The following is a 54,949-nucleotide window of genomic DNA, read 5'->3' as shown; positions in this document are numbered from 1 at the left end:
ACGAAGGGGCCTAAGGGGCAAACGCCTGTCGGGGCGGGGATCGAAACGGTGGGCTTTTGCCCGCACCGTACGCGCTCTCGGCCATGAGCGAAGACGAAAACGACGAGGAGGGGCTGACCTACTCGGGGGCGGGCGTCGACATCGCCGACAGCGAGGCCGCGACGGCGGCGCTGGTCTCGGCGGTCGGACAGTCCGATGGCGATTACGCGGGCCTGCTCGACATCGGCGAGCGCTATCTGGCGCTCGCGACCGACGGCGTCGGCACCAAACTGTTGGTCGCCGAAGCCCTCGGGGACTACTCGACCGTCGGGATCGACTGCATCGCGATGAACGCAAACGACCTGATCGCGGCGGGCGTCGAACCGGTCGCGTTCGTCGACTACCTCGCGGTCGACGAACCCGACGAGGCGACCGCCGAGCAGGTCGGCGAGGGGCTTTCAGCGGGGGCCGAGACGGCGGGGATCGCGCTGGTCGGCGGCGAGACGGCCGTGATGCCCGAGGTCGTCCGGGGGCTCGATCTCGCGGGGACCTGTGCGGGGCTGGCTCCCAAGGAGGCGATCTTCGAGGGGGAGGCAAAGCCGGGCGACACGCTGGTCGGGTGGCCCTCGTCGGGGATCCACTCGAACGGATTGACGCTGGCCCGCGAGGCCGCGACCCGTGAGGGGGGCTACGACGAGGAGTTCCCGTACGGGGGCTACGAGACGGTCGGCGAGGCGCTTTTAGAACCTACCCGGATCTATACCGATCTCTTGGTGCCGATGCGTGCCCACGGCGTTCGTGGTGCAGCCCACGTCACCGGCGGCGGGTGGACGAACCTCGACCGTCTCGGCGATTTTACCTACGTCATCGACGATCCCTGTCCGGCCCAGCCGGTCTTCGAGTTCGTCCAGTCGGCGGGCGTCTCCGACGAGGAGATGCACCGCACCTTCAACATGGGGACGGGCTTCGTCGCGGCGGTTCCCGACGACGGGACGGCCAAGGCGCTGGCTAGTGACACTGACGGTCGGGTGATCGGCCGCGTCGAGGAGGGCGATGAAATCGCTATTCGCGGCCTGACGCTCTAGAAAACCGAGCGGTCCTCGGTCGACTCGATCTCCTCGTTGAGGATCGCGACGAGGTTCGCGTAGGGGACGAACGCGATCAGCTCCTCGTCCTCGGTGTAGAGCTCGACGCCCTGGTCGGTCTGCTCGTAGCTCGCACAGTCGAACTCGCCTTCGGGGAGGATGGCTCGGAACACGGGTCCCGATACGCGCGACATTTACTTCAACGTATCACCGGATGCGAGAGCAGTGGTCAAGCTGCTACTGGATGCGCGGTGGCGGGCCGGCGCGGCGGAGCCGTGCCGGCTTTTTTAGTGGAGGTTTTTGCGGCGAGCGGTGTGGTCCGAGAGACGCTTTGCGTCTCTCGTCATTGCCGGACTACGTCCGGCAGGCAGCCGGAAAGTTCCGCTTTCCGGCCACATCACGAAAGAGCGCAAAGCGCTCTTTCGAACGACGCGAAGCGCACCCGAGCCGTAAAAAAGTCCGTTAGCAGCGTTCCTCGCAGACCCGGTCGATGATCCGGCCCGTCGAGAGGAGTTCCTCGTCGTAGGCCGGTTCGCGCGGCGAGGCCCGGCGCACCGAACAGTCGACGCCGCGCTCGTCGAGCGCCCGTTCGATCGCCCGATCGTCGTGGTGCTGGTCGTGACCGAGCACGATCACGTCGGGGTCGATCTCCTCGATGGGGACGAAGATGTCCGACTCGTGGCCCAACAGCGCCCGGTCGACGACGTCGAGAGCCCCCACCAAATCCCGGCGTTGGCGGCCGTCGAGGATCGGGGGATCCTTGTGGGTGACGTTCGAGCTGCGGGCGATGATGACGTACAGCTCCTCGCCCATCCGGGCGGCCTCCTCGAGGTAGTGGACGTGGCCCGGGTGTAGCAGGTCGAACGTACCCTGTGCGAGCGCCCTCACCATCGCGGGCGGTCCTCCGCTTTGAGTTCACGGTCGATGTCCTGCTGGTCGAAGTCGAAAAACCGCTCCTCGGGCAGCGAGACGTCGACCACCTCCAGCTCGCGGGACTCTCCCGAAGAGTCGAACGCCTTCCAGCAGTTCCGGCGGTAGGGTGCGCCGATGATGACGTGGACCGTTCCACGGCCGAATGTCGCCAGATCGGCGTCGCTGGGTTCGAGCACACCGTTCGGGTGGGAGTGTATCGAGCCCACGGCACTGCGGTCGTTGGGAATCATGTTCGTTCGCACGGTGGCGCTCGTCGGCCCGGATTCGGTCCCGGGAATCACGAGCACGTCGGTGATGACCGTCCCGTCCCGGTCCAGCCCGAGCGAGCGGGCGTCCTCACCCCGGAGGAACCCCATGTACTCGTCGGGATGGGTCTCCTCGGAGGCCGAAAGGGCGAACTCGAGGGTGTCGGCCGCGATGCCGATGATCTCGCTGGGGCGAAACAGCGACCGGAACAGTCCCATATCCCATCTGGCCGCCGGCACGTACTAATGGTTGCGAAACCCCGAGCGCGCTTGATAACGGTTAAACCGGGCGCCCACAAAAGGGGGTCAATGACAGCGAACTCCGGGCTCGCAAGCGACGATCCGGTCGTCCACGAGCTACGTGTAGCGTGTACGGTCGAGGACCTCGACCCCGATACCCGCTATCTCGCAACGATCAACGGCGTCGTCGAATACGGCGTCTTCGTCGATCTCTCCGATGAGGTCTCCGGCCTCGTTCACGAATCGGCACTCGACTCCGAGGCCGACTACGAGGTCGGCGATCGGTTGGTCGTGACGCTCGATCAGGTCCGGGAGAACGGCGACGTCGCCTTCTCTCCGACCGGAATCGACCCCGAATCGGCGACGGTCGAGGAGGTAGAGCACAGCTACGAGACGACCCAGACGAGCGACCTCGCGACCGGCGAGTCGACCCACATCGAGGGCGAGGTCGTCCAGATCAAACAGACCGGCGGCCCGACGATCTTCCAGGTGCGCGACGAAAGCGGGATCGTGCCCTGTACCGCCTTCGAGTCCGCGGGCGTGCGTGCCCATCCCGACGTGGAAGTCGGCGACATCGTCCACGTCTCCGGGGACGTCGAGGAGCGCGAAGGTGCCCGGCAGGTCGAGGTCGAGACCCTCTCGACGCTCGAGGGCGAGACGAGGACGGCCGCCGAGGAGCGCCTCGGCGAAGCCCTCGCCGAGCGTGCCGAGCCCCACGAGATCGAGCCCCTCATCGAGTGGCCCGCCCTCGACCCGATGCTCTCGGGGCTGGAAGAGGTCGCCCGGCTGATCCGGCGAACGGTCCTCGAAGGCCGCCCGATCCGGATGCGCCACCACGCCGACGGCGACGGGATGTGCGCCGCGGTGCCCGTCGCGCTCGCCATCGAGCGCTTCATCGCGGAGGTCCACGAGGACGACGACGCCGCCCAGCACCTCCTGAAGCGCCTCCCGAGCAAGGCGCCCTTCTACGAGATGGAGGACGCCACGCGCGATCTGAACTACTCGCTCGGCGACCGCGCGCGCCACGGCCAGAAGCTCCCCCTCCTGTTGATGCTCGACAACGGAAGTACGGAGGAGGACGTACCCGCCTACGAGACGCTCGCCCACTACGACATCCCGATCGCCGCCGTCGATCACCACCACCCCGACCCCGAGGCCGTCGAGGACCTGCTTGCGGCCCACGTCAACCCGTATCTCCACGGCGAGGACTACCGCATCACCACGGGAATGCTCTGTGTCGAACTCGCGCGGATGATCGACCCGACGATCACCGACGAGCTCCGGCACGTCCCCGCGGTCGCGGGCATCGCGGACCGCTCGAAGGCCGACGCGATGGAGCAGTACCTCGACCTCGCCCGCGAGGAGGGCTACGACGAGGCCGACCTGGAGGACGTCAGCGAGGCGCTCGATTACGCCGCCCACTGGCTGCGCTACAGCGCCGGCCGGTCGCTCATCGCGGACGTCCTCGACGTCGGCAGTGACACTGACCGCCACGCCGAGCTCGTCGACTTCCTCGCCGAGCGCGCCCGGCGCGACATCGACGACCAGCTCGAGGCTGCCATGCCGCATCTCGAGCGCGATCGGCTGGACAACGGCGCACACCTCTGTCGGATCGACGTCGAGAACCACGCCCACCGCTTTACGTTCCCCGCACCCGGTACAACGACCGGCGAGATCCACGACCGGGTCGTCGAGGAGACGGGCGACCCCGTCATCACGATCGGCTACGGCCCCGACTTCGCCGTCCTCCGTTCCGATGGAGTTCGCCTCGACATCCCCCAGATGGTGAGCGAACTGGTCGAGGAGATCGACGGCGGTGGCGTCTCCGGCGGCGGTCACCTCGTCGTGGGATCGATCAAGTTCGTCGCGGGAATGCGCGAGCAAGTGCTCGACGCGCTCGTCGAGAAGATGGGTGAGGCCGAGATCGACGAGGCACTCTCGAGCGCCGAGACGGCCACGGACGGCTAACCCTCGAACCGGAGCACGCGCGAGCCGACTACCACCGCGACGCCGACCGCGGCGGCGACCCCGAGGCCGATCCCGACGGGGATCGATCCCTCGCTCTCGCCACCCCAGTCGGCATCGAAAACCGCCGCGAAGTGGCTCGCTACCCCCTCGCTATCGACGATCACGGCCACTTCGCGGTTGTTCTCGACCGAGTTCGCGTTCCAGTTGATGCTCCCGACCATCGTCCGGCGGTCGTCGACCACGACGCCCCAACCGCGACTCGATCCCCCGCCCGTTCCGGTCGGCTTCCAGTTCTCCGTGAGGACGAGCGCCCGGTCGTCCACGACGGCGTATTTGGGGTGATGGAACCGATAGCGGGTCGCGGGGCCGTCGAAGACCCTGACGTCGATCCCCGCCTCAACGAGCTGATCGAGGGCATCGGCCTCCGCCTCGGTCTGGCCGCCGACGGGCGTCCCGTCGACGAGCACGCGTACCTCGACGCCCCGGTCGTGGGCCGCGATGAGCGCCTCGCTCGCGGGTTCGGAGTGAAACGAGTAGCCCGCCAGATAGAGGCGCTCGTCGGCGCTCGCGAGAGTCTCGATCGGGACCTCGGGCGAGTCGGGCAGGGCAAAGGCCGTCGCCCGCTCCGCAGAGTGATCGCGCGCCTCGAACGCGGTCGCACCGCGCGCCCGCCACTCCCAGCCGGCGTCCGTGAGCACCCACCGCTCGCTCGGGGACGCGCGCTCGTAGGTCGTCTCGTCGACGAGTTCGGAGCCACGATGGAGACGGATCGTCTCGCCCGACTGGGCCATCGCGAAGTGTTCGGGGAGTTCGAAGACCGGGACGTCGACCTTCTCGCGGGTGATCTCCGGGGAGCGCGAGAACGCGACGGGCCCGGAGACGGTTCCGTTGCCGAGCGGCGTGGTCGTCTCCCCGTCGGTCAGCGAGAACGCCGAGGGATCGCTTCCGTCGGGAAAGTCGATGACGACGTACTCGCCGGCGTTGCCGTCGTGGTTGGTGTTGGGGTAGACTTCGACGAGAGTCGGCTCGGCCGGCGCGGCGGCGACGCTCGCGACACCGAGACAGGCGATGACGAGCAGACAGACGAGGAGGGGACGTGCCCGTGACACGCGCCGTCTGGTTCCCTCTCTGTATAAAAACGTTTCTCGGTCTTAGGCGACTTTCTCGGCTTCAGCCTGCACGAGGAAGGCGCGATCGTCGGCGTACGGCTCGACCGCATCGAGGGCGTCCTGCGTTCCGATCTGGTTGAGTGCCCATGCGGCGCTGGCGCGCACCGTATCGGATTCGTCGTTTTCGAGCACGTCCGACAGCGGCGAGATCGCACGGGTGTCGCCGATCAGCCCGAGCGAGCGGGCGGCGGCACTCCGGACCTCGGGGTTCTCGGAGGTGAGCCGGTCGGCGACGGCCTGGGTGGCCTCCTCGCTCCCGACCTCCCCGAGCGCCTTCAGCGTGACGAGCTGGAGTTTGGGGTCGCCGTCGGAGCCCGCGTATTCCGTGAGCATCTCGATGGGTTCGTCGCTCCCGATCTTGCCGAGCGCCTTGATCGCGGGTTTATTGCGCTTCTGGGCGCGCTGGGTCATGACGTCGAGGGCTTCGACCGATCCCATCCGGGTGAGCGACTCGACGCAGTGGCGCTCCATGAACTCCGAGTTGAGCTGGTCGAGCGCGAGCAGGATCGGCTCGGGCTCGCCGCGCTTCTCGTAGACCTTGATCGCGTGCCACTCGGGGGGGTAGTCCTTGCGGTGGTCGAGCACGTCGTAAAAGCCGTGGGCCGTGAGCTTCTCACGCGTACTCAGGTCGTCCCACCCCTCGGCGGCGTCGAGTCCCGACTGCAGTTCCTCGACCGCCTCGACGAGTTGGGCGATCTCCTCTTCGTCCTCGTCGGGATCGAGCGAGGCGTCGCCGACGGCCGCCGCGGCGGTCTCGAGGGTCGAAACGAGGCTCGCGGGCTCCTCCCCGTCGAGGCCGAGGTCGGTTCCGAGGATCTCGTTTTCGCGCTCGACGAACTCCCGGACGGGCGCGACGAGTTCGTCCTCGCCCGCCTCGGTCCAGCGGGTCTCCTCGATGGTCGTTCCGGCCTCCTCGATCCCCTCGATGACGTCCTCGCTGTAGGGTCCGCGCTGGGATTCGAGTTCGTCCTGCAGGTTCGAGAGGCGCGATTCGAGCGCCTCCTGGGGGTCGTCTGCGTCCTCGTCGTCTCCGTCGCCCTCGTCGGGTTCGGGCAGGTCGGCCTCCTCGATGTCGTTGCCGATCGAGACGAGCGTCGCCGAAACGTCGTCGAGGTCCGATTCGGTTTCGGCCTCCTCCAGGGCGGCCTCCGCGCCGTCGAGGCGCTCGGAAAGCGTCTCCTCGGTGAGGGGCTCGATCAGCTCGGTCGACTCCTCCCCTTCCGTGTCGTCCTCGGCCGCATCGGAGTCGCCGTCCTCCGCATCCGCCTCGTCGTCCTCGGTGTCGTCGTCCTCCTCCTGTTCGTCCGTGGCGCTCTCGTCGATCGCCTCGGTTTCCTCGGCCGCATCGCTCTCCTCACCGTCGGTGCCACCGGTCTCCTCGGCGTCGTCGGCCTCGGCTGGCTCGTCGTCGGGCTGTTCTTCGGGTTCCTCGCCCGACGCCGCCTCCTCGGCCTCGTCGGAGGGAACCTCCTCGCTTTCGTCGGGGGCGTCCTCGCTCATACCGTGAGGTGCGGCCGAACGGCCTATGAGCGTTTCCCTTCCCCATCGCGTTCCGCCTCGCCCCAGTAGAGCCACGGCCCCAACAGGAGGTACGCGAGCGACAACGTCAACAGCGCAACGGGGAACATCCCGCCCTGAAACCCGGGAATCACGACGGCGAGCACGTGAACGACGCCCATCAACAGCGCGTCCCGGGCGAGCAGGTCGGGATACTCGATGGGCGAGACCATCAGATAACAGAACGCGGCGGTGATCGCGAGCACCGCTGCCGGGGTCTCGACCCCCGCGAGTACCGCCGCTCCGAGCGTGGTCGCCGCGAGGGTGCTCGGCACGCCGCCGGTCGTCGTGCGGGTCGCGTCGTAGGCCGTATACAGCCCCAGTCGGACGACCGCCATCGCGACGAACAGCGCGGGAATCCCGAAGGCAACGGCCCGTTCGATCGCGGAGCCGAGGTCGTCGCCGACGATCGCGACCACGAGCATGGCGGGGGCAACGCCGAAGGAAGCGACGTCCGCGAGCGAATCGAGGTATGGCCCGACCCGCGTGCCACCGTAGCGCCGGGCGAGTACGCCATCGACACCGTCGAGAACCGCCGCGAGCAGAACGAACTGCGCCGCGAGCGCCACGTCGACCGTCGCGACCGCGGCCGACAGAAAGCCGAGCGCGGCGTTGCCCGTCGTGACCGCGTCGGCAACCCCCAACCGGCCGACGAAACGGGGCGCGAAGTCCATACCACCCGCTCGCACACCGCACTTTTATCCGTTGTGAATCGGGCGCATGCAGGGTCGCCGCGTCCCGACACCGGCGACCGACAGCCTATAGGCTCGCCGGATCCGAGTCGATCGTATGCAACGGCGCGCGTTCCTCGCTGCCGTCGGCGGCGGCTCGCTTGTCGCTTTAGGGGGCTGTACCGCCATCGCAAGTCTGACCGAGAGCCACGACATCGGGATGAGCGCCCACGAGTTCCTGCCCGACGCCTACACCGTCGAAGTCGGCGACACCGTGACCTGGGAGAACACCGGTTCGCGGGCCCACACCGTCACCGCCTACGACGGCGGTCAGCCCGAGGGGGCGGTCTTCTTTTCGACCGGCGAATTCGAGGGCGAAAACGCGGCTCGAAAGGCGTGGTACGACGACCGCGAGGGATCGATCTACACCGGCGATCGGTTCGAACACACCTTCGAGACGCCGGGCGAGCACGAGTACTACTGCATCCCCCACGAACGCGGCGGGATGATCGGTCGGATCGTCGTCGAAAAGTAGCGAACGCGACCGAGTTACGCCTCGACGTCCGTTTCGTCGACGTCGACGGCCGTTTCCTCCTCTTCTGCGACCTCTTCGGGTCGGGCTTCGAGGGTGAGCTTCTGAACCTCCACCCGGCGAAGCGGGTAGATCGTCTTGGCCTCCCCGTAGATCGCACTCGAGAGGCGTCCCTCGATGATGCTGTCAACGAGCCCTTCGAAGGTGCGCTCCTCGCCGGCCTCCTCGACCATCTCGATCATCCGCTTGCGGATGGCGTGTTCCTGGCTGTGGTCGGCCTTCTTGGTCGTGAAGGCGACGGGCTGGACCTGAACGCGGTAGTCGTCGGTCGTCAGCACCGTGACGTAGGCGTCGATCTTCGAGGCGCCCCGTCGCACGAGGCTGCGCAGGTAGTCGCGCGTGAGTTCGTGTTTGATGAACTCGGTGTACGCGGCGTCGCTGCCCACGTCGTTGATCTTGAACGTGAGCTTGATGTTGTTCTCGCTTGCGTTGTTCGTCAGCTCGCCGAGCGTCGTCTCGAGGTTACGCTCGAGGAGCTGGTTCGGTTCGTTTGCAGGTGATTGGCCGAGCTCCGCCCGGTCGAACTGCTCGGGGGCGTGCACGGTGTACCACCGCTTCTGTTGCTGCTGTCGGGAAACTGATCGTTCACTCATGATTGGGTGTCGTCTGTCGGTCTGAGAGCTGTGCCACCTCGTCGGCGACCGCGAGGTTTACGACGTAGTCGTCGGCCGTCGTCCGCAGGCCGCCCGTCGAATCGCGCGTGATCGTCGTTACCACCCGCTCGTCGACCGTTCGCGTCTCCATCTCCGGTGTGTTGTCCGGCGCGATCGAGCGCGCGACGAGCGCGGGATCGTCGTGTGTCGTTCGGATCTCGATTCGTCTCATGTCATTGCCTCCCTGAACGCTTCGAGGAACGCCTCGGGCGGGCAGTCGAACTGGGCAACACCCCGCGAAAGGGTGCCCCCGCCGGTTCCGTCGATCGACGCCGCGGCCCCGGCCATCGCCTCGCCGATCCCTTCGTCGCCCGCCGCCCCCGCCTCCGTCTCGGAGACGACGAGGGTAACGGGCTCGGGCGAGCGAAAGTTCCGAACGAGCCGGGCGACCGTCTCGACCGGCCCCTCGGCGATACGGGCGACGAACAGGCCGTCATACCGGCCCGTGTCGGCCTCGCGGATCGCACTGTGGGCCGCTTTCGAGTGGGCGCGCCAGGCGTCGAGCGCGCTCGTCCGCACGTCGTGACCCATTGCGAGCGCGAGGGCGATCCCCGGCGCGTCGCGAGCGAGACAGTCGAGTACGTCCGCGAGCCCCTCCGCGGTTTCGAAGGGACCCTCGGGGGTGGCGTGCGGGCGAAGCGCCCGCTCGATCGCCGTCGCGGCGCGCTCGCTCGCCGATTCCGAACCGACGGCGTCGAGCGCGGCCAATGAGGCTACCATCCGGTCGTCGTCGGCGAGTTCCGCGAGTTCCGCGCCGGCCGCGGTCTCCTCGCCCGAGAAACTCGCGTGAAACAGCGTCGAGTGGGCAAGTCCATCGGCCAGATCCGCCGTGGGAATCCCCACGCCGGTCCGTCGTTCGAGATCGGTCTCGGGGTCGTCGCCCCCGAGCAACCGACTCGCGAGCGCGAGACCGGGCTCCGGGTCGTGGTCGAGTTCACGTGCGAGGTCGGCCGCGACCGCGCCGGCCGGGCGATCCGCCGCGAACCCGTCGGCAAAGCCGATCGGAACGGTCGCTTCTTCGGGCAGGTCCTCGGTAAGCGGGACGACGCGGGCCTGAAACGGGATCGATCGGGCCGCGAGCGCTCCTAAGAGCACTCCGGCAGCCGCGATCGACTCGCCCTCTGCACGCGGAGCTACCCGGACGAACTCCGAGTCCGCGAGGCGGGCGGCGAGATCGCGTTCCGATCGACCCGTGACGGCCATTATTCGAGGATTTCCTGGGCGTTCTGGTAGGTGTAGCGGAAGTCCGCGGGCAACTCGTCGCCGCGGTAGTAGTTGACGAGCCGTCGGACTTTTGCCTCCGTGTTCTGGAGTGCGCGCTTGTTCTGGGCGTCCTGTTGGTTGTCCTGCATGTGTTCGCGCAGGCGGATCGCCCGCTCCATCAGGTTCCGGAGGTCCTCCGGAACGTCGGGCGAGGCGTCGTTCTCTTCGAGGATCTCGCCGAGCTTCTTGTCCGTGGCGAGCTTGACGTTCGGGATCGGGGTTCCCTTGACGCCCTCGTCGCGCAGCTTCATACCGATCTGGCTGGGGTCGTGTCCCTGTTCTGCGAGTTCGACGACGCGCGATTCGATCTCGCTTTCGTCGACGTCGCTCCACTCCGGTGGTTCGTCTGCCGCCGGCCTGTCCGAACCGGACGAGCCGCGACGGCGTGTATGCATTCGTGCCATAGTCGAGGATAGGAACCGCACAGACCGCAGACGGCACGTTACGTGCACTACCGCAATCCCAAGCCACGAGATGAGAACCCGTGGCGAGTCGGATTTGCGGCCGTGCTGTTCCCATCGTAGATCGTCCACCCGGCGGCTAAAGGGTTGCGACTCCCGCCGGATGAAGGGATGCGAACGGGGTTCGAAGCGTTTATGATTCTACCCCGGATAGCGGGGAGTGCGAGGGCTCGTAGATCAGTGGTAGATCACTCCCTTGGCATGGGAGAGGCCCCGGGTTCAAATCCCGGCGAGTCCACTCCGATCCGACTCGATTTGCGCCTGCTCGGGTCGGTTTTTACTCTTCCATTCGTATAACTCGAAGTTCAGCGGACGTGTCGAAAGACAGTCATAAGGACCAAACAAAGAGAAGAATCTGGTGACGATTCGTTACTTACTCTCTATTCGTCCGGACAATCGTCCTCAGGTTCCGGCTCCGGCTTTTCCTCAGGACAGTCGTCCTCCGGTTCTGGTTCTTCTTCCGGGCAGTCCTCATTTGAGGACGCATCCGAATCACCTGTCCCGTCATCTCCGTCGTTGTCCTGGTCTTCATCCTCGATCTCCGAGTCCGACTCACCCTCTAAATCATCGGATTCCGACTCGTTCTCGTCCCCATTCTCTTCCGTCGGACCTTCATCATCCCCTGAGCTGTCCTCTTCGTCACCCGACTCATCCGGGCTTCCGGTCTCATCCGTGGAAGCAACTACATTGCCTTCCGGTGACAACAACGCAACCACATCCGGATTCTCATTGTTCAGGACCTCGCCCTCATACGGGTCTTCAAGCGACACATCACCCTCGTCGCCCGCACCCGTCGCAACTGTCACGGAGTCACCAGCCTCGATGATGACCTCGCCCGCGAGCGTACGGGTTTGGTCGACTTCGCTATCCCCGCCCGCCTCGAAGTTCATCTGATAGCCCGTGAGGTCAACCGCCGAATCACCGTTATTGACGATGGTAACTGTCTCCGCCTCTGCATCCACGTCAAGCGATAAGCTCAGTTCCGACTGCGCTATTCCCGGACTCGTCGCGGAAATACCCATAACTGCCGCTGATACGGCGATTCCGGTTTTGAGTACCGTCCGCCGACCGATCCCACTCTCGTCCGCTGTATTCGTTTTCTGTTGTGGCATCAAAGACACCACATCGATCAACAGATCATCCCGGATTAAATATAATGCAACAATTCACAATTCAACCAGTAGTAGTTAGTATACGAATCGAGGGTGGATGCCACGGTAGAGAAAGACGGAGATCCGACGGGAGAGGACGGGACGGTTTCCAACGGATCTATTAAACCCTGACGGGATTCGAAGGGGATCCTACTCGCGGATCGTCCCTGTGTTCGGCTTGAATCGGATGGCCGAATCAGACGTGGGTGTCGATCGTGGCTGTGACTCGCTCTTCGTACTCGGCCGACGAGATCTCCCCGTCGTTGTACTGCTCTGCCCACTCGGATTCGATGTGGTAGTCGGCGATACGTTCGCCGGTGGTCGCATGATATATGGTCGCCTCCAGTCGCTCACTCCCGTAGCCCTCGCCCGTGAGATCGGCATACGATCCCGCGACTATGGCACCCTCCGCTTCCACTACCTCCTCGTCGGTACGACTCGTCTCATAACCGAGAGAGAGGGTGTCTCCCTCCTGCTCGACACTGGAGACGTCGATCCCCTCGTCCCGGAGCGACTCCTCGAAAGCAGTCACGTCGGCGGTCTGTGCCGTCTCGTCGGAGGTTTCCTGGTCATCCGGTTCGTTCATCGTCTCCCCTTCAGCAGCGTCGTCCTCGTCCACTCCGTCATCATCCTGGCCGTTCGTTTCCCCTTCGCCTTCGCTGGACACCGCAGTGTCCTCACTTTCGTTCGTAGCCTCGTCCTTCTCTTCGGCAGCCTCCTCCTCGTTCAACTCATCACTATCGACCGTCCCTTCATCGCCCGTTTCGTTGGACTCGGTAGATCCCTCTGTGGTGGATGACGATTCGTCAGAACCACTGCCACCGTCATCAGCGGGATCGACCCCGTCTTGGGCCGCACCGTTCCCGTCCGACTCCGGTCCACTCTCGGTCTCGTCGCCGTCGTCCCCCAATCCGGTACATCCCCCACTCATCACGAGGACGACTGCGAAAACGATCGCAGCGACCGTTCCGCGTGAAACCATCACCGCCATCCCTCTGCTAGCCGACGTATCGTGTCCGGTTCGACCATGTCACGAAATATATTGCTAACTGACAATAACCTTTCGGATAACTATACTATCAAATATATAATTGAGAAGTTGTATCTATTTTTTTAAAGGTATTTACAATTGAAACGGAGTTTTGTAGCGAACGGAACCGGGCCAGAAACGCTCCACGGAGGGGACGCTGTCGGAACGAGATATCTAAACCCCTCCCGTCCCACGCACCGTTATGAGCGATCGCCACCGGCTGACGAGCGTCGAGACGGTCGAAGCGGAGGGTACATGGCTCTTTACAGTGCGGGACAACTACGATGAGGACACCGAAGTGCTGCTCGTTCCCTGCGGCGATCCCGATCGAGAGGCCGTCGAGGCCTGGGTCAACCGCTGTACTCACGAGGCTCAGAAACTCTACCGTGAGGGCGTCGGCGCGGTCCTCCGAGGAGGCGAGGTGATCTGTCCGAAACACGGGTCGAGCTTCGACACCTGTTCGGGCTACTGCGACAACGGCGAAGCCGCCGAAACCACGCTCGTCTCCGTCGAGACGGAGGTCGAGGACGGACAGGTCTACCTCACCGACGAGGACGCACGCTTTCTCTACGAGGGACCGAGCCTGAGCGACGACGACGGCGACGGCGGCCCGAGTTCGACCTCGCATATCTCGCTGTAGTCGACGACGGTCCTGCCGCCGACCGCAGGCTTTTGGTCGCGAGTCACCGCAGTACTCCCGATGGAAGTCGCCATTCTCACCGTCGGAGACGAGGTGCTCGCGGGGGACACCCAGAACACGAACGCGACGTGGCTTGCGGGCGAGCTGACCGATCGGGGTGCGACCGTCGCGCGCATCCTCACCGTCCCCGACGATCACGATCTCATCGTCGAGGTCCTACAGCGCTGGAGCGACCGCTTCGACGCCGTGATCGTCACTGGCGGGCTGGGCGGAACCCATGACGACGTCACCGCCGACGCGCTGGCGGCCGCCTTCGACCGCGCCCTCGTCGTCGACGAGACCGCCCGCGAGGACGTCATCGAGTCGGTGGCGGCCTACCGCGACGCGAATCCGGAGACGGTGGCGGCCCACGACGTCGACATCGATGTCGACGCGTGGGCCGCGCTGCCCGAGGGCAGTCGCGTCCTGTTGAACCCCGAGGGACTCTGTCCGGGCTGCGTCCTCGAGAACGTCTATGCGTTCCCGGGCGTGCCCGACGAAATGAAGGCGCTGTTCTCGTCGGTAGCCGCCGAGTTCGGCGGCGAAACCGACTCACGAACGCTCTACACACCCCAACCCGAGGGGTCGATGCTCGACGCGCTGGCGGGCGTGCGCGAGCGCTTCGACGTGGCGGTCGGGAGCTACCCCGCGACCGAAGGGAAAAACCGCATCAAACTGTCGGGGACGGATCCCGAGGCGCTGGTCGAGGCGACCGACTGGCTCCGCGGGCACGTCGAGGTCGACGAGGAGTGACTCACTCGAACGCCGCGGCCGACTTCCCGTCCTCGAGGATCCGGTAGTCGGTCTCCCCACAACAGCCTCCCTCGGACCCGATGGGGTGGACCGTCTCATCGGGCCAGACACGTACGGGTACCAGTTCGCCACAGCCGTCACAGACCGCGACCGCCTTCTTCTTCTCCTGTTCGGGTTCCGTCATCATCGGGACGGTACTGCACGCGGTAGCATTAGGGTATCCATCCATCGTGTGGGAATGCGAGCCATCCTGAAACCGGCCTCGACTGCCGCGTAACCAAGGGCTTTGATGCCGAATCGGCTAGTTTGGGCGAGTTCTGTGAGCCGTGTTTCGAACCCCGTCAAAGTGCTCATTCTGTGGGTCGGGCTGGCGCTCACGCGCGCCGGCCTGATCGACCGTCACCGCGCGCGCCGGATCACGGATCTGGCGTGGCCACGAGTAGTGACGGGTATCGCCCGGATGTCGAAGAACGCGGTCGACGTGGCGATGGTCGGGATCGCGGCCGGCTCGGGGGCGATCGCGGGCGTGGGTTTTGCGGGATCGTACTGGGGGCTGGCCTTCGCGGTCGGCGGCGGGGTCGCCGGCGGGACGATCGCGCTGGTCTCCCAGTCGTTCGGCGCGGACGCCGATGGGGAATTGGGGCGGGCGGTGCGATCGAGCGCCCTGCTGGTCGTCGTTCTCACCCTCCCGGTCACCGCGGGCCTGTGGGCCTTTTCGACGGGACTACTCGACCTGATCAGCAACGACCCCGAGGCGATCGAACTCGGGAGTCGATACCTGCGGGTCGTCTCGGTGGGGGTTCCGTTTGCGGCGCTGAACCTGATCGGCAGCCGGACGCTCGTCGGCGCGGACGACGCCTACACCGCGATGCTCGCGCGGGCGGGCGGGGCGGCCGTGAACGTCGGGATCAACGCCGTGTTGATATTCGGGCTCGACATGGGCGTCGTCGGCGCGGCGATCGGGACGGTCCTCTCGAACGTCGTCGTCGCCGCGACGTTCGCGACGGGGCTGGTGTTCGGCCGAGCGCCCGTCGTCGGGGCGTTCCCGGTCACCGTCTCCCCGACCGGCCGTTATCTCGACGGCGGAATGGTTCGCCAGCTCGTCTCGATCGGCCTGCCAGTGATGGGCCGGAACCTCGCCTGGCGGCTCGCGGACTTCCCGCTGCTCGCGATCGTCGACGTCTTCGGCCAGAACACCGCCGCGGCGTACGTGATCGCCCGGCGGATCTGGGGGATCATGAACACGCCCGGCTGGGGCTTTGGCCTCGCCTCTTCGAGCCTCGTCGGCCAGGAACTGGGCGACGGCGACGAGCGCACCGCGGAGGCTTACGGCCGGGAGATTGTCCGCTTCGCGGTGGCGGTCTACGCCGTCTCGGCGGTACTGATCTTCCTGTTCGCCGAGCCGATCGTACTCGCCTTCGTCGACGATCCCACGACCTCGACGGTGCCGATCGCCGTCTCGCTGGTCTATGCCGCCTGCGTCGCGACCGTCCTCCAGGGCGTCTCGAAAGGGGCTGCGGGCCCGCTCGACGCCAGCGGCGACACGCGCTGGCCGTTCTACAGCCAGGCGATCGGGATGTTCGCGTTCTCCATCCCGCTTGCCTACCTCGGTGCGATCACGTCGCTCGGCCTCTGGGGGCTGTACCTCGCGTTCGTCGCCGAGACTGCGGTTCCGGCCGTCATCAACTACCATCGCTTCGCGACCGGCAAGTGGAAGGTCATCAGCCGGTCGTACGGGCCGCAGGGGACGCCCGGGGACTGACGGCTACAGGGCGACGATCACCACGAGCGCCGCGACGACGACCGCGAGCGCGATCAGCCCGTACCGCACCCGCCGGTCGTCGAGGCGTCCGCCCCCGTCGCCGTGATACGGGCTCAATACCGTGTTCCCACACGAACGGCACTTGCTCGGGTTCCGGCGGTGAACCGTCCCGCACGCATCACACTTCCATTTCGCCATCGGCTCCCCTACTTCGCCCGCCGCGATAAGCGCGGTGGTGTTCCACCCGTTCGACAATTTATTCATAGTATTTTTATACTGTTAAAATTATATATACGTAGCGAACGGCGACGATGGTCACCATGGACAGGGAACGACGGAACGGGGCGGGACGGTCGGACGAGCGAGCGCAACTGACCGTCGATTATCTGGTGGGGACCGTGACGTTCCTCCTCGTGATCGGGTTCGTCTTCTCGTTCGTCCCCGAGATGCTCGTGCCCTTTACGAACGGCCAGCCGGCCCACCCCGTCGTCGCGGACCGAACCGCGAGCCACCTCGCCGAGGACCGCCTCGCGGCGGAACCAGGGGTGCTCGACGACGACGCCGTCGAAGCGTTCTTCGATGGCGCCGACGACGCGGCAGATCTGCGGGACGAACTCGGAGTTTCCGAGCCGATCCGGGTCACCGTCACGCTCGACGGACCGGCCGAACGCCTCGAACGGGGCCCGGATCCGCCGCGAGAGTTCGGCGAGACGACGGTGACGCGCCGCACGGTGCTGTACGACGACGAGACGTGCGAACTCGTCGTCGAGGTGTGGTGATGCGCGGACAGGCCCACACCCTCGAGGCGTTCGCCGCCGCGGCGCTCCTGGTCACGAGCCTGCTCTTCGCGATGCAGGTCACGGCGGTGACGCCGCTTTCAGCCAGCACGTCGAGCCAGGGGATCGAGAACCAACAGCGGACCGCCACCGAGGACGCCCTCCGGATCGCGGACGGGGAGGACGAACTCGGGCCAACGGTCCTCCACTGGGACAACGAGACGAGGGCGTTCCACGGGCTCGAACCGGGTGAGCAGTACGCGCCGGGCGAGCTCGACACCGCCCTCGGCGAGCGTCTCGACGCCACGTTCGCAGACCGCGGGATCGCCTACAACCTCTACGTCCACTACCCGACCGACGGAGGGGCGAGGGAGAGTCGGCGCGTCGTACACTCCGGCGAGCCGAGCGATCACGCCGCGAGCGCCACCCGCCTGTTGACCCTGTACGGGGACGACGAACTGCGCGGTCCGGACGGGTCCGCGACGGGCGTTTCCCTGATCGATTCGGAGTCGTTCTACGTCGAGCCCGCCGGCGAGTCGTCGTTCTACGCCGTCGTCGAGGTGGAGGTGGTCGTGTGGCGGCTGTAGCCGACGAACGCGGGCAGCTCGTTCTGGTCGCCGGGTTCGCGATCGCGGCCACGTTCGTCGTGCTCGCGCTCGTGCTCAACGGCGTCATCTACGCCGAGGGCGTCGGGACGCGAACGACCGACGTCGGCGAGCGAGACGCGCTCGCGGCCGAGGACCTCGCCGTCGCACACGTCGCCGCGACGCTTCCCACGAGCGACGAGGGATCGTTCGAAGCCGCGATCGAATCGTGGGCCGAGCAGGTCCTCGCCCACGAGGTCCGCTCGGGGGCCACCGTCGACGTCGAGATCGTCGAGATCGCGACGGACGAGGCGGTGATCGAGGTCACCTACGAGACCGCGGCGCTGACCTACCGCTCCGGGACGATCGCCGTCACGTCGGAGGGGAGACGATGAGCCGCTCCGAGCGGGCGACGTCGGTGGCGCTCGGCTACGTGCTGACGCTGTCGATCACGACGATCCTCGTCTCCGGGCTGTTCATCACCGCCGGCTCCGTCGTCGACGACCAGCGCCAGCAGGCGACGACGGGGGAGCTGACCGTCCACGGCGAGCGCCTCGCGGCCGACCTCGCGACCGTCGACCGCCTCGCGCGAACCGGATCGACCGTCGAACTCGAGCGGGAGCTTCCGGCCGCCGTCGCCGGGGCCACCTATCGCATCGAGATCGACGGCGAGCGGCTCGTCCTGCGGGGCGAGCGTGCGGACGACCCGGTTACGGTGTCGTTCGTCGCGGAACGCGACGTGGAGATCGCGGGCTCGGGGTCGCTCGGCGGCGGGCCCGTCGTGATCGCGTTCGAGGATGGAACGATCGAGGTGCGGAATGGCTGATCGCGGGGTGAGCGAGATGGTCGGGTTCGTGTTGATCTTCGCGCTCGTGGTGACGACGCTCGGCGTCGTCTACACGGCGGGCACGGCGAGCCTGACCGACGCGCGCGACGCCGAACGGGTGAACAACGCCGAGCGCGCCTTCGACGTGCTCGCGGACGACGTCGAGGCGATCACGCGGCGAAACGCCCCGAGCAGGGCTACGGCGGTCAGCCTCGCGGACGCGGGGCTGCGAGTGGAGCGCGGCGAGGAGATACGCGTCTCGGTCGGCGGCGAGGTAGTCGACGCCGCGTCGGGGCGGCTGGTGTACGATTCGGGGACCGGTTCGGACGTCCTCTACCGGAACGGCGCCGTGCTCAGAGGCGAGGGAGCGGGCGGTTCGATGGCCCATCGGCCCTCCTTCGTGATCGGCGAGGAGCGGCTGGTCGTCCGGCTGGTCGAGCTGTACGACGTCGATGCGACCGCGGTGAGCGGCGACCGGACCGTGCTGGTCCGGGCCGAGCGAATCGGGACCATGCAGTACTCGTACTCCTCCATTGAGCAGCCGGTGACGATCGCCGTCGAGACCGAACACGAGCGGGCCTGGACGGAGTATTTCGAGTCGCGGGGCGGTACGTGCGAGTCGAACCGGACCGTCGAATGTGCCTTCGAACCCGACGAACTCCACGTCGTACGGGTCGATATCGGCGTGCGGTTCAGTTGAACCGGACCGCGACCGCGTTTTCGGTGACGTGGAGATACGCGATGGACTGGCCCGAACTCTCGTATTCGAGGGAGCCCCACGAGCGCTCGTAGCTGATCCGGTCGTCCGTTCCCCGCCCCCGGTCGTGGACGGCGAAGGTGACGTCGGGACCCGCCGCGGCGAGATGGCGGTTCAGCAGCGAGTCAAGCGACTCCCCCTCGGCTTCGCGGTCGGCCGTCAGGTCCGCCTCGACGCGCTGGCCGTCGACCGCGAACGCGTCCTCGAAGGTGTGCGATTCACGTCCGTCCGGGCTCGTGACCGTCAGGTCGATCGCGTCCGCGTTATCCCGGTTCTCGAAGGCCAGTTCCAGCGCCGACCCCTCGTCGCGCAACCGCCAGTCGAGGCCGTTGAACCCGCTCGAATCGTCCTCGTAGGGATGGAGCGTGAGTTCGAATCGCTCGATCGGTTCCTCGCCGGCCAGACCCCGAAGCGAGATCGCGTTGTCGCTGCTCGCCAGCCCGAACCGCCCCTGACTCTCGGTCGAGACGAGCTCGACGGTGACCGAGTGGTCGTCGTGGTCGACGCTGACCACCCCGGTGGTCCGCTCCTCGAAGTGCTGTCGCCAGCCCTCGTAGTAGGGGCTCCGGACGGTCACCGTGACGGTGCCGTTCTCGATCGCGCCCGAGTGTGCGACCTCGCTCCCACCGGCCGGACGGATCGTCGCCGCCGGAGCGCCGCTCGCGCTTCCGGTACCCGTCGTCGTGACGGCCGGGAGCGTCAGCGTCCCGTCGCGGTAGTGGAATTCAGGTGGTGATCCCATCGTCGTCGCCCCGCCCTGACGCTTCCAGACGCCGCCGCCCTGAGAGGCGAGTTCGGTCCCACCGTGGGTGTAGACCATCGCACCGAGGTCGATCTCGCAGACGCCCGCGGCGCTCTCACACCCGTTCCACTCGACCGGCGGCGCTCCCCCCTCGGTGTGGTGTTCGATCCGCATCGTTCCGACGTCCTCTCGGAGTTCGAATCGGCCGTCGGTTCGACCGAACCGGACGGTTCGAACGGGCGCATCACCGAGCGCGACGTTCGTGACCGTCGAGTCGAACAGGGTCATCGCGTGTTCGGTGCTTTGGACTTCGGCACTCGCGCGCGAATCGGCGATCGTCCCCGCCCCCAACGCGACGATCGCGGTCGTCCCGATGATCGTCAGCCCGATCAGCAACACGACGCCCACGAGTTCGGCCTGTCCCCGTGAGGGCATCTACCCGACCACCACCCAGACACAGAGTGCGACCGTCATGAGAACGAGGACGTACTTCACGCCGCTCAAGATCTCCGCGTCGCGCATGTAGCCGCTGATCAGCCCCGAGAGGATCGCCTGCATCGTCACCGCATGGAAGAACAGCACCGAGAGCACGCCCGTATCGAGTCCGCCGCCGAACTCGGGGCCGCCGGCGCCCGCCGCTGGTCCCGCACCGTCGGTGTCCAGCCCGGCCATCACGTCGAGGAACTGCGTCTTGAGGACCGCCATCACCGCGAGCAGCGTGAGGTAGGTCATGACGATGATCACGACATGCATGCGGGTTCTGGATCTGCGCTCGCGTTCGATGTCGTCGCGGTTCTCGCTGGCTTGGGCCGCGGTCGTGAGGACCGCGGTGATCCGGCCGGAGGTCTCCTGGGCCTTCCCGATCAGCTTGACCGTGCGGGCCAATCGCGGGACGTGGTACTTGTTGTTGAACTCCGTCAGCGCCCCCTGGAGGCTCGTCCCGTAGACGACCTTCGTGTGGATCACCTCGAACTCGCGAGCGAGCTTCCCCGAGGAGGTCTCGGCGACGACTCGAACCGATTCGAGCAGCGTCATCCCGGTGTCGTTGGCGCTCGAGAGCTTGCGGAGGGTGTCGGAGAGCGTACCCGTGATCGCCGTCCGCGAGCGGACGTTCCACTCCCTGAAGGCCGCAAGCGGAACGCAGATCACGTAGACGGGTACGTATACCCAGACGACCGTCGACCAGACGGGCACGGCGATGAACCTGCCCCAGGACAGCGGCGCAGCCCCCGACGAGACGGCCACGGCGACGAGCGCGAGCGCGGCGGGCACCGTCAGCGCGAGCGTGTAGACCGGGTAGTCCCGGAAGAAGCGATGCGGACGCAACAGGAGCGCACCCGTCTCGTGGTTCCCCTCGCGGCGTTCGATCCGGTCGAACACGCCGAACGTACCGGTGTAGCGCTCGATCAACCCGCGGTCGAACAGCGGGTTGCGCCCCGCCGAGTCGGTCGTTTCCTCGTCCTCCCGGAGGTAGCCGTCGCCGGGGTCGTCGCGTTTCACCGTCGAGACGAGCACGAGAAAGGCCACCCCGATCAGCGGGATCAACGCGTAGACCGTCGCATACAGCATGAACTCGGAGCCCTCCCCGAGCATGCTCATGATCACGAGGAGGATGATCAGAAGCAGGGGGAACAGCGAGAGGGTCATGTACATCTCGCCGAACAGCTTGAGGGTTTCGAGGGTGAGTTCGTCCTGCTGTTTGGCCGTGCGCATGTGTTTGTCCTTCTTGTCCTCGAGGAATCGCGTCATGTCCCCGCCCGAGTCGACGATCGAGAGCATGTCCGTGAGAAACTGGCTCAGCTCCTCGGAGGGAGTCTCGTGCGCCTGATCTCTGATCGCCGTGCGGTAGTCCGTATCGAAGTACTCCGTCTCGTGGACGATCGACTGGAACTCCCGGGAGACCTCGCCGTAGGTGTCGTCGGCGTTCGCCATCGCTTCGATGATCTCGAGCTGGTCGAGCCCGCCGACCGACAGCGCGTACATGAACGCGACCGAATCGGCGAGCAGTACGTTGATCTCGCGCTTTCTCGCGGAGACCCGCGAGTGAGGAATCGCGACGCACGCCCCGAACGCGAGCGCGAACCCCAACGAGCCCAACAACAGGCCGGTAATGGCGATCAGCGAGGGGATTCGCGTGGCGGCCAGAAACGCGATCAGGCGCTCGTCGGTGACCGGGACGCTGACGAGCGGCGGGGAGACGAGCCCGGTCGCGAACAGCCCGTAGCCGAGGAGGGTACCGAGGATCCACAACGACCCGCCGGAGGCGACGCCGTAGGCGAGCGCTCGCGAGAGGTAGTGCTCGACGGTGTCGCCCATCCGGGCGCGCGTGAGGGTCGTTTGGAACTCCGCGGCGAACTGGTTGTCCTCGCCGAAGACCAGCCGATAGAGCGGATAGAAGGCGTCGCCGATCCGGTCGGCTCTGCTCGGCGCGAGGCTCACGGCCCGTCCCCGCGTCCGTCCGCCGAGAACGCAGTCGAGAGCGACCCCGACGAACCCCGCCGGGCGGCGAAGAGTCGCTCGTCGGCCCGGTCGAGGACCTCGCGGGCCCGGCGTGCGGTTCCCTCGTCGGGATCGGGACGGGGAACGAGCGCCTCGGTCTCGGGATCGACGTCGATCAGGACGCTCTCCATCGAGCGCAGGTCGGTCAGGCTCTCGGCGAGCTCGTCGTTCGCGATCAGGTCGAGGATCGTCTCGGGGTCGTTGATAAAGGCCTGAAGCGTGGCGGCGACCTGGCGATACTCGTTGAGCCCCTCGTCGATGAGATAGGCGAGCACCGCCTGCCGGATGAGCAGCTGTTCGTCGAGCTCCTCGTCGCTCCAGCCGCGGTCGAAGCGGATCTCATCGAGCGTGTTCGACTCGCCCACCGCGAGAAAGGCGTCGGAGTCGGCCTGCCACTCGTAGACGTCGCGGACGTTGATCTCGTCGTGTTCGGCGTCGTAATGGTTGATCTCGGTCAGCGACTTGTTCCGTCGGACCTTCCGGCCCCGCACGCGGGTGGACGTCTGGACCGAGACGAGATCCAGCGCCGTGAACATCGTCTTCGAGACGTTGATCGGGTCGGTGGTGAAGCGCTTCAAGACCTCGCCCACCGAATCGGCGTGAAAGGTGGTGTAGGTGGTGTGGCCCGTCGACATGACCTGAAAGAGCGTGCGCCCTTCCTCGCCGCGGATCTCGCCCATCACGATGTAGTCGGGCCGCTGGCGGAGCGCGGCTTCCAGCAGGTCGAACTCGTCGACGTCGCCGCCCTCGTCGTCGGAAAACGAGGGGCGAGTCACCGAGGCGATCCAGTTTCGTTGCGGGAGTTCGACCTCGCGGGTGTCCTCGATCGAGACGATCTTCGCATTGGAAGGAATGAACAGCGAGACGGCGTTGAGCGAGGTGGTCTTCCCGCTTGCGGTTCCGCCGGCGAAGAGCAGCGACTTGTGGTTCTCGATACAGAGCCAGAGGTACGCCATCTGTTCGAGCGAGAAGGTGTGCCAGTTGATCAGGTCGATCGGTGTGAACGGGACGTCCTTGAACTGCCGGATGGTGTAGTTGGTGCCGTGGTCCGAGACCTCCCGCCCGAGGGTGAGTTGGGCGCGTGAGCCGTCGGGCAGGGTGGCATCGACCTGCGGGGTGCGTTTGCTGATCCCCTTGCCCGATCGCTGGGCGAGTTTCACGACGAAATCGTCGAGGTGCTGGCGCCCGTGAGCCACGTTCGTGATGAGCTGCTCGTAGTCGGTGTGGTAGACGAACACGGGCGAATCGTAGCCGTCACAGGAGACGTCCTCGACGTTGATGTCGTGTTTGATCGGGTCGATTCGCTCGTAGCCGACGAAATCGCGCTTGAGATAGTACAGCAGCCGTTCGACCTGCGTTCGACTCGCCGTCTCGGGGTCGTCGGCGAGGATCGCCGGCTCCGGTCTGATACCTTCTATCCCCGGTAGTTCGGCCTTCCCGTCGCGGCCCACGAACGCCTTCAGACGATCGAATAATCCCGCTCGTGACCGCTCGAGCAAGCCGTATCGCTCAAGCAGCCGGCGGGTCTCACGCTCGATGACCGCCTCACGCTCGGCGACGCTTCCCTCGACGCGCACCTCGTCGTCGGTGTACTTGATCGCGGTACGGAGTTTGCCGGTGAGAAACCCCGTCAGTTCACGTTCGATCAGGTTTCGATACGGCTCGACGACGTAGTACTTGGTTTCGTTTTCCTTCCGGGAGCGAAAGAGGATCACGAACGCGTAGGGCTCGTTGACCCAGTAGCGCTCGATTTCCTCGAAGTGGCGCTTTTTCGGCGGCGGAACGGCCTTCTCGAGGTCGTATCGGGTCGTCAGCGTTGGTTCCCCGTTCGAAGTGAAAAACGAATCCTCGTCAAGCCCGACGGCCACGTCGACGGTCCGGTCGTCGATAACCCCCGATAGCGCGCTCGCGCGACTCCCGGCCCGGGAGAGGACGCCCTCGATAGTGCCGGAATCGAACGGGATCGACTCGCCGGTCGAATCGACCGGGCGCGAGCCGTCGGCGACGGATTCCCCTCCGACCGTCGCCGATCCTTCCTCGACGGCTGTGCCGTCAGTCGACGAACGTGGATTGGATCCCGTACCGATACTGCCGGCATCTCCTTTTGACATTAAATATATAGAAAATACATATTTAAAAAAGAGTTTCGGTAGAACTGATATCATTCGAACGGACGGCGGAAGCCGAGAGCATGCGATTCGCTGTCGTTGATGATCGTTTCCCTCGAAAATCGTTAAATGGCCTACGCTCTTACTACGGGATGAGTAAAATGAGTAGAACACGACATATGGAGAACGCGGGCGCGGCGATGGACGGTTACGGCGGACGGACGACGACGAATCGGCCGCTCCGGTTTCGGACGCTTCTGAGCCAACTCGCTGGTAAATAGGGGTTGCGACTGCCGATCGAATTTCGCCGTTTCCAACTGTTTTCTCGGCATTCCGTTCTCCCAGACGACTACTTCGGGATACCGGATGTGTAAGAGAAGCGTGCGATCGTTCACGAGACCGGTTCGATGAGTATCGGCTAGAACAGTGGAAAGCGACGTTCTCAGACGAGGAAGTTGACCTCGGGAACGGCCAGAAGAACCACTAACAGCGCCAGTAGCCCGCCGAGGAACGGGAGAACACGATACGCGACGATCATATAGTCGATCTCCGTAAGACCACTGATGATGTAGAGGTTCAGCCCGTACGGCGGGGTGATGAACCCGATCGCGTCACCCAGAATGAAGATGACACCCCATGCGACGGGATCGAGCCCGATCTCGAGTGCGGCGGGGGTCAAGAGTGGCGCCGTCAGTACGACGTTCGGAATCGACGCCAGTGCGAGGCCCGCGATCAACACGACCCCGATGAGGGCGACGATGACGAGCCAGTCCGAACCGAGCGAGAGGATCGCGTTTGAAACCACGTCTTGAAGGTCGAGATACGCCAGGTTCTGCTGGACGAGGACGGCAATGACGATGATCGGCATCAACACGCCGACCAGCACGAGGGACGTATAACCGGCTTCGACGACGTCATGCCCGGTACGCATCCGACCGGTAACGAATGCCGTGATTAGGATGTACAGTACGGCGACGGAGGCCGATTCTGCGGGTGAGAAGATTCCTGCAAAGATACCGCCAAGCAAGATGACGATGGCACCGAGCCCGATTTTCGCCCGCCAGGCCGTTTCTGCGACGTTTCGGGCCTCAAAGGAGTAGGCGTCGGTATCAACGCCGTAACCCTCCTTCTCCGTGATATACATGTTGATTCCCACCAGGATGACGACCATCGCCAGGCCCGGAATGATGCCGGCGATGAACAGATCCGGGATCGAGACACCGAATGTGACGCCATAGATGATGAGCATGATGCTCGGGGGAAGCACGCTGCCGATCGTTCCTCCAGCGGCGATCGTGGCCGATGCGTACCCTGGTTCGTATCCTTCCTCCTTCATCGACGGATAGAGCGCCTGTCCGACCGATGCGGTCGTCGCAGCGTTCGAACCGGTAATGGCTGAGAAGATCGCGGACGTTCCGATGACCGTGTTCCCGGTACTGCCGGGGAGCCAGCCGAGACAAGCACGTGAGAAGGCGACGACGTCCTTGGAGATGTCCGCCTCTCTGAACAGATCACCGACGAGGATGAACAGTGGGATCGCGATGTAGGTGAACGACTCCAACTCGCTGAAGGCCGTGATCGAAACGTTCGCCATCGAGAACCCGGGAACGGCAAAATAAAACGCGATGACCCACAGGCCAAAGGAGAGTACGAGCGGCACGCCGAGTGCGAACAGCACGACGCTGATGGCCGCGACCGCCAGTAGTACCACATCGAGGGGAAGACTCGGGACGATCATTCGTCCCGTACCCCGATTCGTGGATCCGGGCTGATGTCATCGCCGTCCCGATAGGCGAGCGTCATGGTGATCGCCTGCTGTAGCACCCGAACCAGGATCAACCCCGTTCCGACCGGCACTGCGAGATAGAAGTACGCTTGAAGCACGTTCTCAGTGCCGACGACGATCCGGCCGGAAGCGAGGACCTGAAAGAACTCCGGGATCGAGTGCCAGAATATCGCCCCGATGACGATACACCAGAGTACCCACTCGATGACGTACATGAGGAACTGAGCACGATGTGAGAGCTTCGTCCGAAACAGCGTGAACCGGAAATACGATCGGTGCCGGAGGCCGAACGACGCTGCGAGCCACGCGATCCAGACGAACAGTCCCTGTGCGACCCCGAAGCCCCAATCGATCGTCCACGCGAAGAAGGTGCGACCGAAGATGTCGGTGACCGTAATGGCGAGTACGGTCATCAACAGCGCCAGAGCAACCATCCCTTCGAAGTATTTCTCGAGATACTGTGCCCAGTTCGGAACGCGAGTGTCACTCGTTTTCGTTATCGTTGACATGATCTCTATATTTCGTCGAGGTAGTCGTCCCACCACGCGTCGATGGTGAACTCGGACGGCGAGTCCGGCGTACCGTTCCCGTTTGCGATCTCGTAGATCCGGTCATAGAAGTCGTCGGGCGTCTCCTCGAAGTTCTCGAGCAGTTCCCGTTCGGGCGCCCACTTCTCCGGGTTCTCGCGCGGATCGAGCGGGTCGACCCACGCCTGTCGTTCGTCGTCGTCAAGGATATTCACAGTCACACCGAGTTCGTCCCATGCCGAACCATCCGGTGGCGATTCCCGTTGACCGACGCGTTCGTCTACCAGTTCGTCGGCGATCGCGACCGCTTGCTCGGTCAACTCCCGTGTGGTGTCAGCGAGCAGTTCCCGATGACCATCCGGGAGGCTCTTCAGCCAGTCCGTATTCACCCAGATGGTCCCTTGCCCGCACATGAAACTCGTCTCGACGACCTGGTCGATGACCGACCCCATTCCGGAGCCGATCGCGACCGAGGACCACGTCTCGAGTCCGTCGATGACGCCGGTCTCCATTCCCTGAACCGTATCGCCCCAGGAGACTTCAGTCGGACTCGCACTCCAGGTCGAGAGTGACTCCGCGGCGGCCCGCGAGGCGGTTCGGCGGATGATCAGGCCCTCGAGTTGCTCCGGTCGCCTGAGATCGTCACCACCGATCAGTTGCGTTCCCCCCTCCGAGATGAACACGTCCCTGAGCGCAGGCGTCCAGTAATAGAACGGAAGGACGTTGTACTTCCGAGCGAACGGGACCCAGAAGTTCTCCCAAGCCTCTTCGTGAACGAGCGTGTGCGTTATCGATTCCGGCGACGGAAACGTATACGGAACGAGCCAGATCTGGTTTTCCGGGAAGAACGCCGTCGAGTTACCGATCGAACCGTACCCGGCTTCGATGACGTTGCTTTGGACCTTCGTTCCACAGCTCGCCGAACTGCAGATCTGGTTGCTCGGCTGAACCGTCATCGTCAACTCGCCGTCCGATTCCGTCCGAAGCCTTTCGGCGATCGCGAACGACGGCGACGGCGAGATACAATCCAGACAGTTGTCGTCGGAGTTCCCGATCTCACCGACCGTGAACTGGCCGTTCTGATTTCCGGTGTTACGAACTGAACCTAGACACCCGGCCGTGCTTGCAGTAAGTGTCGCCCCGCCAGCACCCAACAGCGCCCGCCGTGTCCAGCTCTTGTTATTCGTCATGCTGAACCACCACCCAGTTCCGACGTCGAACCCCTCTAGTAGATATCATATTCAAATAAGTTTTGAAAGAGAAGGTGAAAAGGGGTTGGGCTTGCAAATACAAGCTTATTCGATATATATCACGTATATTAATAATAGACATGGAATCCAGCACACTTATCGAGGAATCGGGCACCGGGAAATTTCGTTTTCAATTCGAACACAGGTGTGAATTCGAGTACACCACTGACCTAGGTCAACGGAGAAACTGGCCTCAATACCACGAGATCTACCGGGTACGACCGAACGAACGTGACGAGAGTCGCTCGAAACCGGCGGTGAAGCCGCTAATGACGCAGCGAGGAAGGACCCTGGAACGCCCGAAACTGAAAACGAGCGGGCGTGACGGGACTGCCGCGAGTGAACACGAACGACAGTCGGGAACACCCGCGAGTGACTGGAAGGATCGAGCGGGCGTGACGGGATTCGAACCCGTGGTCTGAAGGTTAGGAACCTTCCGCCCTATCCGCTAGGCCACACGCCCCGTTCGACGTGGCGCGCGGAAGAAAAAACGGTTATCGGTTCTCGTCCGTTTCGAGCTCCGCCTCGGTCCCGGAGTCCGTTCCGGTCCTAGAGTCCGTTTCGGTCCCGGAGTCCGTCTCGGTAGCAGTGGTCGTGGTGGTGGATTCGTCGGTGTTCAGATCGTCGTCGGTTCCGATGTCGGGTTCGGGCTCGTTGTCGGTGCTGCCCGTCGCACCGTCGCGCATCTCCTGTAGCTCCTGGTCGATTTCCTCGCGGCCCTTCTGGAACTCACCCATCGCCTGCCCGGTCGAACGGGCGAGCTTCGGGATCTTGTTCGCGCCGAAAAGCAGGATCGCGATGAGCACGATCACTGCCAGTTCGATCCCGCCGGGGATCGGCCCGAACAACGGGGCAAATTGTACTGTCATCCTGATAGTCAGTAGCCGCGTCTGAGTTATAGGCTTTTTGCCTTTCTCGGGTTCACCCGAATCGCCCGTATACGGGTTCGTTTACGCTCGTTCCGCCATTTGAGGGCGATTTCACTCCTGATTCTATTCTTCACCTCATTATCGAAAACAAGGATGCCTACGCGAGAGCCAGCGCAGCCTCCTCATCCCCGGCACCATCCGTCTCGAACGTCACCGATTCCTGTTCGCCGTCCCAGGAGTTCCAGTCGAAAACGAACGTCTCGGACCGACCGTCGTATTCGACGACGATCTCCCGCTCGTCGGTGTAGCTCGATTCGATCTCGTGGCTGGCGGTACCCTCGGCGTCGGTCTGTTTCGCGTTGCCGTTGAACGTCACCGTCTCGCCTTCGACGGGATCGCCGTCCCCGTCGACGACGGTCGCTTCGACGCCGGGCCAGTAGATGTGGTCCTGATCGATCTCGGCGACGTGCGTGGTGTCCTCACCGTCGATCGTCAGGGTAGCCGAGTACCACCAGTCGTCCTGCGCCTGATGGACCTCTAGTTCGTACTCGCCGTCGTCGAGTCCGTCGAACGTGGCGGATTCGCCGCTCGTCTCCGCGATCGTTTCGCCGCCGTATTTGAGGACGATGACGTCAGCGTTGACGGGGTCGCCGGTCACCACGTCGGCGGTCTGAACCGTGAGCGTGGTTCCGCCCCCATCGTTACTCTCGTTTTCGTCGGTCTCGTTCGATTCGTCGGTTTCGCTTCCGGTGGCGTCGGTATCCTCCTCCGTGTCCCCGTCGTCCTCGCTTTCGTTCGGCTCGTCACCGCTCCCATCGCCGGTATCCGAGCCGGTCTGTGTGCCGTTCTCGTTAGTGTCGTTTTCGGCGGGATCGGCAGTGTCATTCGTATCGCCGTCCGTCTCGTTCTCTGCGTCGGCGCTCGCTTCCTCGAGGTCATCGGCGTCATTGGAGTCGTCTTCGTCGTCCGTCGGTCCGTCCGTTCCCCAACCGGAACAACCAGCCAAGAGGACCGTTAGACAGACCAGTACCGTCAGTAGGGTATGTCGTCTCATTTCTGAGAGAACTATCTTAATGGATTATAAAATTAGTTGTTTTGTATATGAATAATAAGTCCCCAACCATGGCCGGACGAACGGTCGCGGATCGGAGATCGGGAATCGAGTAACCGGCAGCGTGAACCGGTATGAACGGGCGTATTCGTGTGATTCACTCGGGATGAATGCTTATTTACGCCACGCTGGTTCAGGGTAGGTATGAGCGTCACCGTAACCCTTCCCGACGGCTCTGAACTGTCCGTCGAGGCCGGTTCGACGGTCGAGGACGTCGCCTACGAGATCGGTCCCGGTCTCGGGCGCGACACCGTCGCGGGGGTCGTCGACGGCGAGTTCGTCGCCAAGGAACATCCCATCGAGGAGGACGTCGAGATCGAGATCGTTACTGACGGCAGCGACGAGTACGTCGACGCGCTGAGGCATTCGGCGGCCCACGTCTTCGCCCAAGCACTACAGCGCCTCCACCCCGAAGCGACACTCACCATCGGCCCGCCGACCGACGACGGGTTCTACTACGACGTCACCGGCGTCGACCTCGACGAGGCCGACTTGGAGGAGATCAGCGCCGAAGCCGAGGGGATCATCGAGGCCGACGTCCCCATCGAGCGCGTCGAGATGTCCCGTGAGGAGGCCTTCGAGTACTACGAGGACAACCCGTTCAAACGCGAGATCCTGGAGGAGGAGGCCGCGGGCGAGGACCCCGTTTCCTTCTACGAACAGGGCGAGTTCCGCGACCTCTGTCGGGGCCCCCACGTCGAATCGACCGGCGAGATCGGCGGGTTCGCCCTCCTGGAGATCTCGGGTGCCTACTGGCGCGGCAGCGAGGACAACGAGATGCTAACGCGGGTGTACGGGACTGCGTTCCCCACCGAGAGCGAACTCGAGGAGTTCCTCGAACGCCGCGAGCAGGCGAAGGAGCGCGACCACCGGAAGATCGGCCGCGAGATGGACCTCTTCTCGGTACCGGATCACTCGCCGGGCTGTCCCCACTACCACCCCAACGGGATGACGATCCGCCGGGAGCTCGAGGAGTACATCCGCGAGCAGAACGACGAGCTCGGTTACGAGGAGGTCCGCACCCCCGAGCTCAACAAGGCCGAGCTCTGGAAGCCGACGGGCCACTACGAGACGTTCACCGAGCAGGACGAGATGTTCGCTTGGGAGCAGGGGAGCGCCGGCACCGGATCGGAAGATGAGGGCACCGAGTACGGCCTGAAGCCGATGAACTGCGCGAACCACGCCTACATCTTCGACCAGCAGATCCGCTCGTATCGGGATCTGCCCGTCCGGTTCTCGGAGTTCGGCAACGTCTATCGCAACGAGCAGTCGGGCGAGCTCTCCGGTCTGCTCCGCGTGCGCGGGATGACTCAGGACGACGGCCACGCGTTCATCCGGCCCGACCAGATCGAGCGTGAGATCACCGACACCCTGCGGGTGATCGAGGAGATCTACGAGCAGTTCGACTTCGAGGTCATCTACAAACTGGAGACCAAAGGCGAGACCGCCGTCGGGAGCGATGAGGTCTGGGAGGAGGCAACCGAGGCGCTCCGGGAATCCCTCGAGAACGGGGGGTTGGAGTACGACGTCGAGGAGGGCGAGGCGGCCTTTTACGGCCCGAAGATCGGGCTCGACGCCCGCGACGCGCTCGGACGGGAGTGGACGATCGGCACGGTCCAGCTCGATTTCAACATCCCCGAGCGCCTCGAACTCTCGTATACGGGTCGGGACAACGAGGAGCACCGCCCCGTGATGGTCCACCGGGCTCTGCTGGGAAGCTTCGAGCGGTTCATGGGCGTGATGATCGAACACTTCGACGGGAACTTCCCAACGTGGCTCGCACCCGAACAGGTGCGGATCCTGCCGATCAGCGACGACAACGTCGCGTACGCCGAGGAGATCGAGCAAGAGCTCTCGGACTTCCGCGTCGGGATCGAGGACCGTTCGTGGACCATCGGCAAGAAGATCCAGACCGCCCACGACGACCGCGTTCCCTACATGCTGATCGTCGGGGGCAACGAGGAGGAGGCCGGCACGGTCTCGGTCCGGGACCGCTTCGAGCGCGAGCGCGACGACGTTTCGCCGGTCGAGTTCCGCGACCACCTCGGCAGCGAGGTCGGCCAGAAGCGTACTGAACCGGACTTCCTCGAGTAGTCCCCCGACGGCACGCTCCGCCAGCTCCCGAACCGGACGCCCCCGATCGCTTCCGGTCCGGTCCTCGCCAGGAACCATCATAGTTATTAGCGGCTGTTGAGCCCATAGGGACATGGCTCGAGATCGGACCACTCGTGTGGATCGGCGGACAGTACTGAGCACGGCCGGTGTGGCCGCGTTCGTCGGACTCGCGGGTTGTGGCGGCGGTAGCGGCGGGGGCGGCGGCGGTGGGGGAGACGGCGGCGGTTCGGAGTTCGTGACCATCGGCACCGGCGGCACCGGCGGGGTCTACTACCCGCTCGGCGGCGGGATGGCCGACATCCTCAACCAGAACCTCGACGTCGAGGCCTCGGCGGAGTCAACGGGTGCCAGCGTCGAGAACTGCCGGCTCGTCGCCAACGAGGAGATGACGATGGCGCTCGCGCTCGGCAACTCCGTCCTGCTCGCCGTCAACGGCGAGGGGGACTTCGAGGAGGCCCTGCCGCTGTCGGCGGCGTTCGGGGCCTACCAGAACGTGACCCAGGTCGTCGTCCCGGCCGACTCGCCCGTCGAGACGCTCGCGGACATGGAGGGCCTGACCGTCAGCGTCGGCGCGCCCGGAAGCGGCACCGAGGTCATCGCCGAGGAGCTGCTCGGGTTCTACGACCTCACCTACGACGACATCGACGTACAGCGCCTCTCGTTCTCCGAGACCGCGAGCGCGCTGCAGGACGGCCAGATCGACGCCGGCTTCTGGAGCGTCGCCTTCCCCGCCTCCTCGATTCAGGACCTCGCGAGCCAGCGCGACATCCGCCTGCTCGACTTCCCCGACGAGGAGATGGACGGGATCTCTGGCGAGTTCGACTACTACAACGCGGCAACGGTCCCCGGAGGGACCTACGAGGGCGTCGACGAGGACGTGCAAGTCCCCGGCGTGACCAACACCATGATCGTCCGCGAGGACATGGGCGAGGATTCGGTCTACGACATCGTCGAGGCGATCTACACCAACCTCGACCAGCTCGCGGAGGTCCACCCCGCCGCAGAACAGTTCGAGGACAACGCCCGCGAGGCCCCGATCGACCTGCACCCGGGTGCGGCGCAGTACTTCGACGACGCCGGGCTGTGAGATGCATCGGCGTCGAGTGCTCTCCGCGCTGGCGGGCAGTGTCGTCCTGTCGCCGCTCGCCGTAACGAACGTGACGGTGTTGCGGCTGGCGGACCCGCGGAGCGGCGAGACGCTCGGCGTCGAGCGCGTCGAGGAGGGCGACCGGTTCGCGATCCACTACGTCCACTCGTTCGACGAGACCCCGATTCGCGAGGTCTACGAGATACGAGAGGAGGGGATCGTCCAAGTCCGCGAGGAGTTCGAGTATCACGCCATCGGGCTCGAATACACCGAGGGAAACCAGACACGCGAGGACGGGTTCACGGTACTGCAGATGGACCGCCGGCTCGGCACGTTCACCGTCCGGGTGGCGAAATACACCGAGCAGTCGCTCGTGATCGACGGGGAGGAACGTCCGCTGTCGGACTACACCGAGGAGTGGGGATCGATCCGGTTTTCGATCGAGCGGGTGGGCTACCTCCGATACCTCGGAGACAGGCTACAGACACTATGAGCACGACAAACGAGACATCGACGACCGACGGACTGACCGACGCGGACGAGAAACCGGGTCGAACCCTGCGTGGAAACACGCGGATCCTCGCGCTTTCGGTGGCGGTGCTGGCCGGCCTGTATCACATCGCCATCGCGGGCTTCGGCACGCCGGGGGCGTTCATCAACCGCTCGATCCACCTGACAGCGGTGGTGATCCTCGCCCTCCTCTATTTCCCCGCACGGGCCGCCGACGCCGACCGCGTCCCGTGGTACGACTGGCTTCTCCTGACCGTCGGCGTGCCGAGCACGCTCTACATCGCGTATGCGGTTCGCTTCGGGACGCTCGCCCAGCGCTCGGGGTCGCCCCTGCCGCGGGACCTCGTCTTCGGCGCGATCGCGATCCTCCTCGTTCTGGAGATTACCCGGCGAGCGACCGGACGTGCGCTGCCGATCATCGGTTTCGCCTTCCTCGCGTACGCCTATTACGGCCGCCTGATGCCCGGCCCGCTCATCCACCGGGGCTACGACATCGACCGCATCATCGCCCACTCGTATCTCACCACGGAGGGCATCTTCGGCATTCCGTTGGGTGTCAGCGCGACGTTCGTCGTCGTGTTCATCATCCTCGGGGCCTTTCTGGAGGTGACTGGCGTCGGCGACTGGTTCATCGATCTGGCCTACGGGGCGACCGGCTGGACCACCGGCGGTCCCGCGAAGACTTCGGTACTCGCGAGCGGCTTCATGGCCAGCCTCAACGGCAGCGCGGTCGCGAACGCGGCGACGACCGGCGCCTTCACCATCCCGCTGATGAAACGCAGCGGCTTCGAGAGCCGCTACGCCGCCGCCGTCGAATCGGCGGCCTCCTCCGGCGGGCAGATCATGCCCCCGGTGATGGGCGCCGGCGCGTTCATCATGTCCGCCTGGACGGGGATCAGCTACGTCACCATCATCTCGGCGGCGGCCATCCCGGCGCTGCTGTACTTCCTCGGCGTCGGCGCGGCGGTCCACTTCCGCGCGAAACACGAGGGACTCGAGGGCGTCGATCGGAGCGAACTGCCGGACCCCTGGCACCTGTTGCGAACCGGCGCGCACTTCACAATCCCGCTGATCGCGCTCGTCTGGATGCTGGTCGCGGGCTACTCGGCGATGCTCGCGGCGTTCGTCGCGATCCTGTTGACGACCGTCGTCGCGATCCCGCTGTCGGCGGCCCGCGAGTTCGCAAGCGCCGTACCGCGAGGCGATATCGAGACCCTCTCGCGACTCGGACGTGCGGCGAGCGTCATGACGGTCAACGCGCTGGATCGCGGGATGCGAATGACCATCGTCGTCGCGGCGGCGTGTGCGACCGCGGGCCTGGTCGTCGGGGTCGTCACGCTCACCGGCCTCGGGCTGAAGTTCAGTTCGTTGATCACGACCGCCTCGGGCGGGATCGTCATCGTCGCGCTGGTGTTGACGATGATCACCTCCATCATCCTCGGGATGGGGCTGCCGACGACCGCCGCCTACGTCGTGCTCGCGGCGCTCGGCGCGCCCGCGCTCACCGCGCTGGGAGTCGAACTGCTCGCCGCGCACCTCTTCATCTTCTACTTCGGGATCATCAGCGCCATCACCCCGCCGATCATGCTCGCGGTCTTCACCACGAGCAGCATCGCCGAATCGGATCCCTGGAAGACCGGGTTCACGGCGGTCAACCTCGCGGCGGCGGGCTTTCTCGTCCCGTACCTGTTCGTGCTCGGGCCCGAACTCCTGTTGATCGGCGAGACGACCGCCATCGTTGCCAGTGTCGTGACCGCGATCATCGGCGTGATCGCCCTCTCGGCGGGCACGCAGGGGTACTTCTACGCGCCGGCCCACATGATCGAGCGGGTCGCGCTGGTCGCGGGCGCGGTGGCGCTCATCTATCCGGGGACCATGGCCGATCTGGTCGGACTGGCCGTCATCGCTGCCGTGTTCCTCCGCCAGTACGTCACGGTTCGTCGGGGCGCGACACCCGCAGCCCCCGCGAACTGACCGGTTTTCGCTTCGGACCCAACTGTTTGACCGCGCCTTGAGACACGGTCGTCAGTCCGGAACCGCTAAACGACTGCCTTTCGACCACTCACACAACGAATGCGACTGCCATCGACACAGGTGGCGGTCCTCGAGGCGGCCAGCGCCACCGAGGACCGCACGATAGAACGGCTCGCCGAGGAACTCGGCGAAAAACCCGAGACCGTCACCGGGGTGGTCTTCGGCCTCGAGGAGGAGGGCCTGCTCGACGTTTCGGAAGAGGAACTGGTGGACGTCTCGCTCACCGAGGAGGGCGAAGAGTACGTTGAAATGGGACTCCCTGAACGCCGGCTCTACGAGGCCGCCCTCGACCTCGACGCCGACGAGGAGCCCGCCCCGATGGGCGAGGTCATCGATCGATCGGGACTCGAAGGCGAGGAGGTCGACATCGCGCTGTCGAACTACGCCCGGAAGGGGTACGGGGAGATCGACTCGGGCGAGCTCTTGGCGAGCGATCACGAGGAGGACGAGGAGGCCGACGCGCTCGCGCTGATCGACGCCGGCGAGCCCGTGCCCAACGCAGTCCTCGACGACCTGGTCCGGCGCGACCTCGTCTCCCGGCGGGAGTCGACGGTCCGCTCGGTGACGCTCACGGACGAGGGCGTCACCGCGCTGATGGAGGGCGTCGAGGAGAGCGAGACGGTGGGCCAGATCACCCCCGAACTACTCACGACAGGCGAATGGGAGGAGGTGGAGTTCGCCGAGTACAACGTCGAGGCCGACGCCGCCGAGGTGACTGGAGGAAAGAAACACGTCCTGCGCCAGACCGCAGACCGCGTGAAGGACGTTTTGGTTGGTATGGGCTTCGAGGAGATGGACGGCCCACACGCCGACGCGGATTTCTGGATCAATGACGCGCTGTTCATGCCCCAGGACCACCCCGCCAGAACCCACTGGGATCGCTTCACCCTGGAACGCCCGGAGCGGATGGACGGCCTTCCGGAGGACCTCCTCGAACGCGTGCGCTCGGCCCATCTCGAGGGAGTCGGCACGGACGGTGAGGGCTACCACTCGCCGTGGTCCGAAGAGATGGCCCGCGAGATCGCCCTTCGTGGTCACACTACCTCGCTGTCGATGCGATACCTCTCGGGCGAGGCGATAGGGGAACTCGAACCGCCCCAGCGGTACTTCTCGGTCGAGAAAGTGTACAGGAACGACACGCTGGATCCGACCCACCTGCTGGAGTTCTTCCAGATCGAGGGCTGGGTGATGGCGGAGGACCTCTCGGTGCGCGATCTGAAGGGGACCTTCACCGAGTTCTACGAACGGTTCGGCATCACCGACCTGCAGTTCAAACCCCACTACAACCCCTACACCGAGCCGAGCTTCGAGCTGTTCGGCCACCACCCGGAGACGGGCGAGCTGATCGAGATCGGGAACTCGGGGATGTTCCGCCCCGAGGTGCTCGAACCGCTCGGCGTGGACTGTGACGTGATGGCCTGGGGACTGGCCCTCGAACGGCTGGCCATGCTGATCACGGGCGCGGAGGACATCCGCGACCTCCACGGAACGCTTGCGGACATCGAGTTCCTGCGCGAGGCGGAGGTGATCTACTGATGCCCGTCGTCGACATCGACCCCGACGAACTGCGACAGCTGACCGGCACCGACAAGGACGACGACCGGCTCAAGGACGACCTGTTCGGACTGGGTCTGGAGTACGAGGGCGAGACGGAGGACGGCGAGCTCCAGTTCGAGTTCGCGCCCGACCGGCTGGACCGCCTCTCGGTCGAGGGAGTCGCACGCTCGCTGCGATACCACTACGGCGAGGAGCGGGGCGTCTACGTCCCGCCGACGAACGATCCCGACTGGACGATCGAGATCGACGACGTCCCCGAGGAACGGCCCTACGTCACCGGCGCGGTGATTCGGGGGGTCGACCTCGACGAGGCGGGGCTGGACTCGCTGATCCAGCTCCAGGAGAAGCTCCACGCGACGATGGGTCGAAAGCGCGCGAAGGGCGCGATCGGGATCCACGACCTCACGATGTTGAAGGGGAAATCCCTCTCGGAGGAAACGGGCTCGTCGATCCGCTATACGGGCGTTTCCCCCGACGGACCGCGGTTCGTCCCGCTGGATTCGAACGCGGAACTCACGCCCGCTGAAGTCCTCGAAGAGCATCCCACGGGCCGGGAGTACGCGGATCTCGTGAGCGACTATGAGAGATATCCGGCGATCTACGACGAACTCGGGCTCTTTTCGTTCCCGCCGGTGATCAACGGCCGCCGGACCGAGGTCTCGACGGATTCACGGGAACTGTTCGTCGAACTCACCGGCACCGACCAGTGGACCATCGACAAGATGTGCGCGATCGTCTGCTATGCGCTGTCGGCCCGTGGCGCGACCATCGAGGAGGTCGAGGTCGAGTATCCCGATTCGACCCTCGTTCGTCCGGAGTTCGAGATCCGCGAGAAACGCGTCTCCCACGACCGTATCGAACGGATGCTCGGCATGGAGTTCGAACCCGAGACGGTGATCGACTGCTTCGAGCGCGCGGGGCTCTCCCCGACGCAGGTGCTCGGCGAGGAGACCGCCTACGACGTCGGGATACCACCGTATCGCGTCGACGTCCTGCATCCCGTCGACCTGATCGACGACGTGGGTCGCGCCTACGGCTTCGACGGGCTGATCCCTACCTATCCCGACGTGGGCACCGTCGGCGGGCGCCACGAGCGCACCCGACTGGAGGACGCGGTGCGAAACGTGCTTGTGGGGCTCGGCTTCGAGGACACCCTGAACTTCCACCTCATCAACGGGGCCGAAAACTACGAACGGATGCGGATAGGCTCCAGCGACGAAGTCCTCGGTGCGGGTGAAGCGGCGACCATTCAGGAACCCTATAGCGAGGACTACACCATGGTTCGGACGTGGGTGCTGCCCTCCTTGTTGATCTTACTGGAGAACAACACCCACCGATCGTACCCACAGGACCTCACGGAGGTCGGCTTTGCCGCCGAACTCGACGGTGCGAGTGAGACGGGCGTCGCCGAGCGCCGGACCGTCGCCGGCGTGCTCGCACGGACCGACGCCTCCTACGAGGACGCGAAGGGGCGCCTGCAGGCGATCGTCCGCGCGTTCGACGTCGACCTCGAAACGCCGCCCACGACCCACCCGGCGTTCGTCGACGGACGGGCCGCGGCGGTAGTCATCGGCGGACGCTCCGTGGGTGTCGTCGGCGAGATCCACCCCGAGGTACTCGTCGAGCACGACCTCGAACTCCCGGTCGCGGCCTTCGAGTTCCGACTGGACGCGCTTGAGTAGGTAGACGCCTCCAGGCGGGGTTGCCGTGGCGGCGTTTTCGTTTCGAAACGGGGGGTGGCCATCACTTATCACGGTAGCGGGCGTTCGACCACCATGGACCTGATCGGTCGGACCCTCCCGCCCTCGCTCACCTGCCGCGACTGTGACGCCGAACTCGACCCCGAGGGCGGGATCTACGTCGAGGCTGTCGGAGACACGGTACGGCCGGTTTGTTCCGATCACGCCACGGACGCGGTGGGCGTCGAGGTCGAGCGTCGGTCGCGCCCCGAAAACGAGGAGGAGTGGGACGAGTGGTACGTGATCACCTCGGTCCCGAACGCGGGCTGAGGCGTTTTATAGCTCCACACCGTAGGATCGACGTGAATCAGCTTGTCGACGGCGAGTGGCGAACCGGCGCCTACGAGACGACGAACGACGACGGGGCGTTCGAACGCCAGGAGACTACCTTTCGCGACTGGATCGGCGATGAGGGTCGGTTCCCCGCCGAGTCGGGCCGATATCACCTCTACGTCTCGTATGCCTGCCCGTGGGCCCACCGGACGCTGCTCGCACGATCGCTGAAGGGCCTGGAGGACGCGATCTCCGTCTCGGTGGTCGATCCGTTTCGCGACGCCGAGGGCTGGCAGTTCACCCCCGATAAGGACGGTTGCACCGAAGATCACGTCCACGGCGCGGACTACCTTCGAGAACTCTACGTCCGGGCCGACTCCGACGTGACCTGTCGGGTCACGGTACCCGTGTTGTGGGACACGGAGGAAGAAACCATCGTCAACAACGAATCGCGGGAGGTCCTGCGAATGCTCGATACCGAGTTCGAACGGGAGGCGACCCGCGACGTCGACCTCTATCCCGAGGGGTATCGCGAGGAGATCGACGAAGTCATCGACGCGATCTACGAGCCGATCAACAACGGGGTCTACCGGGCGGGTTTTTCGGGTTCCCAGGAGGCCTACGATGACGCCATCGAGGACCTGTTCTCGGCGCTGGATCGCTGGGACTCGGTCCTCGCGGAGCAGCGATACCTCGCCGGCGACCGACTCACCGAGGCCGACGTCTGCATGTTCACCACGCTGATTCGGTTCGACCAGGTGTACCACACCCACTTCATGTGTAACGTGATGCAGATTCAGGACTACGAGCACCTCTGGCCCTACCTGCGTGATCTCTACCAGACCCCGGGCGTCGCCGAGACGGTGAACATGGACCACATCAAGGAACACTACTACACCACCCACCCGGACGTGACCCCATCGCGGATCATCGCCCGCGGACCCGACCTCGATTTCGAGGCGCCCCACGACCGCGACGAACTCGACGGCGAGCCCCCGGCGGCGCTGGTTCGGGCGGACTGAGGCCGAAGATCGGTTCGCCGCGAACACAACGGATTTCCGAGTGGCCGTCGTCGTTCCGAGCATGGTAGACGTAGACGACGCCGCACCCGACTTCACCGCACCGCTCGCGAACGGCGACGTCGAGCCGTTCACGCTCTCGGAGAACCTCGGGGACGGCCCCGTCGTGCTGGCGTTCTTCCCCGGAGCGTTTACGAGCGTCTGTACCTCGGAGATGAACACGCTCCAGGACGACCTCGACCGACTCCAGGAGAGCGGCGCGACCCTGTCTGGAGTGAGCGTCGACACCCCCTTCGCGCTCAACGAGTTCCGCGAACAGGAGGACTTGGAGTTCGATCTGATCAGCGACACGAACAAGGGGATCATCGAGGACTACGACGTCGAGATGGACTTCGCGGACATGGGGTATCACGGCGTCGCCAAACGTGCGGTGTTCGTCCTCGATTCGGATGGCGAGGTGACCTACGCCTGGGTAAGCGACGACCCTGGCGCCGAACCCGACTACGACGAGGTCGCCGAGGCCGCAAGCGACGCCGCGTAAAGGGGGGTTTTTCTACCTCGCGGACGGATCGCCGGATATGACGGAGACGAGCGCCAACAGACGCTACGATCCCGACGCCGACCACGCCTTCCCCGACGAGCGGGTCAACGATGTCCTCTCGTTCGTCGAGAACGACGAGGAGATCCAGGCGTACCTCGAAGCCCAGAACGTCAACCCGGTCACCCGGATGCGCTACAACGACCACGGCGAGAAACACATCGAGATCGTGCTCAACCGCGCGCTCTGTCTCTACGACCTGCTCAAGCGCGGCGGCGTCGAGTTCAATGGCGCACGCGATCAGGGCCTCGAGGAGGCCGACGAGGCGGTGATCCTCGCGCTCGCCGCGAAACTCCACGACATCGGCCACGTCGTCCACCGCTCGGACCACACCTACTACTCGATCCCACTGGCCGCGGACGTCCTCGACCGGATCCTCCCGGAGTTCTACGGGATCGGGGAACAGGTCCGGATCAAGGGCGAGGTGCTGCACGCGATCCTCTGTCACCATACCGAGGAGGTCCCGCTGACCCGCGAGGCGGGCGTCATCCGGATCTGCGACGGGTTGGACATGGAACGCGGGCGCTCGCGCAATCCCTACGAGCGCGGCGGGCGGGGAATCAACACCGTCTCGAGTCAGGCGATCCAGCGCGTCGTGCTTCACGAGGGCGAGGACGTCCCGGTTCACGTCGAGATCGAGATGACCGATGCCGCCGGGGTGTATCAGGTCGACAGCCTGCTGAAGGCGAAACTCGACGACTCCGGATTGGAGGAGTTCGTCCGGATCGTCGCACTCAACACCAGAAGCGAGAACGAACTCGTCGAGCGCCTCGAACTCTGAGGCGCGCGTCAATGACACCGCTTAACTGAGGTCGAGCCGTCGATCAACTATGGTAGAGGTTCTTCTCGTCGTCGGTATTCTCGTTGCGGCGTTCGTCGGCTATAACATCGGTGGCGCGACGACCGGCCCCGCCTTCGGCCCCGCGGTCGGCTCGAACGCGATCTCGAAGGTCGGAGCAGCGGCGTTAATGACGGTGTTCTTCTTCGTCGGCGGGTGGACCCTCGGCCGGGAGGTCGTCGCCACGCTGGGCGGAGACATCGTCCCGAGTTCGCTGTTCAGCCTCGAGGTCTCCATTACGGTGCTCTTTTTCGTCGGAGGGGCGCTGTTCGTGGGCAACGTCTTCGGCGTACCCGCCTCGACCTCGATGAGCGCCGTCGGCTCGATCGCGGGCCTGGGGATCGCGACCGGCGAGATCAACTGGGCGACGATGGGCGTGATCGTCACGTGGTGGCTCGTCGCGCCGGTGATCGCCTTCTGGGTCAGCGGGGTCATCGGGCGGTACTGCTACGGCTATCTCAACCAGATGGTCGCGATCCCGCGCTCGGACGAACCGACGTTCGTCATCGACCGCTCCGGGTCGATCCCGCGGGTCACGACCGGCGAGAGTGCGAACCGCCGGGAGGTCGTCGGCACGTTCGTACTGATCGCGATCGGCTGTTACATGGCGTTCAGTTCGGGGGCCAGTAACGTCGCCAACGCGGTCGCCCCCCTCGTCGGAAGCGGCGATCTGGCGATGAACCCCGCGATTATACTCGCGGCCGCGGCGACCGGGCTGGGAGCGTTTACGATCGCCAGACGCACCCTCGAAACGCTCGGCAACGACATCACCGACCTCCCGCTGACCGCCGCGATCATCGTCGCGGTCGTCAGCGCGACCATCATCTCGTTGCTGTCGGCTGCCGGCATCCCCGCGAGCTTCGTCGTCGTTGCCACGATGAGCATCATCGGTCTGGGCTGGGGGCGCGCGACCCGTACGACGACGATCTCGGCTGGCGTGCGCGGGCGCGAGCCGACCAACGTCTCTGTCGGTGCGCTGGCGGCCGATCGCGAGGGCGAGACGCTCCCGAAGATCGGGGACGAACGGCCCGAGGAGATCCCCAAAACCGCTGACCTGTTCGACCCCCAGACGACCGCCCGCGTCATCCTCCTGCAGAACTTCGTCCCCGCACTCGCGACCGCCGGCGCCTATCTCACGTTCCGGTTCGTACCGCTGTTCGGCCTGTAGTCACGCAACCGCCCGACCCGCTCTCGGTTGCTCGTCGTCACCCTCCGCCCGCAGAGCCCACGGCCCATTTCGAAAGCGCGGGCCCGGACGAAATCGTATCCACTTTTCATCCGGCGGGTGGTTGGCGGACGTATGCAGATCCTCGTCCCGGTCGACGGCTCGGACAGTAGCTTCGACGCGCTCCGCTTCGGCATCGAGTTCGCCCGCGGGTTCGACACCGACCTGGCGGTCGTACACTTCGCCGCCGAACGGACCGAGGAGACCGACGAGCTGTTCGAACGCGTCCGGGCAGCGCTCGCGGAGGGCGGTCTCGACGTCGAGCCCGAACTGATCGAGACCGAGGTCGTCACCGAGTCGGGGGCCGCCCGGAAGGTGGGCGAGCGGATCGTCGACCTCGCCGAGCAGCGGGGCTACGACCACGTGGTCATGGGGCGGGCGACCAGCGGGCGGCTCGAACGGTTCGTCGTCGGCAGCGCGAGCGAGGCGGTCATCGAGGAGAGCGACCTGCCCGTGACGCTCATCCCGTGAGACGGCACGCTCCGGGTACATCCTTTTGGGGCTGAGTGACGGATCACGTCCATGACCGGTACCACGAGCGAGCGACGCTCGATCCTGCTGTGGGGCGGCGTTTTCGGATTCGGACTCGGCGCACTGCTCGACGTGATACTCTTCCACCAGATCCTTCAGACACACCACCTCCTGTCGGGGTTCTACGACCCGCTGACCTACGACGGGCTCCGGACGAACGTCATGTTCGACGGGCTGTTCTCGCTGTCGATGCTCGCGATCGCCGGCGTCGGCGCGGCGGTGCTCTGGCGAACCGTCAACCGGGCGAACCGTCCCCTCTCCTCGCTCGCCCTCGTCGGTGCGTCGCTGGTCGGCGCGGGCGTGTTCAACCTCTTCGACGGGGTCGTGGACCACTACCTGCTCGGGCTGCACGACGTGCTTCACGGTACCGAGGTCTGGAACCCCCCATGGGTCGTCGTCAGCCTGCTCCTGCTCGGAGCCGGGCTGGCCGTGCTGCGACGTGCCGCGCCGCCCGTCGAACCGCGCGAGCCGGCTACGGAACCCGCAGACTGAGCGCTCTGAGGTCGAACAACGCCGTCTCGTAGCCCTCGTGGCGCGCGACCTGTGGCGGCACGTCGAGATCGACCGCGATCGTCGTTCCCGCCGAAAGCGGGTCGACGACCGCCCCGTAATGGTGCCCGAACGCCGGGTGAGTCGCCTCGGTCAATGCGAGCGATGTGGTCCCTGACGGGCGTTCGATTCGTGCCGTAAACGACGCGAACGGCAGCGGGAACCCGTTATATCGGGTTCGCGGCGAGACGAACAGGTATCGCCCCGAGGTGTGGTCAGCTCGCGCGACGACCATCCGATAATCGCCACGGATCTCGTCGGCGAGCACGGCCGGAAACGACGCCGGCGACGGGGACATCGTAATCGGCGGGTGACCGCCCGGCCCGGTGTGGGCCGCCTCGTCGCGACTGTGGCCCATCGGTTCGACGGCACCGGGGCGTCCGCGGCGGGACTCCTCGATGATCGTCTGCTCGACCCCCTCGATCTCGTCGGGCACGTACTCGAACTCGACGGTCACCGTCGTCGGCTCGAACGCCTCCGAGAACCGCCCGGTCCCGCGGGGAAGCACCCGGATCACGACACGATAGCGTCCGGCGTCGGGGAGCGCGACGTTGTCGCCGTAGTGAATGGCCATGCGCTGTGAGAGCATCGGCCAGAGGGCGCGATCGAGCACCCGATCGTCGCCGCGGCGGATCGAGACTCGGACCTCGGCCGGAACGAACCGACGGGTATCGGGCTCCAAGACAGACACCATCAGGTGGACCGAGTGGGCCTCCCGCATGGCGATCTGGTTCGTCTCGCGGCCGGCGATCGTCCAGAAGCGATGCGGACGGGTCGCCGAGACCGAGAGTGCGTACCCGTCGGTCCCGACCGTCCCCCAGTCGAGCATGCCGTCGACTTTCGGCGGGACGTAGATCTCGTCGGGACGGTCGACGACCAGATCACGCCACGCCGACTCCGAGCCGAGGGTGTCGAGTCCGTCGAGACAGCCTGCGAACGTCGCTCCGCCGAACAGAGCGACTCCGGAGCGGAGCGCGGCACGGCGTCGCATACCGACTCAGCCGAGGTTGAGCGAGTCGAGGTCGAAGCGGTCCTTCGCCCGGTCGAGCAGCGCGTCGATCCGGTCCTGAAACTCCTCGACGGAGCGCTCGACGTAGTAAACCTTTTCTTTGGGGATCCGGCGGACGATGTCGTTGCCCACGTCGTCCTCGCCGGCTTTGACCTGCCAGTGTTCCTGGAAGAAGACGATGTATTCGTTTTCGACGGAGATCTGATCGACCTCGCCGTCGGGCGCTTCGAAGACGATCGTCGCGGTACCGAGTTCGGGGTCAGGAACGTCCATCTCGTCCATATCCGACGAACGCCCGCCAGCGGGAAAACCCTGAGGCATGCTCTTCCCGTCACCCCGATTCGATCGGGAGAGCCGGCGCTCGCCGGAAGAGGACGCGTTCTCGAAAGGGGTTCAGTCGATGTGGCCTTCGCGGCGTAGCTGGTCCGCGTCCTGACCCTTATACCGCCACTCGATGTCGGCTTTCTCGTCCTGCCAGTCCCAGGGCTCGATCAGGACGACGTCTCCCTCGTTGATCCAGGTGCGAAAGCGCATTCGACCGGGGATCCGGCCCATGCGCTCTTTGCCGTCGTTGCACTGGAGTCTGACGCGCCCGCCACCGAGCATGTTGGTGACGACGGCGAACATCTCGTCGTCGTCGGGCATCCGGAGGTTCTTTCGGCCGCCTTCTTCGCTCATGGGTGAAATATGTGCGGCAGACGGTTAAATAGTGTGTTGGGGGCCGCTCGTGCGGGCGACGACGTTGCCGGATTCCGACTCGATAGGTCTCAATTGAATTACGGATATCTCCGGAGAAATACTAAGGTACAAAGCCGGTGCTCTCGTGGAAATCCCATGGTTGGGTTCTGGGGCCAGATCGGTTTCGAGCCACTGCGGGCCACCCGTAGCGAGCGGCTCACGGCCGATCTCCAGTGGACGGGTCGAGAGGCCCTCGAAGAGCACGCGGACGAGGACGTACAGGTCGGCATCGCCACGCACGCGGGCGGCCCGGCGGCGATGGCAAATCGGGGCGACACGGTCGTCTGGCTGTGGGGGTCGATCTGGGGGTTCGAAGGGCCGGACGGCTACACGACGGTGGACCAACCGGCGGCGGCCTACTGTGCGTCGCTGTACGAGGAACGTGGTCTCGGTTTCGTTTCGGGGCTCAACGGAACGTTCGCCGGGGTCGTTTACGACCGCGAGGACCGATCGGTGTCGTTGTTCACCGACCGGTTGGGGAGCCGGCCGATCTACTACTCTCGCAGCGACGACGGCGTCGTGTTCTCGACGAACGTACAGTCCCTCCCGACACACCCGGCCGTCGAAACCGGGTTCGACGTCGAGTATCTCGCGGAGTATTTCACCCTCCAGCGCACGTTCGGCGTGAAAACGCCGCTTTCGGGCGTCGAACGCCTCCAGCCGGGATCGGTTACGACCGTTTCCTTGAGGACGGCGTCGATGGAAACGGACCGCTACTGGCACCCGCACCGCGATCCGGTCGACGAATCGCCGGCGTACTTCTCGCGACGGCTCGCCGAGACGCTCGTACGCGCAGTCGAGGAGCGGACCGACCCCGAAACGGAGTACGGGCTGCTTCTCAGCGGTGGGAGCGACTCGCGGCTGACGCTGGCGGCGCTACGGGCGGCCGGCCGGGACGTCCGGTGTTATCACCTCGCCGACTGGGTCAACCCGGAAGCGAGGATCGCGAAACGGGTCGCTGAGGCCGCGGACGCCCCGATAACACTGCTCAAGCGCGGCCACGACTACCAAGCCGGCGCGCTCGAAAAGACGCCGCAGGTCGGAAACTTCGTCGGTTACTTCAACCAGATCCACGCCTCGGGATTCGAGGAAACCCTCCGCGAGGACGTCGAGTACCTGTTTACGGGCCACTACGGCGATATGCTGTTCAAGGGCAACCACGTTCCGACGCCGACGGTCGATCTGGGCGCGCTCGGCTCGTTTTCACTGCCGGTCGAAAGGGACATTCGAAGCGTCGGGGCGTTCGTCGACGGACGAATCTCCGAGCCGCCCTCGTATATCAGCGGGGCGCTCTCACGAAGCATGCGGGAGATCTACGCCGCAAACGTCTCCGACGAGGGCGATCGGTTCGTCGACCACGGGGCCGAGTACGGGTCGGTACGCGAGGCGACGATCTGCAGCCGGTGTCCCCTCACTAACGGTACCTCCCAGTTCTTCTACTACGGGACGCTTCAGACGATGCCCACCGGAACGCCGTTTCTCGACAACCGGCTCGTGGATCTGTTCCTCTCGACGCCCGTTTCGACGCTGCTACGCGGTGATCTGATCAACAGGGCCGTCGAGCACCTCGATCCGGAGCTCGCGGCGATCCCCCATGGGAGTACGAACGTGGCACTGTCGGCCCCCTCGGCCCTGCAGGAGGTGGGTCGGGTCGCGACGGCGTTCAAGCGCCGTCACCTCTCGGCACCGCTCGAAGAGCCCCACTGGACGGCCGGCCCGTGGACGAACCACGGGGAGCTCATCCGGACGCAAAACTTCGTCCGCGAGACGATCGACGAACACGAGGAACTCATCCGGTCGCTGCCGTTTCTGAGCTGGGCGGGCGTCAACGAGTGTTACCGGGACCACCTCGCGGGCGCGGACAACCTCGCGGCGCTGTACACTCTCGTGACCTTCCTACGGATGCCGGTCACGCGGCGCCTTGCCCGGGATAATCGGACCGCCGCCCCGACGCCGTAATCGGCTACTCGTCGCACTGCCCGCGTATCGAATCTGGCGTTCCACACTTGTTTTGCGGCGGTTTCATCCCGCGCGGCGTTGTTCGCGACACGCTATCGCGGTTGCTCGCGGAGGCGAATCCAGAGAAGTGCGCCGGCCGGGAGTTGAACCCGGGTCGATGGCTTGGAAGGCCATAGTCATACCGCTAGACCACCGGCGCAAGCTCACTCCGTTCGCTTGCGCCGAGAATCACAAATCCGAAGGATTCGTTCATCACCGGCGCTTCACACCGAACTGCTGTTGGTGCGAGGGGCGAACGCAGCGTACACCACAGTATCGCCGCCCCGGTTAAGGACCTTACTGTTTCTCTCGCACCACCGCATAGCAGTTTCCGCTCGAAACCTCGACCGAGTCGAGCGCGAGCGCGCTGGCCGCGACATCGGCCTCGAACTCGTCGGGCGCGTAGATGTGATAGAACCGGGGGACCGTCTCGCCGCCCGGCAGCGTCCAATCGACGGTCGTATCGAACCCCACCTCCGAATCGAACGTCCCGTGGGCCGTGCTCCACGCGCTCACCAGCGCCCGGCCGTCGGGCGCGAGCACCCGCGCGAGCTCGTCGAGGCTCGCGACCCGCTGCTCGCGAGTCGGGAGGTGATGGATCGTCGCGACGTAGACCGCCAGGCCGACGCTTTCGGCCCGTAGCGGGAGTGTAGCCGCATCGCCCTGTACGAGATCCACGTCGAACTCTCGGGTTTCGGCGCGCGTGCGGGCTTCGGCCAGCAACCCCCGACTTACGTCCACGCCGACGACGCGCTCGGTACACGCGGCGAGCAATTCCGCGTGTCGGCCGTTCGCACAACCGAGATCGAGACCCATGGCCCCCTCCGAGCCGTCGAGGAACGCCTCGACCTCGGGCCAGGCGTACTCGCGGGTCTTCGCGAAATGGCTCGCGATGGCGTCGTAGGTCTCGCGGACGGTTCGCGGGTCGTCCATAGGGTGGATCGGAGCGTCGGGGGCTAAACGCCTCCGATCAGCGTCGTGTCGATGCCGTCGAAGTTCACGCCGGTGGTCTGGAGCCCCACCTGTTCGAGGTGCGGGTACTGGTATATCATATCTGTATGATTATCGTAAGCTACCGACCGAACGACGACGGGCGTTACGTTCTTGGCTACGCGGTTCGTACGACCGGACGACTGATGAGGCGCGATTATTTCACGCTCGATGTTCGCGGGGTCGACTGGGTCGAGGAGGGGGGTTCGCCGTCAACGCCGACGGTCGTAATCGACTTCGAGGGGCCGGCCGACGAGCTCGAAGAACGCCTGACCGGGTTCGACGGCGAACTCCTCTCGGCGGGACAGACCGACGTCGCCCTGCGCCTCCAGGGCGACGTCGACGAGGAGGGGACCGTCGGTGTCGTCAGCGTGACCAACCGCGTCACCGGCGATTTCGTTCTGGAGCTCAACGAAACCGCAAGCGACGTGTTGCGGTTCATTCGCGCCGCCCGGGCGTACGGAAAGGAAGCCGACTCCGACGAGCGCTACCGGGTGGACATCCTCGTGAACGGCGAGGAGCTGGTCACCTACGACAAATCGACGTTTCTGGTCTACGACCGCGAGGGGAGCCTGCTTCGCCAGCACAGCCTGATCCCCAGCGGCGTCGAGCTGTGATCGACGGAACCTATAGGCGTCCCCCCCAACGCCGGATCGTATGATTCGTTTCGGAACCGCGGGTATCCGCGGCCCGGTCCGCGACAGCGTAACGCCCGCGACCTGTCTCGCCGTCGGACAGGCTGCCGGCGAGGCGGGAATGACCGTCGTGCTCGGACGTGACGGGCGCGAAACCGGCGGGGCGCTGGCCGACGCGATGGCCGCCGGCCTCGAAAGCGCCGGCGCGGACGTGATCCGGCTGGGCGTCGTCCCGACCCCGACGGTCGCCTTCGCCTCGCAGGATCGGTACGGCGTGATGCTCACGGCCTCACACAACCCGCCGCCGGACAACGGGATCAAACTGTTCGAGGACGGCGTCGAGTACGACCGTGGAGCGGAAACGAGGATCGAAACCGCCCTCCAGGACGGGACGAACCCGGCGGAGTGGGACGCGTGGGGCGAATCGACCACCGAGAGCGTTCTCGATCGCTACCGGGAGGCGGTCGTCGAGTACGCGCGCCGGTTCGAGGGCGACCCCGTGGGGCTGCGCGTCGCCGTCGACTGCGGAAACGGGATGGCGAGCGTCGCGACCCCTCAGGTGCTTTCGAATCTCGGGGCCGCAGTCACGACGCTGAACGCCAACGTCGACGGACACTTCCCCGGCCGCGGAAGCAAGCCGACCCCCGAGACACTTTCGGACCTCCGGGCGTTCGTCGCGGATGGACCGTACGACGTCGGGATCGGCCACGACGGCGACGCAGACCGGATCGTGATCGTCGACGAATCGGGCGAGGTGGTCCACGAGGACACGATACTGGCGATCCTCGCCGAACGCTACACGCGAAAGAACGACGCGGCCGACCCGGTCGTCGTGACGACGCCGAACGCCTCCGCGCGGATCGACGAGCGCGTCGAGGCCGCGGGCGGGCGCGTCGAACGCGTCCGACTGGGCGCGCTCCACGAGGGAATCGCCCGGGTTCGCGAGTCGGGCGGGACGGTCGCATTCGCCGCCGAACCCTGGAAACACATCCACCCCGCCTTCGGCGGCTGGATCGACGGGGTCGCGAGCGCCGCGATCCTCACCCGACTGGTCACCGACGCCGGGGGGATCGCACCCCTGCGGGAACCGATCACGGAACGGCCGTATCGGAAGGTGGCCGTCGACTGTCCCGACGAGAGAAAGGAGGCGACGATGGCGCGCCTCGAAACGACGCTTCCGGCGGCGTTTTCCGAGGCCGCAGTCGAGACGGACTACGGCGTTCGTCTCGAACGACCCGACGGATCGTGGCTCCTCGTGCGGCCAAGCGGCACCGAACCCTACATCCGACTGTACGCCGAAAGCGAGGAGATCGATGCCCTGATCGCCGAGGCTACCGCGGTCATCGAGTCGGCCGTCGACGGATAGGCCTTTTATGATACCGCCGTTCGTACTCGAAGCATGAACGTAGCGGATCTCATTCAAGCAGCCCGCGAGGCGCACGCCGAGGCGCACGTCCCCTACTCGGAGTACCGAGTCGGGGCGGCCCTCGAAACCGTCGATGGCACCGTTTTTACCGGGTGTAACATCGAGAACGCGAACTACTCCAACAGCCTCCACGCCGAGGAGGTCGCAATCTCCCAGGCCATCGCGACGGGCCACCGCGATTTTTCGAGACTCGCCGTGAGTTCCGACCGCCGCGACGGCGTCACACCCTGTGGGATGTGCAGACAGACCCTCGCGGAGTTCTGCGACGAGGACTTTCCCATTCTCTGCGATCGCGACGGCGAGTACGACGAGTACACCCTCGGGGAACTGCTCCCGAACACGATCACCCAAGCGCACCTGGAGTAGGTTTTAGACTCCCCCGGTCCCATACGTCCCATGACCTGTCCGTATCTGGAGTACAGAGACGAAGGGGACGGCCGCTCGTTCGAGACTGCACGCGCATACTGCGGTGCCGCCGACGGGTTCGTCCAACCGATGCGCGCCGACGTCTGTAACGACCGCTACGATCTCGATCACACGACCGACTGTGAGATCTACCGCGCACACGAAAATGGGCTATAGCGACTACTTGGCGGGCGAGCCGCTGATCATCACCGTCGCACCGACCGGCGGCGTCCACGGCAAGGAGACCCACCCTGACCTGCCCGAGACCCCCGCGGAGATCGCCGAGACGGCAGCGGCCTGCGAGGCGGCCGGCGCGTCGGTGATCCACCTGCATGCCCGCCGGAAGAACGGCGAGCGCTCCTTCTCGCGCGAGCGCTTTCGGGAACTGACGACGGCGGTTCGCGAAGCCACGGAGGAGATGGTGATCCAGCACTCGACGGGCGGGACCGGGGTCCCCCTCGAAGACCGACTGGAGCCGCTTCGGACGGACCCGGCCCCGGAGATGGCGAGCCTCGACATGGGGCCGGTGAACCGGTATCATCACCTGACGAGCGAGAACCCGAGAGGAACCGTCGATACGCTCCACGAGAAGATGCATGAGCGAGGGATCAAACCCGAGCTGGAGGTCTTCAACCCCGGCCATCTGAACGAGGTCGAGGCGTTCCTCGACCGTACGGAAATCGAAGACCCACCGTATCTGGGCGTGCTCTACGGCGGCGGGACGCTCACGCCGGCCCATCCGCGGAACGTCCAGAACGTCGTCGACAACCTGCCCGCGGGCGCAGCGTTCAACACACTGGCGATGGGGCGTCATCAGCTCCCGCTGACGACCACGAGTGTCCTGCTGGGCGGCCATGTGAGGGTTGGCTTCGAGGACAACGTCTATATCCGCGCGGGCGAGCAGGCGGAGAGCAACGCACAACTGGTCGAACGGGCTCAAAACATCGCCGAGCTGTTGGGCCGGCCGGTCGCCACGCCCGAGCAGGCGCGGGCGATCCTTGGCGTCCAATGACGCGGTTATTTGCGCCGCGGGCGCAAAGCCCGCCACATGCCAGCCGACGACAGCGAGGACCCCAACGCGGAGGTACAGTACCACATCGAGGTCGGACCCGATGACGTCGCGACCTCGGTCCTCCTCCCGGGTAACCCCGAACGCGTCGGGACGATCGCGGAGTTCTGGGACGAGTCGGAGGAAAAGGGCCACCACCGCGAGTACCGAACCCTGACCGGGAGCTACGACGCTGCGCCCATCAGCGTGACCTCGACGGGGATCGGCGGGCCTTCAGCGGCGATCGCCGTCGAGGAACTCGCGCGGATCGGCGCGGACACGTTCATCCGGGTCGGCTCCTGTGGCGCGATCCAGGAAGGAATGGACGTCGGCGATCTGGTGATTACGACGGGCGGGGTCCGACAGGAGGGGACCAGCGACGAGTACGTCCGCGAGGACTACCCAGCGAGCGCCGACCACGAGGTGGTTTGTGCGCTGATCGCCGCGGCCGAACGCCTCGGTTACGACTACCACACCGGAATCACGATGAGTGCCGACTCCTTCTACGCAGGACAGGGTCGGCCGGGATTCGAGGGGTTCGAGGCCGCCGGGAGCACGGAGTTAGTCGACGATCTCAGGGAAGCCAACGTGAAGAACATCGAGATGGAGGCCAGCACCATCCTCACGATCGCGAACGTCTACGGGCTACGCGCGGGCGCGGTCTGTTCGGTCTACGCGAACCGGATCACCGGCGAATTCAGGACGGAAGGCGAGGGACGCGCGAGCGAGACGGCGTCACTCGCGGTGAAACTGCTCGCGCGGATGGATGAGGTGAAGGCGGAGGCCGGTGCGGAGCGGTGGCACGCCGGGCTGAGTCTGGAGTGAACTGTCCGAATTGATTTCTGCGGACGCGGCGAGCGAACGAAGGGAGCGAGCCGCGCTTTTTGGTGCAGGTTATTTGCTCGGAGCGGTTCGCGCGAAGCACGAACCCGACGAGTAAAAAGGTCCGTTGCTAGAGGTACTTCCAGGCGCGCTTCGCGCGCTTCGCCGAGGAGACGTCCTTGATCCAGCGGGCCGCGACGGCCTTTTTGAGGGTTTCGGCGCCGATCCAGCCGAACGTGTTGATCGGCATCGCCTGGACGTTGTGGGCGACCGCGCGATTGCCCACGGAGATGAGCGTCCCCTTGTCCTCGAAGGTCCAGGTCTTCAGCGGGCGACCCTCGCTCGCGCGGGCGATGTTCTCGCCGACGAGCTCGGCGGCCTGCCAGGCGGCCTGTGCGGTCGGCGGTGCGGGGGTCTCGCCCTGGTCGACGATCGCCGAGTCGCCGATGGCGAAGACGCGCTCGTCGTCGGTCTGGAAGGTCGATTCCGCGACGACGCGGTTGTGCTCCTTCTCGACGTTGGCGTTTTCGAGACATTCCCGTCCCGTAATCCCGCCGGTCCAGACGAAGACGTCGTACTCCAGTGGCTCGCCCTCGTCGAACTGGATGGTCTCCTCGTCGGCCTCGGTGATCGGGTCGTCGGTCATGATCCCGATGTCGGCGTCGAGCAGGCGTTTCTTGACCGCGCCCTGCAGCTCGGGGTTCTGGCCGGGCATGATCTCGGGCAGCGCCTCGATCAGCGAGATCTCGATGGGTGCGTTGTGCTTATCGCGGAACTCCGCGACCTCGCCGGCGGCCTGGATCCCCGAGAGGCCCGCGCCGCCGATGGCGACCTGTGCGGGCTCCTCGCGGGTCGCGTCGCGCGCGGCGGTTTTTACGGCGTCGTGGATCGCCAGCGCGTCGTCGAGACTTTTGAGAGTGAGCGAGTGCTCGTCGAGACCGGGGATGCCGTAGTACGCAGTATCGGAGCCCAGCGCGACCAGCACGTAGTCGTAGTCGACCTCGGTGCCGTCGTCGAGCGAGACGATGCGCTCGTCGGTGTCCAAATCGGTGACTTCGCCCTCGATGAAGCGCGTAGCGGGCGATTTGATCTCCTCGACGGGGATGGTGATGTGATCGCGAACCGAGGGATCGCGGATCACACGGTGGGACTCGTGGAGGACGAGGTGGTAGTCGGTATCGGAGATCCACGTGATCTGTGCGTCGCTCAACTCGTTTTCGAGTTCGGAGATGGCTCCGGCACCGGCGTAGCCCGCTCCGAGCACGACGACCTGCTCTGTCATGTCTGCCCCTCTGCGAGCCACCGATACAAAGCTGTTGAAACCCGAATCGGGGTGTGAGTAGTTGACAGTCTAGTGGTCGGCGTCGTCGTCAGCTGGAGCCCTCATATCGTCGATACGAAGGATCAGGATGTTGTTGGTGTCGTCCTTTCCGTCGACGGATCCCTCGATGAGCAGCCGCGAGAGCGGCGTCGGACCGACGATCACCGAATCGCCCTCGTGGAAGTCGCGAACCGAGCCCTGGATATGGATCTCCGCCCGGCAGAGTTCGGGGTGATGAACGCTCGAGAGGTCGATCTCGTCGACGTTGACGCCCTCGACGGGCTCGCCTTCGTGTTCGAGCGGGACCGCGGCGGGCTCGTCCATCTGCTGGACGTCGAGGGCCTCGTAGGCGGTGGCGGTGGGCTTGTAGCCACCCTTCGGCCCGGGAACACCCTCGACCAGTTGCAGGGCTTTCAGGCTCTGCATCTGGTTGCGGATGGTCCCAGGATTGCGATC

Annotated in this window: 58 protein-coding genes, 3 tRNA genes and 1 pseudogene; 32 read left to right on the top strand and 30 right to left on the bottom strand. The window is 65.3% G+C overall.

Going from position 1 to position 54,949, the window contains the following annotated elements; genetic code table 11:
* Nucleotides 1–83 precede the first annotated feature (83 nt).
* Entirely contained in the window at nt 84–1,064 is a 981-nt protein-coding gene (gene purM, locus EAO80_RS02110) for a phosphoribosylformylglycinamidine cyclo-ligase (protein WP_122088289.1), read from the top strand.
* On the opposite strand, the gene EAO80_RS02105 is transcribed toward purM, so the two are convergent.
* The 3 genes from EAO80_RS02105 to EAO80_RS02095 all read right to left on the bottom strand — a co-directional run bounded on the left by EAO80_RS02105 (nt 1,061) and on the right by EAO80_RS02095 (nt 2,461).
* Nucleotides 1,061–1,237: a hypothetical protein gene (locus tag EAO80_RS02105; RefSeq protein ID WP_162993835.1), complete on the bottom strand. Its 177-nt coding sequence runs from the start codon at nt 1,235–1,237 to the stop codon at nt 1,061–1,063. The two genes, purM and EAO80_RS02105, sit on opposite strands and share 4 nt — an antisense overlap.
* A gap of 289 nt (nt 1,238–1,526) precedes the next feature.
* Entirely contained in the window at nt 1,527–1,955 is a 429-nt protein-coding gene (locus tag EAO80_RS02100; protein WP_122088287.1) for an adenylyltransferase/cytidyltransferase family protein, read from the bottom strand.
* Nucleotides 1,949–2,461, bottom strand: a complete 513-nt coding sequence (locus EAO80_RS02095) for a Mov34/MPN/PAD-1 family protein (RefSeq protein WP_122088286.1) — start codon at nt 2,459–2,461, stop codon at nt 1,949–1,951. The genes EAO80_RS02100 and EAO80_RS02095 overlap by 7 nt, the downstream gene beginning before the upstream one ends.
* Nucleotides 2,462–2,551: 90 nt before the next feature.
* Here EAO80_RS02095 and EAO80_RS02090 point away from each other — a divergent pair, with 90 nt between their 5' ends.
* Nucleotides 2,552–4,450 (top strand): DHH family phosphoesterase, encoded by a 1,899-nt coding sequence (locus tag EAO80_RS02090; RefSeq protein ID WP_122088285.1) that lies wholly within the window; start codon nt 2,552–2,554, stop codon nt 4,448–4,450.
* Here EAO80_RS02090 and EAO80_RS02085 read toward each other — a convergent pair.
* From EAO80_RS02085 to EAO80_RS02075, 3 genes are read right to left on the bottom strand one after another with little or no spacing between them, the layout of a single operon-like run.
* On the bottom strand, nt 4,447–5,559 hold the full coding sequence (locus EAO80_RS02085; protein ID WP_122088284.1) for a phospholipase D-like domain-containing protein: 1,113 nt from the start codon (nt 5,557–5,559) through the stop codon (nt 4,447–4,449). The genes EAO80_RS02090 and EAO80_RS02085 overlap by 4 nt on opposite strands.
* 42 nt (nt 5,560–5,601) lie before the next feature.
* Nucleotides 5,602–7,119: a HEAT repeat domain-containing protein gene (locus EAO80_RS02080; RefSeq protein ID WP_245998404.1), complete on the bottom strand. Its 1,518-nt coding sequence runs from the start codon at nt 7,117–7,119 to the stop codon at nt 5,602–5,604.
* Nucleotides 7,120–7,142: 23 nt separating this feature from the next.
* Nucleotides 7,143–7,850, bottom strand: a complete 708-nt coding sequence (locus tag EAO80_RS02075) for a protein sorting system archaetidylserine synthase (RefSeq protein WP_122088283.1) — start codon at nt 7,848–7,850, stop codon at nt 7,143–7,145.
* A 115-nt stretch (nt 7,851–7,965) separates the two neighbouring features.
* On the opposite strand from EAO80_RS02075, the gene EAO80_RS02070 reads away from it, so the two are divergent.
* Complete coding sequence (locus tag EAO80_RS02070) at nt 7,966–8,382, top strand: plastocyanin/azurin family copper-binding protein (RefSeq protein ID WP_122088282.1); 417 nt, start codon at nt 7,966–7,968, stop codon at nt 8,380–8,382.
* Nucleotides 8,383–8,396: 14 nt separating this feature from the next.
* Here the strand turns inward: EAO80_RS02070 and EAO80_RS02065 are convergent, their stop codons facing one another.
* The 4 genes from EAO80_RS02065 to EAO80_RS02050 are packed head-to-tail and all read right to left on the bottom strand — an operon-like array spanning nt 8,397 to nt 10,759.
* On the bottom strand, nt 8,397–9,032 hold the full coding sequence (locus EAO80_RS02065) for a 30S ribosomal protein S3ae (RefSeq protein WP_122088281.1): 636 nt from the start codon (nt 9,030–9,032) through the stop codon (nt 8,397–8,399).
* Nucleotides 9,025–9,264, bottom strand: a complete 240-nt coding sequence (locus EAO80_RS02060; protein WP_122088280.1) for a KEOPS complex subunit Pcc1 — start codon at nt 9,262–9,264, stop codon at nt 9,025–9,027. Before EAO80_RS02060 ends, EAO80_RS02065 begins: the two co-directional genes overlap by 8 nt.
* A complete protein-coding gene (locus EAO80_RS02055; protein ID WP_122088279.1) occupies nt 9,261–10,295 on the bottom strand; it encodes an exonuclease RecJ in 1,035 nt (344 codons plus the stop codon). Before EAO80_RS02055 ends, EAO80_RS02060 begins: the two co-directional genes overlap by 4 nt.
* A complete protein-coding gene (locus tag EAO80_RS02050; RefSeq protein ID WP_122088278.1) occupies nt 10,295–10,759 on the bottom strand; it encodes a 30S ribosomal protein S15 in 465 nt (154 codons plus the stop codon). The genes EAO80_RS02055 and EAO80_RS02050 overlap by 1 nt, the downstream gene beginning before the upstream one ends.
* 223 nt (nt 10,760–10,982) lie before the next feature.
* Here EAO80_RS02050 and EAO80_RS02045 point away from each other — a divergent pair.
* Nucleotides 10,983–11,054: transfer RNA gene (locus tag EAO80_RS02045), tRNA-Ala, on the top strand.
* A gap of 142 nt (nt 11,055–11,196) precedes the next feature.
* Here EAO80_RS02045 and EAO80_RS02040 read toward each other — a convergent pair.
* Both EAO80_RS02040 and EAO80_RS02035 read right to left on the bottom strand, forming a co-directional pair.
* A complete protein-coding gene (locus EAO80_RS02040; protein ID WP_122088277.1) occupies nt 11,197–11,928 on the bottom strand; it encodes a lamin tail domain-containing protein in 732 nt (243 codons plus the stop codon).
* Between the two features lie 235 nt (nt 11,929–12,163).
* A complete protein-coding gene (locus EAO80_RS02035) occupies nt 12,164–12,949 on the bottom strand; it encodes a hypothetical protein (protein WP_162993834.1) in 786 nt (261 codons plus the stop codon).
* A gap of 250 nt (nt 12,950–13,199) precedes the next feature.
* On the opposite strand from EAO80_RS02035, the gene EAO80_RS02030 reads away from it, so the two are divergent.
* Together EAO80_RS02030 and EAO80_RS02025 are read left to right on the top strand one after the other, a co-directional pair.
* Nucleotides 13,200–13,637 carry a Rieske (2Fe-2S) protein gene (locus tag EAO80_RS02030; RefSeq protein ID WP_122088275.1) on the top strand — a complete coding sequence of 146 codons (438 nt, stop codon included), beginning with the start codon at nt 13,200–13,202 and terminating at the stop codon, nt 13,635–13,637.
* Nucleotides 13,638–13,697: 60 nt separating this feature from the next.
* Entirely contained in the window at nt 13,698–14,429 is a 732-nt protein-coding gene (locus EAO80_RS02025) for a competence/damage-inducible protein A (protein ID WP_122088274.1), read from the top strand.
* Nucleotide 14,430: 1 nt separating this feature from the next.
* Here the strand turns inward: EAO80_RS02025 and EAO80_RS02020 are convergent, their stop codons facing one another.
* A complete protein-coding gene (locus EAO80_RS02020; RefSeq protein ID WP_245998402.1) occupies nt 14,431–14,616 on the bottom strand; it encodes a hypothetical protein in 186 nt (61 codons plus the stop codon).
* 132 nt (nt 14,617–14,748) lie between these two features.
* Here EAO80_RS02020 and EAO80_RS02015 point away from each other — a divergent pair, with 132 nt between their 5' ends.
* Entirely contained in the window at nt 14,749–16,191 is a 1,443-nt protein-coding gene (locus EAO80_RS02015) for an MATE family efflux transporter (RefSeq protein WP_122088273.1), read from the top strand.
* 3 nt (nt 16,192–16,194) lie between these two features.
* Here EAO80_RS02015 and EAO80_RS19355 read toward each other — a convergent pair whose 3' ends face one another.
* Entirely contained in the window at nt 16,195–16,455 is a 261-nt protein-coding gene (locus EAO80_RS19355; RefSeq protein ID WP_162993833.1) for a hypothetical protein, read from the bottom strand.
* A 56-nt stretch (nt 16,456–16,511) separates the two neighbouring features.
* Here EAO80_RS19355 and EAO80_RS02005 point away from each other — a divergent pair, with 56 nt between their 5' ends.
* Genes EAO80_RS02005 through EAO80_RS01985 form a run of 5 tightly spaced genes read left to right on the top strand, consistent with a single transcriptional unit; the run spans nt 16,512 to nt 19,077 of the window.
* Complete coding sequence (locus EAO80_RS02005) at nt 16,512–16,970, top strand: DUF7287 family protein (RefSeq protein ID WP_162993832.1); 459 nt, start codon at nt 16,512–16,514, stop codon at nt 16,968–16,970.
* Nucleotides 16,970–17,554 carry a DUF7288 family protein gene (locus tag EAO80_RS02000; protein WP_122088270.1) on the top strand — a complete coding sequence of 195 codons (585 nt, stop codon included), beginning with the start codon at nt 16,970–16,972 and terminating at the stop codon, nt 17,552–17,554. Before EAO80_RS02005 ends, EAO80_RS02000 begins: the two co-directional genes overlap by 1 nt.
* The gene (locus EAO80_RS01995; protein WP_122088269.1) at nt 17,542–17,946 is read left to right on the top strand and encodes a DUF7261 family protein; all 405 of its coding nucleotides are present in this window, start codon (nt 17,542–17,544) and stop codon (nt 17,944–17,946) included. Before EAO80_RS02000 ends, EAO80_RS01995 begins: the two co-directional genes overlap by 13 nt.
* Complete coding sequence (locus tag EAO80_RS01990; RefSeq protein WP_122088268.1) at nt 17,943–18,377, top strand: DUF7266 family protein; 435 nt, start codon at nt 17,943–17,945, stop codon at nt 18,375–18,377. Before EAO80_RS01995 ends, EAO80_RS01990 begins: the two co-directional genes overlap by 4 nt.
* The gene (locus EAO80_RS01985; protein ID WP_122088267.1) at nt 18,370–19,077 is read left to right on the top strand and encodes a DUF7289 family protein; all 708 of its coding nucleotides are present in this window, start codon (nt 18,370–18,372) and stop codon (nt 19,075–19,077) included. Before EAO80_RS01990 ends, EAO80_RS01985 begins: the two co-directional genes overlap by 8 nt.
* Here EAO80_RS01985 and EAO80_RS01980 read toward each other — a convergent pair.
* The 9 genes and pseudogenes from EAO80_RS01980 to EAO80_RS01935 form a co-directional block, all read right to left on the bottom strand.
* Entirely contained in the window at nt 19,070–20,311 is a 1,242-nt protein-coding gene (locus EAO80_RS01980; protein WP_122088266.1) for a DUF7289 family protein, read from the bottom strand. The genes EAO80_RS01985 and EAO80_RS01980 overlap by 8 nt on opposite strands.
* Nucleotides 20,312–22,315, bottom strand: coding sequence for a type II secretion system F family protein (locus EAO80_RS01975; protein WP_122088265.1), 2,004 nt, complete (start codon nt 22,313–22,315; stop codon nt 20,312–20,314).
* 53 nt (nt 22,316–22,368) lie between these two features.
* Nucleotides 22,369–24,225, bottom strand: a pseudogene (locus EAO80_RS01970) (type II/IV secretion system ATPase subunit); the annotation flags it as partial.
* Between the two features lie 700 nt (nt 24,226–24,925).
* Nucleotides 24,926–26,221 (bottom strand): TRAP transporter large permease, encoded by a 1,296-nt coding sequence (locus EAO80_RS01965; protein WP_122088264.1) that lies wholly within the window; start codon nt 26,219–26,221, stop codon nt 24,926–24,928.
* On the bottom strand, nt 26,218–26,778 hold the full coding sequence (locus EAO80_RS01960) for a TRAP transporter small permease (protein WP_122088263.1): 561 nt from the start codon (nt 26,776–26,778) through the stop codon (nt 26,218–26,220). Before EAO80_RS01960 ends, EAO80_RS01965 begins: the two co-directional genes overlap by 4 nt.
* A 5-nt stretch (nt 26,779–26,783) precedes the next feature.
* On the bottom strand, nt 26,784–27,986 hold the full coding sequence (locus tag EAO80_RS01955; RefSeq protein ID WP_122088262.1) for a TRAP transporter substrate-binding protein: 1,203 nt from the start codon (nt 27,984–27,986) through the stop codon (nt 26,784–26,786).
* Between the two features lie 450 nt (nt 27,987–28,436).
* Nucleotides 28,437–28,509 (bottom strand) — tRNA-Arg (locus tag EAO80_RS01945).
* Between the two features lie 31 nt (nt 28,510–28,540).
* Nucleotides 28,541–28,915, bottom strand: a complete 375-nt coding sequence (locus EAO80_RS01940; protein ID WP_122088260.1) for a twin-arginine translocase TatA/TatE family subunit — start codon at nt 28,913–28,915, stop codon at nt 28,541–28,543.
* 157 nt (nt 28,916–29,072) lie between these two features.
* Nucleotides 29,073–29,969 (bottom strand): hypothetical protein, encoded by an 897-nt coding sequence (locus EAO80_RS01935; protein WP_162993831.1) that lies wholly within the window; start codon nt 29,967–29,969, stop codon nt 29,073–29,075.
* A 201-nt stretch (nt 29,970–30,170) separates the two neighbouring features.
* On the opposite strand from EAO80_RS01935, the gene thrS reads away from it, so the two are divergent.
* The 13 genes from thrS (at nt 30,171) to EAO80_RS01870 (ending at nt 44,044) form a co-directional block, all read left to right on the top strand.
* Nucleotides 30,171–32,120 (top strand): threonine--tRNA ligase, encoded by a 1,950-nt coding sequence (thrS, locus tag EAO80_RS01930; RefSeq protein ID WP_122088258.1) that lies wholly within the window; start codon nt 30,171–30,173, stop codon nt 32,118–32,120.
* A 112-nt stretch (nt 32,121–32,232) separates the two neighbouring features.
* A complete protein-coding gene (locus tag EAO80_RS01925) occupies nt 32,233–33,228 on the top strand; it encodes a TAXI family TRAP transporter solute-binding subunit (RefSeq protein WP_245998399.1) in 996 nt (331 codons plus the stop codon).
* 1 nt (nt 33,229) lies between these two features.
* Nucleotides 33,230–33,721, top strand: a complete 492-nt coding sequence (locus EAO80_RS01920) for a DUF1850 domain-containing protein (RefSeq protein WP_122088256.1) — start codon at nt 33,230–33,232, stop codon at nt 33,719–33,721.
* Entirely contained in the window at nt 33,718–35,712 is a 1,995-nt protein-coding gene (locus tag EAO80_RS01915) for a TRAP transporter permease (protein WP_122088255.1), read from the top strand. The genes EAO80_RS01920 and EAO80_RS01915 overlap by 4 nt, the downstream gene beginning before the upstream one ends.
* 99 nt (nt 35,713–35,811) lie before the next feature.
* Nucleotides 35,812–37,308, top strand: a complete 1,497-nt coding sequence (pheS, locus tag EAO80_RS01910) for a phenylalanine--tRNA ligase subunit alpha (protein WP_122088254.1) — start codon at nt 35,812–35,814, stop codon at nt 37,306–37,308.
* Nucleotides 37,308–39,011 carry a phenylalanine--tRNA ligase subunit beta gene (gene pheT / locus EAO80_RS01905; RefSeq protein WP_122088253.1) on the top strand — a complete coding sequence of 568 codons (1,704 nt, stop codon included), beginning with the start codon at nt 37,308–37,310 and terminating at the stop codon, nt 39,009–39,011. Before pheS ends, pheT begins: the two co-directional genes overlap by 1 nt.
* Before the next feature lie 93 nt (nt 39,012–39,104).
* Entirely contained in the window at nt 39,105–39,338 is a 234-nt protein-coding gene (locus EAO80_RS01900; RefSeq protein ID WP_122088252.1) for a hypothetical protein, read from the top strand.
* A 32-nt stretch (nt 39,339–39,370) separates the two neighbouring features.
* On the top strand, nt 39,371–40,363 hold the full coding sequence (locus tag EAO80_RS01895) for a glutathione S-transferase family protein (RefSeq protein WP_122088251.1): 993 nt from the start codon (nt 39,371–39,373) through the stop codon (nt 40,361–40,363).
* Nucleotides 40,364–40,424: 61 nt separating this feature from the next.
* Entirely contained in the window at nt 40,425–40,901 is a 477-nt protein-coding gene (locus tag EAO80_RS01890) for a redoxin domain-containing protein (protein WP_122088309.1), read from the top strand.
* A 37-nt stretch (nt 40,902–40,938) separates the two neighbouring features.
* A complete protein-coding gene (locus tag EAO80_RS01885) occupies nt 40,939–41,739 on the top strand; it encodes an HD domain-containing protein (protein WP_122088250.1) in 801 nt (266 codons plus the stop codon).
* Nucleotides 41,740–41,788: 49 nt separating this feature from the next.
* Nucleotides 41,789–42,964, top strand: coding sequence for an inorganic phosphate transporter (locus tag EAO80_RS01880; protein WP_122088249.1), 1,176 nt, complete (start codon nt 41,789–41,791; stop codon nt 42,962–42,964).
* A 132-nt stretch (nt 42,965–43,096) separates the two neighbouring features.
* Nucleotides 43,097–43,492 carry a universal stress protein gene (locus tag EAO80_RS01875; protein ID WP_122088248.1) on the top strand — a complete coding sequence of 132 codons (396 nt, stop codon included), beginning with the start codon at nt 43,097–43,099 and terminating at the stop codon, nt 43,490–43,492.
* A gap of 51 nt (nt 43,493–43,543) precedes the next feature.
* Complete coding sequence (locus tag EAO80_RS01870) at nt 43,544–44,044, top strand: DUF2243 domain-containing protein (RefSeq protein WP_122088247.1); 501 nt, start codon at nt 43,544–43,546, stop codon at nt 44,042–44,044.
* Here the strand turns inward: EAO80_RS01870 and EAO80_RS01865 are convergent.
* The 3 genes from EAO80_RS01865 to eif1A form a co-directional block, all read right to left on the bottom strand.
* A complete protein-coding gene (locus tag EAO80_RS01865; RefSeq protein ID WP_122088246.1) occupies nt 44,025–45,092 on the bottom strand; it encodes an iron transporter in 1,068 nt (355 codons plus the stop codon). The two genes, EAO80_RS01870 and EAO80_RS01865, sit on opposite strands and share 20 nt — an antisense overlap.
* A gap of 6 nt (nt 45,093–45,098) precedes the next feature.
* Nucleotides 45,099–45,392, bottom strand: coding sequence for a hypothetical protein (locus tag EAO80_RS01860; protein ID WP_122088245.1), 294 nt, complete (start codon nt 45,390–45,392; stop codon nt 45,099–45,101).
* A 111-nt stretch (nt 45,393–45,503) separates the two neighbouring features.
* The gene (eif1A, locus tag EAO80_RS01855; RefSeq protein ID WP_122088244.1) at nt 45,504–45,788 is read right to left on the bottom strand and encodes a translation initiation factor eIF-1A; all 285 of its coding nucleotides are present in this window, start codon (nt 45,786–45,788) and stop codon (nt 45,504–45,506) included.
* 156 nt (nt 45,789–45,944) lie between these two features.
* Here eif1A and EAO80_RS01850 point away from each other — a divergent pair, with 156 nt between their 5' ends.
* Nucleotides 45,945–47,807: an asparagine synthase-related protein gene (locus tag EAO80_RS01850; RefSeq protein WP_122088243.1), complete on the top strand. Its 1,863-nt coding sequence runs from the start codon at nt 45,945–45,947 to the stop codon at nt 47,805–47,807.
* A gap of 128 nt (nt 47,808–47,935) precedes the next feature.
* Here the strand turns inward: EAO80_RS01850 and EAO80_RS01845 are convergent.
* Both EAO80_RS01845 and EAO80_RS01840 read right to left on the bottom strand, forming a co-directional pair.
* A tRNA-Gly gene (locus EAO80_RS01845) sits at nt 47,936–48,006 on the bottom strand.
* Between the two features lie 137 nt (nt 48,007–48,143).
* Nucleotides 48,144–48,779: a class I SAM-dependent methyltransferase gene (locus EAO80_RS01840; RefSeq protein WP_122088242.1), complete on the bottom strand. Its 636-nt coding sequence runs from the start codon at nt 48,777–48,779 to the stop codon at nt 48,144–48,146.
* Between the two features lie 203 nt (nt 48,780–48,982).
* Between EAO80_RS01840 and EAO80_RS01835 the strand changes: the two genes are divergently transcribed.
* The 6 genes from EAO80_RS01835 to EAO80_RS01810 are packed head-to-tail and all read left to right on the top strand — an operon-like array spanning nt 48,983 to nt 53,175.
* Nucleotides 48,983–49,453, top strand: coding sequence for a DUF5793 family protein (locus tag EAO80_RS01835; RefSeq protein WP_122088308.1), 471 nt, complete (start codon nt 48,983–48,985; stop codon nt 49,451–49,453).
* Between the two features lie 40 nt (nt 49,454–49,493).
* The gene (locus EAO80_RS01830; protein ID WP_122088241.1) at nt 49,494–50,837 is read left to right on the top strand and encodes a phosphohexomutase domain-containing protein; all 1,344 of its coding nucleotides are present in this window, start codon (nt 49,494–49,496) and stop codon (nt 50,835–50,837) included.
* A 33-nt stretch (nt 50,838–50,870) separates the two neighbouring features.
* Complete coding sequence (gene cdd / locus EAO80_RS01825) at nt 50,871–51,263, top strand: cytidine deaminase (protein WP_122088240.1); 393 nt, start codon at nt 50,871–50,873, stop codon at nt 51,261–51,263.
* Between the two features lie 30 nt (nt 51,264–51,293).
* Entirely contained in the window at nt 51,294–51,479 is a 186-nt protein-coding gene (locus EAO80_RS01820) for a hypothetical protein (protein ID WP_122088239.1), read from the top strand.
* On the top strand, nt 51,469–52,314 hold the full coding sequence (locus tag EAO80_RS01815) for a BKACE family enzyme (RefSeq protein ID WP_122088238.1): 846 nt from the start codon (nt 51,469–51,471) through the stop codon (nt 52,312–52,314). Before EAO80_RS01820 ends, EAO80_RS01815 begins: the two co-directional genes overlap by 11 nt.
* Before the next feature lie 36 nt (nt 52,315–52,350).
* Nucleotides 52,351–53,175, top strand: a complete 825-nt coding sequence (locus EAO80_RS01810; RefSeq protein ID WP_122088237.1) for a nucleoside phosphorylase — start codon at nt 52,351–52,353, stop codon at nt 53,173–53,175.
* Nucleotides 53,176–53,302: 127 nt separating this feature from the next.
* Here the strand turns inward: EAO80_RS01810 and EAO80_RS01805 are convergent, their stop codons facing one another.
* Together EAO80_RS01805 and EAO80_RS01800 are read right to left on the bottom strand one after the other, a co-directional pair.
* Nucleotides 53,303–54,454, bottom strand: coding sequence for an NAD(P)/FAD-dependent oxidoreductase (locus tag EAO80_RS01805; protein ID WP_122088236.1), 1,152 nt, complete (start codon nt 54,452–54,454; stop codon nt 53,303–53,305).
* A gap of 69 nt (nt 54,455–54,523) precedes the next feature.
* Nucleotides 54,524–54,949, bottom strand: a 426-nt coding sequence (locus tag EAO80_RS01800) for a TrmB family transcriptional regulator (RefSeq protein WP_122088235.1), incomplete at its 5' end; no start/stop codon positions are given.

The sequence above is a fragment of the Halalkalicoccus subterraneus genome (assembly GCF_003697815.1).
Classification (GTDB): domain Archaea; phylum Halobacteriota; class Halobacteria; order Halobacteriales; family Halalkalicoccaceae; genus Halalkalicoccus; species Halalkalicoccus subterraneus.
The sequence above is the reverse complement of the archived record's forward strand: the minus strand, read 5'-3'. Positions and strand labels throughout refer to the sequence as shown.

Excerpts from the sequence above, each read along its gene's own strand:
- EAO80_RS01955 (WP_122088262.1), bottom strand. The coding sequence starts at position 27,986 with ATGACGAATAACAAGAGCTGGACACGGCGGGCGCTGTTGGGTGCTGGC.
- EAO80_RS01885 (WP_122088250.1), top strand. The coding sequence starts at position 40,939 with ATGACGGAGACGAGCGCCAACAGACGCTACGATCCCGACGCCGACCAC.
- EAO80_RS02095 (WP_122088286.1), bottom strand. The coding sequence starts at position 2,461 with ATGGGACTGTTCCGGTCGCTGTTTCGCCCCAGCGAGATCATCGGCATC.
- EAO80_RS01850 (WP_122088243.1), top strand. The coding sequence starts at position 45,945 with ATGGTTGGGTTCTGGGGCCAGATCGGTTTCGAGCCACTGCGGGCCACC.
- EAO80_RS02090 (WP_122088285.1), top strand. The coding sequence starts at position 2,552 with ATGACAGCGAACTCCGGGCTCGCAAGCGACGATCCGGTCGTCCACGAG.
- EAO80_RS02070 (WP_122088282.1), top strand. The coding sequence starts at position 7,966 with ATGCAACGGCGCGCGTTCCTCGCTGCCGTCGGCGGCGGCTCGCTTGTC.
- EAO80_RS01925 (WP_245998399.1), top strand. The coding sequence starts at position 32,233 with ATGGCTCGAGATCGGACCACTCGTGTGGATCGGCGGACAGTACTGAGC.
- EAO80_RS02060 (WP_122088280.1), bottom strand. The coding sequence starts at position 9,264 with ATGAGACGAATCGAGATCCGAACGACACACGACGATCCCGCGCTCGTC.
- EAO80_RS01810 (WP_122088237.1), top strand. The coding sequence starts at position 52,351 with ATGCCAGCCGACGACAGCGAGGACCCCAACGCGGAGGTACAGTACCAC.
- EAO80_RS01870 (WP_122088247.1), top strand. The coding sequence starts at position 43,544 with ATGACCGGTACCACGAGCGAGCGACGCTCGATCCTGCTGTGGGGCGGC.
- EAO80_RS01830 (WP_122088241.1), top strand. The coding sequence starts at position 49,494 with ATGATTCGTTTCGGAACCGCGGGTATCCGCGGCCCGGTCCGCGACAGC.
- EAO80_RS01865 (WP_122088246.1), bottom strand. The coding sequence starts at position 45,092 with ATGCGACGCCGTGCCGCGCTCCGCTCCGGAGTCGCTCTGTTCGGCGGA.
- EAO80_RS01880 (WP_122088249.1), top strand. The coding sequence starts at position 41,789 with ATGGTAGAGGTTCTTCTCGTCGTCGGTATTCTCGTTGCGGCGTTCGTC.
- pheS (WP_122088254.1), top strand. The coding sequence starts at position 35,812 with ATGCGACTGCCATCGACACAGGTGGCGGTCCTCGAGGCGGCCAGCGCC.
- EAO80_RS02005 (WP_162993832.1), top strand. The coding sequence starts at position 16,512 with ATGGACAGGGAACGACGGAACGGGGCGGGACGGTCGGACGAGCGAGCG.
- pheT (WP_122088253.1), top strand. The coding sequence starts at position 37,308 with ATGCCCGTCGTCGACATCGACCCCGACGAACTGCGACAGCTGACCGGC.
- EAO80_RS01935 (WP_162993831.1), bottom strand. The coding sequence starts at position 29,969 with ATGAGACGACATACCCTACTGACGGTACTGGTCTGTCTAACGGTCCTC.
- EAO80_RS01940 (WP_122088260.1), bottom strand. The coding sequence starts at position 28,915 with ATGACAGTACAATTTGCCCCGTTGTTCGGGCCGATCCCCGGCGGGATC.
- EAO80_RS02075 (WP_122088283.1), bottom strand. The coding sequence starts at position 7,850 with ATGGACTTCGCGCCCCGTTTCGTCGGCCGGTTGGGGGTTGCCGACGCG.
- EAO80_RS01840 (WP_122088242.1), bottom strand. The coding sequence starts at position 48,779 with ATGGACGACCCGCGAACCGTCCGCGAGACCTACGACGCCATCGCGAGC.
- EAO80_RS02040 (WP_122088277.1), bottom strand. The coding sequence starts at position 11,928 with ATGCCACAACAGAAAACGAATACAGCGGACGAGAGTGGGATCGGTCGG.
- EAO80_RS01985 (WP_122088267.1), top strand. The coding sequence starts at position 18,370 with ATGGCTGATCGCGGGGTGAGCGAGATGGTCGGGTTCGTGTTGATCTTC.
- EAO80_RS01805 (WP_122088236.1), bottom strand. The coding sequence starts at position 54,454 with ATGACAGAGCAGGTCGTCGTGCTCGGAGCGGGCTACGCCGGTGCCGGA.
- EAO80_RS02035 (WP_162993834.1), bottom strand. The coding sequence starts at position 12,949 with ATGGTTTCACGCGGAACGGTCGCTGCGATCGTTTTCGCAGTCGTCCTC.
- EAO80_RS02055 (WP_122088279.1), bottom strand. The coding sequence starts at position 10,295 with ATGGCCGTCACGGGTCGATCGGAACGCGATCTCGCCGCCCGCCTCGCG.
- EAO80_RS01900 (WP_122088252.1), top strand. The coding sequence starts at position 39,105 with ATGGACCTGATCGGTCGGACCCTCCCGCCCTCGCTCACCTGCCGCGAC.
- EAO80_RS02020 (WP_245998402.1), bottom strand. The coding sequence starts at position 14,616 with ATGATGACGGAACCCGAACAGGAGAAGAAGAAGGCGGTCGCGGTCTGT.
- EAO80_RS01990 (WP_122088268.1), top strand. The coding sequence starts at position 17,943 with ATGAGCCGCTCCGAGCGGGCGACGTCGGTGGCGCTCGGCTACGTGCTG.
- EAO80_RS01820 (WP_122088239.1), top strand. The coding sequence starts at position 51,294 with ATGACCTGTCCGTATCTGGAGTACAGAGACGAAGGGGACGGCCGCTCG.
- EAO80_RS02050 (WP_122088278.1), bottom strand. The coding sequence starts at position 10,759 with ATGGCACGAATGCATACACGCCGTCGCGGCTCGTCCGGTTCGGACAGG.
- EAO80_RS02100 (WP_122088287.1), bottom strand. The coding sequence starts at position 1,955 with ATGGTGAGGGCGCTCGCACAGGGTACGTTCGACCTGCTACACCCGGGC.
- EAO80_RS02080 (WP_245998404.1), bottom strand. The coding sequence starts at position 7,119 with ATGAGCGAGGACGCCCCCGACGAAAGCGAGGAGGTTCCCTCCGACGAG.
- thrS (WP_122088258.1), top strand. The coding sequence starts at position 30,171 with ATGAGCGTCACCGTAACCCTTCCCGACGGCTCTGAACTGTCCGTCGAG.
- EAO80_RS01965 (WP_122088264.1), bottom strand. The coding sequence starts at position 26,221 with ATGATCGTCCCGAGTCTTCCCCTCGATGTGGTACTACTGGCGGTCGCG.
- EAO80_RS01815 (WP_122088238.1), top strand. The coding sequence starts at position 51,469 with ATGGGCTATAGCGACTACTTGGCGGGCGAGCCGCTGATCATCACCGTC.
- EAO80_RS01980 (WP_122088266.1), bottom strand. The coding sequence starts at position 20,311 with ATGCCCTCACGGGGACAGGCCGAACTCGTGGGCGTCGTGTTGCTGATC.
- EAO80_RS02030 (WP_122088275.1), top strand. The coding sequence starts at position 13,200 with ATGAGCGATCGCCACCGGCTGACGAGCGTCGAGACGGTCGAAGCGGAG.
- EAO80_RS01890 (WP_122088309.1), top strand. The coding sequence starts at position 40,425 with ATGGTAGACGTAGACGACGCCGCACCCGACTTCACCGCACCGCTCGCG.
- EAO80_RS01915 (WP_122088255.1), top strand. The coding sequence starts at position 33,718 with ATGAGCACGACAAACGAGACATCGACGACCGACGGACTGACCGACGCG.
- EAO80_RS02065 (WP_122088281.1), bottom strand. The coding sequence starts at position 9,032 with ATGAGTGAACGATCAGTTTCCCGACAGCAGCAACAGAAGCGGTGGTAC.
- purM (WP_122088289.1), top strand. The coding sequence starts at position 84 with ATGAGCGAAGACGAAAACGACGAGGAGGGGCTGACCTACTCGGGGGCG.
- eif1A (WP_122088244.1), bottom strand. The coding sequence starts at position 45,788 with ATGAGCGAAGAAGGCGGCCGAAAGAACCTCCGGATGCCCGACGACGAC.
- EAO80_RS02000 (WP_122088270.1), top strand. The coding sequence starts at position 16,970 with ATGCGCGGACAGGCCCACACCCTCGAGGCGTTCGCCGCCGCGGCGCTC.
- EAO80_RS01875 (WP_122088248.1), top strand. The coding sequence starts at position 43,097 with ATGCAGATCCTCGTCCCGGTCGACGGCTCGGACAGTAGCTTCGACGCG.
- EAO80_RS19355 (WP_162993833.1), bottom strand. The coding sequence starts at position 16,455 with ATGAATAAATTGTCGAACGGGTGGAACACCACCGCGCTTATCGCGGCG.
- EAO80_RS02025 (WP_122088274.1), top strand. The coding sequence starts at position 13,698 with ATGGAAGTCGCCATTCTCACCGTCGGAGACGAGGTGCTCGCGGGGGAC.
- cdd (WP_122088240.1), top strand. The coding sequence starts at position 50,871 with ATGAACGTAGCGGATCTCATTCAAGCAGCCCGCGAGGCGCACGCCGAG.
- EAO80_RS01835 (WP_122088308.1), top strand. The coding sequence starts at position 48,983 with ATGAGGCGCGATTATTTCACGCTCGATGTTCGCGGGGTCGACTGGGTC.
- EAO80_RS01920 (WP_122088256.1), top strand. The coding sequence starts at position 33,230 with ATGCATCGGCGTCGAGTGCTCTCCGCGCTGGCGGGCAGTGTCGTCCTG.
- EAO80_RS01960 (WP_122088263.1), bottom strand. The coding sequence starts at position 26,778 with ATGTCAACGATAACGAAAACGAGTGACACTCGCGTTCCGAACTGGGCA.
- EAO80_RS01860 (WP_122088245.1), bottom strand. The coding sequence starts at position 45,392 with ATGGACGAGATGGACGTTCCTGACCCCGAACTCGGTACCGCGACGATC.